The sequence below is a fragment of the Burkholderia sp. BCC1047 genome, from assembly GCF_902833155.1.
GTDB classification, from domain to species: Bacteria; Pseudomonadota; Gammaproteobacteria; order Burkholderiales; family Burkholderiaceae; genus Burkholderia; species Burkholderia sola.
In genome coordinates, this window is the sequence record NZ_CADFEH010000019.1 from 1 (window position 1) to 57,152 (window position 57,152).

The following is a 57,152-nucleotide window of genomic DNA, read 5'->3' on the forward strand; positions in this document are numbered from 1 at the left end:
CGTTTCAGAAACAGCACGACACAGCCAAAAAAGGAGAGAAAGAAGACCCAGATACCCACCGAATAACCCGCAAAGCTGGTCCAAGGGGTGGGTCAGAATTCAATGCAAATCGTGGGTCAGGATTCCATGCAAATCAACAGCGTGTAGAAGCCCAGCGCGCCGATAGCGAGGGCCGCGATCGAGCCAACCGCAATCATGACGTTGCGCGGCACCTTGCCCTTGAACAAGGCTTTCTCTTCCGGGCTGGTCGGATCGGTCTGTTTTGCCATACCGTCCTCAGAACCCGAACAGACCGCGACGGCCGCGAGTGATCGTCACTTCCTCGCCCGGCCGCGTGAGCTTCACCTCGTCGGCCAGTCGCTGGATGACGATGTATGGCCCGCGGCGGATAAAGTTCGGGCTGACGACGTCGCCACCGTCCTTGATGGTCGGCACGGCAAACGGCGTGCGCGGCGGCATCCGGATCCAGATGAACGTGCCATCGTCGAAAACCGTCTCGGGTTTGAGCGAGCTCGTGCCGGACACGGTGTACTCGAAGTTCAGTTTGTCAGGCGACACGCCAATCGGGCCGGAATCGGTCTGGGAGCCGTGGTCAGCGTCCTGGTCGTCTCCAGTCGCGTTGCCGCGTGCGCGCACCTTGGCCATCAGCGAATTCGGGTAGTTGAAACGCACGTTCTGGTAGAACAGGCCACCCAACGGCGACGACACAAGCGTCAGCTCGTACTCACGCTTGTTCGTGCTCAGGTGCAACGTGTTGACGAGGCCGGGCTTGGTCGGCTTCACGTACACGTGATTTGCGCCGTCGGTATCGAGTACCCACTGCACCGAGTCGCCCATTGCGGGCTCGCTGATCAGCGTCTCACCGCGCTCGAGCTCGATCGTCGTGAGCTTCAGCGGCGCGGTCATGACCCGGAAGATCTTGTCGCGGCTGTACGAAAACACGGCCATGCGCGCATCGCCTGGCATCGTGATCGGGTCGGCGCCCGAGTTGTACGGGTTCACCGGACTCATCGCGTCACCGATGATGCTGCCGACGTCGAAGTTCGGGATCGGGGCGATCGGATTCGCGGCGTTCTTCGCGGCGAACGCATTGGCCGACGCTGCGATCAAGGCGAGCGCGCCCCAGCTCAGAAGGGAACGTGTTCGTTTCATGCGCCGGTTTTCTGGAGGGTGAAGAACGGGTAATAGAGGCCGTACGGATTCGTGCCCAGCACGTCCTCCGCGGTCGGGGGGATGATCTGGTAACGCATCGTCAATGCGAACCGGACGTCGGCAGGCTTGTCAGCCGGCGATTGCCGCGTCGAGGTTGTGAATTCAACGACGACCGTCGAGTCCTCGAGCAGGGACACGTTCGTGACTCTCGTCTCCCGCACCAGCTTCGGGTTGGTGGTGATCTGGTCGAACGGCTTGTCCTCGCTGATCCACGCGGCAAATTGGTTCTTCGCGTTGCCTACCATCTTCGCCTTGACCGCGTTGATGTTTTTGGCGAGTCGCGAGGTGCGGATGTCATCGGTGAGGACAGGCTCGATCGTGAACCAATGCTCGACGTCCTGTTTGATCGCCGTGCGCTTGGCCTGGTCGTCCGGGTTATAAGCGGCCAGCTGCTTGACCAACGGATTGCCACCGGCGTCCGACGAGACGCCATACGACCGAACGACGGACGGCGGCGGCTGGCGTGTGTACACGGCACCGCCGGCGATGATCGCGAGGATGAAGCAGAAGGTCTTCCAGTGATTGGCTTCGACGCGCAGACGCGTCCCCTGATCGAAGATGATCTTTTCGGGATCGTCGTTCGAGTAGTGGCCGGGCGCCGGGGAAAGGGCGACCTGCTTCTTGTTACGGGGAAAGAGTCGGGGGAATCGCATCACGGAGTTCCAATTGGGACGGATCAATTGGAACAGCCGAGGCCACAACAGCTCGTGGGAAAAGAGCCGTCATTTCAGGGACCTTTTCGAGGAGAAGAAAAGGGGGCGAGCAAGGTCCTTGCGCGCGCAACTGGTTGTGGGGGATTTGGGAGAAAGGTACCCAAAATACGACAGCTTTCGGGACTTGTGTTTCCGATCGCCACGATAGAATCGCGCGAGCAATCGTTTAACGCGTTGCACACTTTTCGATCTCAAACGGCGCGAGCCAGCGCTCCAGCAATCGAACAAAATCAAGTAGTTGAACTCCATAGCCGCTCGATGTTCATCGGGTAAGTCCCACAACCGGTTGCGTGGCATTTCTCAAAATCAGTAACAATGAACTTCGAATGTCCTCCTAGCACAGCGATTCCTTTCGACTCCAGTAACGATCCGTCCGTTGCGAAAAATGGGGGCTGTCGGTGCCGGCTGACCGCGATCGCTCGACATCAAGATCTTCGTCGCGCCGACCCTCCGCCTATCGTGATGGGGGCGTTTTACCGTGAGCAGCTCGGCCTGAAGCTTTGGCCAAGTCAAGCGAAAATGGCGGTCGATCTCAAGGTATCGAAGGCGATCGTTGCTCGATCGATTCAAGCATCGCTGCTTCCGGCTGAGGTCATCACCGCGTTTGGTGGCCCAAGAGGGATCTCATTTCGAACGGCGGAAACCGTCGCGGCACTGATGCGAGAGCTTGGCCGAGAGGTGGTGGTTCGGAGGGCGTTGACGGTGCCGAGCCAGGCCGGCCCGGCGAGGGTAAAAGCGATCTTGTGTACCGGTGTCGCGGACATCACGGACAGCATTACCTTGCGATTTTCGTTGGGCGGAAGCGGTCGATACATTCGAGTCGACTCGTCGAATATCGAAGAGGTGATCCCGCATCTTTCAGCCTTAGAAGGTCTAGTCAACACTCTCCTTCCATCGTTGCTCAGGCTATCCCCCAAAGCAAAGTGACGGACTCAACGCAATTCGAACCCAGCGTCGACCGGATGCGTCGTCATCCCAGAGGGAATTTCGGTGCTTGCGCCGGGCATAAGCGGCGGATCCCTTCCCTGATCTCCGGACGAAGGTACACCGTGAGCAATGCTCCGACGGTTCGAATCTGATCGGTGAACATCTGTGGTTCAAGCTTGGCTGTTAGGTGAATGTTTATGGTTCGCCATCTCGGCAGCCGGAACGGCGGATCGGGTGGATTGTTGCGACGCGACTAGGTGAACGTCTATGGTTCACACCGTCTTTGCTGCGCCGATGATCTAGCGGTGTCGGCTCCGTGGCTGGAGGGAGCTTTCGTGCTGTTGCTCAAAGCCGACGCTCGTTTACGTGTTTACTTCAACACATTTAACACCTTTAACTACGTTTACGTGCCGGAAAGCCTTGCTGGATAAGGCTCTGCGGGCCGTTAAGTACACGGCTATGGTTCAACTGGTGAACGGCGGTGGTTCTAAGGGTGAAGGGATATGGTTCAGATGGTGCATACCGATGGTTCGGTAGGTACATGGACATGGGGCGAGAGTGAATGTTTGTGGTTCCGGCGTGGGCGATAGAAAGGTGAAGGTCTATGGGTCTCGGTGGAGGTGAACATTTATGGTTCTAAAGGCGACCATGCCTATCGCAGATTTCTCTTGAGATTGATTTCATAACGCTTTGATTTGTAATGACTTACCTGCCAAAGTCCCCTGTCGGATCTCTATCTGTTTGGAGAAGAGGCTTAAAGGTGAACGTTTATGGTTCTCGAGGGCGCGCGACCGCCGGTCCCCAGGGAAAGGTACGGAAAAGTGAAGGTCTATGGTTCCACGCTCCGAGAAAGGCGTATCGAATCCACCCCGCTTTCGGCTTGTGAGGGTGAACGTCTATGGTTCCGAGATCGCTGCTGGTGATTGCTTGGCGCGACTGATAAGTCATTGAAATCTAAGGGAAACCGGTAGAATTGCACCCGAAAGTGGCCGGCCAAGCCATTGGTGAATGTCTATGGTTCTCAAAGAGGTAGACCTCTCGTGGTTCGGGCCCGTCGACGTCACGCCTATCCTTGAAGGTGAACAAAGTACAGTGTATTGTTACCGTTCATCTCCATTCGAGCGTATCCCTTCGTGGCAACGAAAAAAGACACGGGTCGCGAACCCATGCAAATCGCCCTCTTCCAGATGCCGGAGATGCCAGATCCATTTCGGAAGGCGGTGCCAGCGATTCACATAGCGCCGAAGACCGGGCCTATCTCACTCCAGCAGGCGAAGACTTGGAACGCCCTGATCAAGAACGCGATCGAGCAGCGCAAGGAAGGTGAACGTACATGGTTCGAGTACTCGATTGGAGATCTTATCTCTGACGTCGGACTGAACTCAAAAAATCGCGAGTACGTCAAGGCGACGATCAACTCGTTGCTGGGCTTTGTGGTCAACTGGGACCAGTTGGCCACCGCGAAGTCTGAGTGGAACGCGAGCGCGTTGCTTGCCGGCGCGAAGATATCCGGCGGAACTCTTAAGTACCAGTTCTCGCACAACATCAGCGAGCTTCTACTCAGCCCCGAGGTGTATGCGAGTATCGATATGCGGATCGCCAGGACGTTCAAGCGCGGTTACGCGCTGACCCTCTGGGAGAACGTTGTGCGCTACGAGGGTGTGGGGACGACGGGAAAAATGAAGGTCAACACGCTTCGCGATCTTTTGCTAGGCATGGACTGGGCGCAAGGTTCATACGCTGAGTACAAGATTTTCAAGAGCCGGATTTTGGTGCCAGCACTTAGGGAGATCAACGACGTTTCCGATCATGAGATTGCCATGGAGGAGGAGAAAACGGGTCGCGCCGTAACCGAGGTCCGGTTCTTCATTACACCGAAGCGAAAGTCTGAGGCCACGTCCGAAGAAGACCTCGACGTTCTTACCGCGATGACGAAACTCTCGGTTCCCTTGTCTGAGGCGCGGAAGCTGTTAGGCAAACATGGCCCCGATGCGGTACGTCAAGCGCTTGCGTACACCGATGTTCGCGTGAAGAAAAAGAATGCTCAGCCGCTGGACAACGTCGCATCGTATTTTCGGAAAGCGCTAGCAAATGGCTATCAGCTGGAAAACGGCCGGGCCAAACCGGATAGCAGCGTCGTGTCGATCGCCTCTTCGCCAGAGCAAGCGGAGGACAAGCTCCTGTCTACGCTCCTCGCCAAACGCGCCGAGCAAGCTCGTGACTATTTCAACGAGCTCGATTCCGGCGAGCAAGGGGATTGCGTCAATCGCTACAACGAAAGTCAGGTGGCGCCGCAGCTGAAGCTCGTGGCGAACAAGAAGCCGAAGAAGGCAGCCGAGCAAGCGTTCTTTCACTGGCTGGCCGAGAATGTTTGGGGTAAGCCGACAGACCGCGATCTCCTGAATTTCGTCCTCGCTGGAGGCGGTGCAAATTCTCGGTAAGTGCGCGGCCTCACGCGATCACGCTACTGCGCGATCGCGTGAAGTCGTGACTTACGCACTCAAATCATGTTGGCGGGTGCGCAGGTATTTCCGATGCCGCTGAAGCATTCGTGCCTGAGCGGCCGACAACGCGGTAAGTTGCTTACGCCGCCGATTGCGTGGCCGGAGCTGGTAGGTTGACGTCGTCGTCCTGCAGTTCGAGCGCCCAAGATTGTACGACCGCGGTCAACTTGTCGATCAGCCGCTCTTGCGCTTCGCCCTTCACCCCCTTGAGGTTTAACTCGGCCCTGCCGTCCGCGAACGCCTTCAGTTCTCCAAGCTCGAGTCCGTTTGGTGAAGCAAACTTGACTCGCGACTCATAGTGAGTCCTCTTCGCGCCTCGCGCGGCGGTCTTCTCGCTGGTCGCGACTTGTTCGAGCTTTCGCACAGATGCCTGACCGGCGATCACCTGGTCGAGCCAGTGTTCGGCTACCGCTTCGCCGGCTTTGTCGCATATCAGCTTGATGTTGTAGGCATGCGAAAGCTTAACCTTCTCAGCGTTGTCGACCATTCGTTGCAGGAGCGACATCGGCAAGGTGTTGAGAAGAAGAACCTTATTGACCACCCCTTTGTCTTCACCTACGGCCGCCGCCAATTCAAGCTGGTCCCGATAGACATGCTCGTTCAGCAGGCGCTGCCACGACACGGCGTCGTCAAACACGGTCTGATCGTCCCTCTCCTTGTTTGCTCTGTACGCGAGAATGAACAGAGATTTCGGCGAAAGGTTGGCCCGATACATGCCCAGGACCGTGGTGCGCCCCAAACTCTTCAGAGCGCGCTTGCGCCGCTCGCCGTCGACAATAATATTTTTTCCCGGAAATTCCGGTAAGTGCGTAAATATAATTGGTTGGAGTTGTTCCTCGCGCTCTAGCGTCGCCGCTAGAGCGTCAATGCTCTGGGGGCTATAGAAAGCGCGTGGGTTATACGGGTTCGCGATGCAGTCGTCGATTGAAAGGACGTGGATCCGCTGATCGTCGGTTTGGTCTGCCGCGTCGCCAACAACAGGAGCCTTCTCATCAATCACTGCTCGAGAGTCGGGGTCCAGAATGTGCGCTGCATCAGCCTGCGCAGTTTTTACGACGCCGGAATTTTGCAGGCGAGCATCAACGTCCGAGCGCTCGGCATGCATACCAACACGGACTTTGCTTTTTAGGTCGAGCTTCCTACTCATTCTGCGTCATCCTCGGAGTTGTAGAAGGCGATTAGTTCATCAAGTAGCGCAGCCACCTCGTTCCGCGCCGGTTTGACGGCATCGGATCGGAGCCCTTTTACGTCAAAAACAGTTCGGCCCAAAGCGGCGGCCAATTTATAGACCTCGCGATTTTTGATCGTTGTCGATAAGAGATGAACCTTGCTTTCGGAAAGCAGTTCTTTCATCTGCTTATGGAGCTGAGTCTTCGGATTTGCCTTGTTGAGGAGAATCGCGTACTTCCCGTTCGGCTGAAGGGCACGGGTTTGCTCAACTAGGCGCATCATCCCTTCGCTGCTCCAAAGGTCCAGGGGTGACGAATCGGTTGGGATGATAGTCGCGTCGGCGACCATCAGCACCCGCGCGGTAATTGGGGACTCAATGCTGGGCGGGCAATCCACCAGCACAATTTCAGAATCTTCTGCCAATTGTGTAATGACACTTCCAATTTGTTTCCCGTGCCCGGCGACACTCACGATTTTGAACGGAAGTGGGTTTCCATCGTCGGCTACGGCATTCCACCTCAAGCACGAGTTTTGGGCATCGGCGTCGGCGACCAGCGGCTTATAGCCCGCGGCGTGGAATGCTCCGGCCAGGTTGATTGTTGTAGTTGTTTTCCCGGTCCCGCCTTTTTGATTTGCAACAGCGAATACTAGACCCATTTCGCCTCCGGAAAGTCCCCAGACACTGCCCAGGGTCGATCTCCACGTGGAGATTCGAGCGTGAAGTGAAGCCGATCTCCACGTGGAGATCGGGCGCACGCCGGCGTAGTCGGCGTAAAAAGTAACGTACCTGCGAAGTATAGTCGACGATTTAAATTTATCAAGAAATACTTCAATTGACGACGCGCAGAATCTCCACGTGGAGATTGCGGGGCCGCCGAGCGTTTGCGGGGCGGTTTCAGATAGACGATCTCCACGTGGAGATCACGCAGTAGGCGGTGGTCTGCGGCATCTAGCGTTGCGATCCCACACCGGTTAAAGAACCGGAGACTAAGGGTGAGAGGTGAATCTTATATACCGAATTTCTAAAGACTTGATGCGAATCGGATGCGGCTGCGAGCAAAGTCCCAGATTGTCTGGGAGATTCCAGCTTCCAGAAGCGGAAGCTGGAGATTATGTGGGGGTTGGAAGTTCCTCGCCGAACGATGTCGGGGATAGTCTAGGAGATGCCATTGGTTGGCTGGGAAACGCATTGTAGTTGCCCGGGGGTGTTGCGCGTGCTTCGGTAGCCGGGCGCGGATATTCAACCAAGTGGCCCGGGGTGGGGCGGGGCATAGGTTTGGAGTGGTTTCGTGCCCCCAATATCGCTAGGTCGAAGCCCGCCTAAGGAACGTCTCGGCCTCACGGTATTGGCGGCCAAGTTCAGCGGTCGCGTAGACCGATGTGGTGTCGAGCGAATCGTGACCGGCAAAATTCCGCGCACTCTCGAGACTCATCCCGTTTGCCAGCGCATGCGACACGAACGTGTGTCGTAGCCAGTGCGGGCTGGCGGCGCTGAAAGCCCGCGCGTGCGGCGAGTCCTCGCGCAGCGCGGCGGCAGTCGCCATCGCAAAAAACTGCCTAACCGCCTTATAAAGTTGAATCGGATGGATCGGCCCGGTTTGCCGCGCGCGCGCCGCGAGCTCGGGCGCCGGATCGGTCTTGCTTACCTTCGCCGCGCGCCGGATCCGGCCGATCTCGGCATTCGACAGCAGCGCCGGAATCAAAGGGGTGGCGGCAGGGCAGGCGAGGGGATCGCGCGGCAGCCCGCGCGATTCCAGATAGTCGCCCATCAGGTCCAGCACCGCCGGCACCAGCGGCACAAAGCGCTCCTTCGCGCGCTTGCCAACCACGCGCAGCAACCGAATCGTGCCCAGCTCAGGGCCGGCGTAACGCTCCTGCACGTCGTCCGTGAAGGCCCCGCACAACTCGGCACGTCGCAGCCCGGTGCTGTACGCAAAGCTCAGCACAAAGCGCATGCGTGTCGCCGCGGCCGTGTCCGGCATATCGTCGAGCACGCGCATCGCGAAGCGCCACGCGTCGGAGGTCAAGCCGCGCTCGATCTGCAGACGCGATTTCGCGGCCACGCGCCGCTCGTTGCCGGCGGCGTCGTGCGTCGACCCGGTGAACACGCGCACCTTCGCGAACGCATTGTGATCCAGGTATTGCGCGTCGACCAACTCACCGAAAAACTTCTTCAGCGCGGACAGCGCGTCCTGCCGGCTCTTGACCGACAGCGGCCCACGGAACGGCCGCCAACCCAGATCGCCGCGATGCGCGGTGCCGGTCATGACCCATTGGCTGGCCGGCTGCGGATCGATCAGGAAGCCGTTGATGTAGTCGCGCGCGTCATCGGTGTCGAGGCTCGACAGCGCCTTGCGCTTCACGAAGATCGACCAGAGCAGCAGCCGTTCGGCTTCGGTGCGGTAGCGTTGGCGCGTATGCGGGTTCTCGTAGTCGGCGAGCCAGAAATCAATCGCCTCGCGGTCGTTGTTGGCGCGGCTGTTGTTCCTGACGAGATTGCGGTGCGTGCCATGCGAGCCGTCCAGTTCGGGCGGCAGCAAGAAGCGCTCGAGCGGCACGATCGCGGTGACGGGACCGGCTGCGGCGAACCGCGGCGCTGGCAGCGTGGATTCGGACGGGTGGGTTTGCGCGCCGGCGGCCAGCTGCAGGCCGGTGACATCCCCGTAGTGCGCCAGCCACGCGACGATGCGGCGCGCGCCGACTTCGCCCAGGCGCGGCACGCGTCGGTACCAGCGGTAGCCGAGCGCGTTGATCGACTCGACCAGCTTGCCGATCGTGGTGAGGCCGACGTCGGCGAGACGCAGCGCGACGGCGGTATCGAACCAGCCGAGCACGTGGTGCTCGGGGCGTGGATCCTCGACCACCAGACGCGCGAGCGCCTCGAGCGCCGCCATCTGTCGCGCGCGCAGGCGGGCGTTGCGCTGCTGCCGACGTAGGTTCGCGCCGGCGTGGGTGTTCGCGCCGGCGTGCCGGGCGGCGAACAGATCCAGCAGCTCTTTCTCGGTATAGAAGCCATCCGGATCGTGCTCGGCGGCGAAGTCGTCCAGCGACGGCGTGGTTTGCGCCGGCGCGTCGGCCGCTGGCGTCGCGGCGAGGGCGGCCGGACGAATCGCAAGCAGCCGGGCGGTCGCGAAGTCGTGCCGCTTGCGGGCCGCGGCGACGAAGGCGGTGACCAGCCAGGTGCGGGTGGCGTCCGCCTTGCGCGCGTCGCGGCCGAATTCGAGGTACTGGTCGGCCAGCTCGGCGAGGTCCAGTCCTTCCAGATAGCCGCGGAAGAAGGCGAGGTGCTGCAGCCCGATGCGGCGCGCGGCGGCCGCTTCGCGGCGTGCGGCGCGCGAGCGCGACTTGCGGCGCGCAGCCGGCGTGCGCGCGCGGCGCGGCATGGCCGGCAGTTCGCGGAACTCGACATCGAGGACGTCTGGATCGTCGGCGGGTGTCATGGGTGGTTTCGAGGGAGTACGGAAAGCGTGTTGTTTGATACGTGCCCCTGCAGCGCGGCCGCATCAGCTTGGCGTTTTCTTCGACCGGGGCTGCCTGACGGTGAGCCGTGCCGATGGCCGGCCGCCCCGGGCGAGCCTTGCCCCACAAGCGCGTGCGCCAGGTTCGCTCGGAAAAGAGGCGGAATGGCCAATAAAGTGAAGGGTAACATAGTAAGGACTATGTTACCCTTCATTTCGTGACATCGAGCGAACGCCCCAGGCTCGTGGGGCGCACACGACTAAAGTTGAGTCGAGGCCCGGCTGCCGGTGGCGGGCAGAGGGGAGGCAGGAGACGCGGCACGAACCGATGCCGTAGTCCGCGCAGGTCGGCCGGGCAGATTCGGCTGGAGAAACAGTCAGGTTGTGCGACACCGGAAGCCGGACCACGTAGTCAGCGCGAGTGATGACGCCCGCCCCGGCCCGCTCGTTGTGTGAGCGCTGGCCGGGCGGAAAACGTTCGCGATTGCTCTTGGCAAGCGTGGCTGCGACAGGTGTAAGCCGGAGTTCATTGGTGGGCTGCCCGCCGCAGGCAGTGGTGGGGCGGAGGCCAGCGATTTGCGTGTGTGCAGCGGGATGAGGTAGGGTGCAGCTTTGACTTTGTTGTCGAGGCTGTTCATGAACAAGCAGGAACTCATTGACGCGGTCGCAGCGGGCGCGGGCGTCAGCAAAACCGACGCGAGCAAATCCGCCCTCAAACGCAGTCGGGAAGTGGCGCTCGGCTTTTTCGATTCACTCGGCCTTCGCTATGAAATCGACGATTCGGCCCGCAGAGGCCTCAGCTACTATCTGAACGGTCGGGGCTTCGAAATACGCTGTACCGAACTCGGCGCACAACAGCAAGTCGTTGGTGGCGGTGCCTATCAGGAGGGAGCCGGTTTCGGCATCGGCGCTGAACGACTATTGTTAGCGATGACCACCCAGGGACTTGCGTAGTGAAGTCCAATGCCGACGCGGCTTGCGGCCCAGGACAGTTGCAGGCTCCATATCGCTGGCTACACGTAGTAAAGCGATGGCACGAACGTCGGCTTTCCGCAATCGCGACTGTCCGCGGCGGGTCGTGTTACGCCTGTTGCATCGCGCGGCCGCCCAGCGATGTTCGTCGCGCTCATGCGTCGGGCGCGAGGCGGCCACAAACCGACGTTCCGACGTAACAATCGTACGTCCGCTTGTGGACGGTCGTGCCTATTGCATGATGCTCAAGCTTCGATCACTGCGTGAGTCTGGCCGACGCTGCCGTGAGCCAATTATTTTGGCGTCTGATACATTCGGTTTGCATCCATTTCGGGGACACGTCATGAAACTTCGGACCGTGTATTTGAAGGTCAGTAATATGGAGACATCCACTTCTTTCTGGGAGCGACTTCTCGGATATGAGCCGCTTAAGCGGTCCGGCAAGTGGACTGAATTCATGATCGGCACAAACAGATTGGGCCTTTTGTTAAACGATTTTGGAGATGAGATAAAAGGTAGCAGCTCCGTCCCTGTCTTTGAGTTCGAAGAAAATGCGCTTCACGAATTCGTGAAGCGGGCAACAGAAAACGGGGCCACCATCGTGATGGACGGATTGAAGATCGAGTCCATGAAAAGCATTGTATTGAGCAGTCCCGACGGACACGAGTTCGAGCTTTGCATGTGCCGCAACTAACCAACGGCTTTGCAGTTCGTAGCAAGTCCTGCGAACGACTTCTTGGCGGCGAAGAAGGGCCGTTGCAAAAAGCCACGGAGAATGTCGCTTCCGGGTCGCGAAGCGCCTCTCGCACGGCTCCAGAACGGCCGCTCGACGGCGCGCTGGCTTGTTTGCCGACCTAGCCGAACGACCTAGTAACGAGATATTCGTTTACCACTACAGCACGGTCAGACCATCAAACTCGCGATTGGGAGCTGCGCGACCGCGAAGGCCCTCGCCGCGACAGGGCGACGAGTAGGTGACAACGGTCTTCGCAAGGCCCGCCTGGTGACAACTTTAATACGCGGCGCTCAACCTCATGAATTCACAAAGGTTTCACATCTCAGGGGCGGCGACAACCGGCGAAGTGACAACTGTACTTCGCAAACGGTGACGACTAATGACATGGTCCGCCCCGCCTTACCGGATAAGTTAAGCTGGCGGCGCTCACTCGGAACCGGAGATCATCATGGACCAGGTAACGTTGGTTGGAATCGATCTTGGCAAGCATAGCTTTCACCTTCATGGTCAAGACCGGAATGGCAAGGCCCTGTTTCGCAAGAAGCTGGGGCGTAAGCAACTGATCGAATTCTTCGCGACGTGCGAGGTCTGCACCGTGGTCATGGAGGCGTGCGCCGGCGCTCATCACATGGCGCGCAAGCTGGCCACGTTCGGCCATGAGGTAAAGCTGATTTCACCCCAGTTCGTACGCCCATTCGTGAAGTCGAACAAGAACGACTTCGTCGACGCTGAAGCGATCTGTGAAGCTGCATCGCGTCCCGCAATGCGCTTTGTGACACCGAAGACTGAGTCGCAACAGACCCTTTCGGTTCTGCATCGCGTGCGTGAATCGATGGTGCGGGACCGTACGAGAACGATCAACCAGATGCATGGCTTCCTGCTCGAGTTCGGCGTCAGCCTGCCGGTCGGCAAGGCCGCCGTTGCGCGACTGCCCGAGCTTCTCGACGCGAACGCGTTGCCGCCCCGGCTGATAGCGATTCTCGAACGCCTCCATGAACATCTCAAATACCTTGAGAACCAGGTAGGTGAGATTGAGCGCGAGCTGGCGCGCCAACTCGCCGATGACGACGTTGGGCAACGGCTCATGAGCATTCCGGGGATCGGTCCGATCACCGCGAGCGTGCTTGCCGCAGAAATGGGTGATGGCAGGCAGTACGGTTGCAGCCGGGACTTCGCCGCGTCAGTTGGACTTGTTCCGCGCCAATACAGCACAGGAGGAAGGTCCAACCTCCTCGGGATCAGCCGTCGAGGCGACAAGCACGTCAGGTCTCTTCTGGTTCTGTGCGCCCGAGCGTATCTACGCGGGCTCGAGAAGCGAACTGGCCGTCTCGCGGAGTGGGCGCGCGCGATGATGGCGCGACGTCATTCAAATGTTGTGGCATGTGCGCTGGCCAACAAGCTTGCGCGAACCGCGTGGGCCATCGTCGCACGCCACGGTACCTTCGATTCTGAATTCGCTAGGCCGTCGGCCTGAGCGGGCACAAACCAGGTTACCTCCTCTGCTTTTGCGACGACTGAAACGTGATGACGTGAACGGCACACCGGCCTGTGGAACACCCTGGAAAATAAAGAGGCTTACCAAAGCCGCACGACTTTATAGGAGCCACAGGCGCGAACTTCATCGAGGCGCGGGGCGCGATCCCCAAAAACGACGCCGGATAGATTTAGGCAAGCCAACATGACATCAAGGATCAGAGGTTGCAAAACTGGGGCGGACCATAGATTTATTTTGGTCTACGTCAGGCGCAATCGACCGGCTCGTCGCATTGATCGTCTCTTGTTTTCCAATTTGCTCGCTCGTGACTGAATTGCGTCTCTCGTCATGCCAGATCGAGGCGGTCTGATCGCACACTAGGATTCTGTACACCTATCCGTCCGACATGCAGCCATGCCTCGCGAAAATCAACGACGCCCGATCACCCGCTAGGCGGCCGGCTGCCGAGACCGGCCCGGTAAACGGGCCGTGGAATCGAGGCAGGATCAAGGCGTGCGGGCGAATCGGATGGGTCATTGTCGAAGCAAACGACCCGTCGACCGTTCGTATGACTATCGTTGCGCCATCGCGCTCGTCTCCGACCAGCCGCCGCCCACCACCTTGTACAGCGTGATGAGGTTCGACTGCTTGGCGAGCATGTCCGTGATCAGTTGCTGTTGCGCAGCGTAGAGCGTGCGCTGCGCGTCGAGCAGGGTCAGGAAGCTGTCGGTGCCGCTGCGGTAGCGTGCCTGAGCGAGGTCGTAGTACTGCTGCGCGGCGTTCACGTAGTCGCGGTCCGCAGCCACCTGCGTGACGTACGTCGTGCGTCCCGCGAGTGCATTCGACACTTCCTTGAACGCCGTCTGGATGGCCTTTTCATAGTTGGCGATGTCGATGTCCTTCTCGACCTTCGCTACGTCGAGCGTGGCGCGGTTGTAGCCGAAGTCGAAGATGGGCACCGAAATGGACGGTGCAAATGTCCACGCACCCGTGCCCGCTTTGAAGAGGTTCGAGAGGCTGCTGCTCGTGGTGCCCGCGGAAGCTGTCAGCTCGATCTTCGGAAAGAACGCGGCGCGGGCCGCGCCGATGTTGGCGTTGGCGGCCTTCAGCGTGTGCTCGGCTTCGACGATGTCGGGGCGGCGCGTGAGCAGATCCGACGGCACGCCTTCGCCGATGTCCGCGAACATGTTCTCGCTTTCCATCAGCGAACCGCTTTGCGGCAGATCGGTGGGCAGCGGCGCGCCGATTTCGGCCACCAGGTTGTTGCGGTCCTGCGCCACCGCACGCGTGTACGAGGCCAGGCTCGAGCGCGCGCTGGCCAGCGAGCTTTCGGCCTGGCGCACGTCCTGCAGCGACGCGCTGCCGATCTTCATCATGCTCACCGTGAGGTCGTAGGTGTGCTGGTCCGCATCCACGGTGTTCTGCGTGACCTGCAGCGAAGCTTCGTCGGAGAGCAACTGCAGATAGTCGGTGGCGACCGTCGCGATCAGGCTGAGCTGCGTGCTCGTGCGCGCGGCGTCCGTGGCGAGGTACTGCTCCAGCGCCTGGCGCTTGAGGCTGCGCAGGCGGCCGAAGAAGTCGATTTCCCACGATGTGAGGCCCACGCTCGCGCTGCTCGAACTGTATGCGCTCGTGGAGCCTGCCACGTGTTCGCGCGTGACCGAGCCGGATGCGTTGATGGTCGGTCCGACGTTGGCGCGCGCAATGCGGTACTGCGCTTCGTACTGCGCCACGTTGAGCGCGGCCACGCGCATGTCGCGGTTGTTCGCGAGCGCGAGTTCGATCAGCTTTTGCAGGCGCGGATCCTTGAAGAAGTCGCGCCAGCCGAGGTCGGCTCCCGGCGGTGCCGCGGCAGTGCTTTGCAAGGCCTTCGGCTGCGCCAGCGCGGGCACGGTGGACCAGGTGTTGTCGACCGGTGCGGCCGGCCGTTGGTACATCGGGTCCAGCGTGCAGCCTGCCAGCACGCCCGCGCAAAGAAGGGCGATCAGTGTACGTTTCATGCGTTGCCCTCGTTGATGTCGGCGGAGTCCGTGGCGTGACCGTGTTCCTTGAACAGTCTGCGCACCACGACGAAGAAGACCGGTACGAAGAAGATGGCAAGCACCGTGGCCGCGATCATGCCGCCCGTCACACCCGTGCCGATGGCATGGCGTGCGCCGGCGCCGGCACCCGTACTGATGACGAGCGGCAGCACGCCGAACACGAACGCGAGCGAAGTCATGAGAATGGGACGCAGCCGCATGTGGGCGGCTTCGAGTACGGCGTCCACGAGGCTGTGCCCCTGCGCTTGCAGATCCTTCGCGAACTCGACGATCAAAATGGCGTTCTTCGTGGAAAGCCCGATGGTGGCCAGCAGCCCCACCTTGAAGTAGATGTCGTTCGAAAGTCCGCGCCCATGAGCGGCAAGCAACGCGCCCAGCACGCCGAGTGGCACGACGAGCAGCACCGCGAGCGGAATCGACCAGCTTTCGTAGAGTCCCGCGAGGCACAGGAACACGACGACGAGCGAGATCGCATAGAGCGTCGTGGCCTGGGAGCCGGCCTGCTTCTCCTGATAGGACTGTCCGGTCCATTCCAGAGCGAACCCGGGCGGCAGTTTGTGCGCGAGCTGCTCGACCGCGTTCATGGCCTCGCCGGTGCTCACACCGGGCCGCGTGGCAGCCGAAATGCCCGTGGCGAGCTGCCGGTTGTAGCGCTCGATCTGCGGCGGCCCGAACGTCCAGTGACTCTTGGCGAACGACGAGAAGGGAACCATCGTCGAGTCGTAGCCTGTCGTGCTCGTGGCGGTACTCGAAGACGATAAGGATAACGAACCCGACGAACTGCTGCTTGACTTCACATACCAGTCGCCAAGGTCGGCAGGCATCATGCGATACGGCGCGTCCGACTGCACATAGACTTTCTGCACGCGCCCCGTGTCGATGTAGTTGTTCACGTAGGACGAACCGAACGCGGTCTGCAGCGTGTCGTTGACGTCGGAGATGGAAAGCCCCAGCGCGTTGGCTTTTTCGCGGTCGATGTCCACCTGCAACTGCGGCGTATCTTCGAGGCCGGACGGGCGCACCATGGCGAGCGTCGGTTCCTTCGACGCCATGCCGAGAAACTGGTTGCGCACCGCGAGCAGCTTGTCGTGTCCTGCGCCGCCGCGGTCTTCGATCTCGAAGTCGAGGCCGCTTTGCGTACCCAGTTCCTGAATGGCGGGCGGATTCAGCACGAAGATGCGCGCGTCGCGATTGCCGGCGAAATGCTGGTTGGCGCGCGCGATGATGGCCGGCGCGCTGTCGCGCGAACCGCGCAGGCTCCAGTCCTTGAGCGTCACGAATGCGATGGCGTTGTTCTGCCCCTGGCCGTTGAAGCTGAAGCCGTTGATGGCGATGACCTGCTTGACGCCCGGCTCGTCTTTCAGCACGTACTGTTCCACGGCCTCCACCGTCTTCAGCGTGCGCGAAGCCGGCGTACCCGCGGGCGCGCTGATCGACACGATGAAGTAGCCCTGATCTTCGTCAGGCAGGAACGAGGAGGGCAACGTGACGTAGAGCAGCGCCACGACGCCGGCGATCACGCCGTAGAGGAGCATGTAACGCGCGGGCCGCGCGACCACGCGTGCGAGCGAGGAACTGTAGCCCGCATTGCTCTTCGCGAACCACCGGTTGAACCAGCCGAAGAAGCCGCGCTTTTCGTGGTGCTCCACGTCGGCGCGCTTGAGCAGCGTGGCGCACAGCGCCGGCGTGAGCGTGAGCGCGAGCATGACCGACAGCAGCATCGCCGAGACGATGGTGATGGAGAACTGCCGGTAGATCGCGCCCGTGGAGCCCGCGAAGAACGCCATTGGAATGAAGACGGCGGTGAGCACGGTGGTCACGCCGACCAGCGCGCCGGTAATCTGCCCCATCGCCTTGTGCGTGGCTTCCTTCGGGCCGAGCTTCTCCTCGCTCATGATGCGCTCGACGTTTTCCACCACCACGATGGCGTCGTCCACGAGCAGGCCGATGGCGAGCACCATCGCGAACATCGAGAGCACATTGATCGAAAAACCGATCATCGACATCACACCGAACGTGCCGAGCAGCGCAACGGGCACCACGATGGTCGGAATCAGCGTGGCGCGCACGTTCTGCAGGAACAGGTACATCACGAGGAAGACCAGTACGACCGCTTCGAACAGCGTCTTCACGACCTCTTCGATCGAGATGCGCACGAACGGCGTGGTGTCGTACGGATAACTGATCGCGACGTCCTTCGGCAATTGCAGCTGGATTTCGGCGAGCTTCGCGCGCACCGCGTTGGCGGCGTCCAGCGCGTTGGCGCCGGTGGCGAGCTTGATGGCGAGCGCGGAGGCCGGCTTGCCGTTCAGACGCGACGAGGTGTCGTAGCTGTCGCCGCCCACCTCCACGCGCGCCACGTCCTTCAGCAGCACGCGCGAGCCGTCGCTGTTCACGCGCAGCAGGATGTTGGCGAACTGGTCGGCGGTCGTCAGCAGACTCGACGAGCGGATGGTTGCGTTGATGGCCTGCGAGTCCGTTGCCGGCGAGCCGCCTACCTGTCCCGTGGAAAGCTCGACGTTCTGGTTCGTGATAGCCGTGGTCACGTCGGAGGGCGTGAGTCCGAAGCTGTGCAGCTTCACCGGGTTGAGCCAGATGCGCATGGCGTGCTGCGCGCCGAACAGCGTCACGTCGCCCACGCCGTTCAACTGCGCGAGCGGATCTTCGATCCGGGTCGCGATGATGTTGCCGAGATCCACCGAATTCCAGGTGCCGCCCGGCGACGAGAGCGCGACGATCATGAGGAAGTTCGTCGACGCCTTCGCGACCTGCACACCTTGCTCCTGCACCGTTTGGGGCAGTGTAGGCGTGGCCTGCGTCACCTTGTTCTGCACCTGCACCTGCGCGATGTCGGGATTCGTTCCGGGATTGAACGTCAGCGTGATGGTGGCCTGCCCGGCGGAACTGCTCGTGGACGACATGTACAGCACGTTGTCGATGCCGCTCAGCTTCTGCTCGATCACCTGGGTCACGGTTGCAGCGACGGTGTCGGCGGAGGCGCCGGGGTAAGTGGCCGTCACCTGCACCGACGGCGGCGCGATGGTGGGGTACTGCGCGACGGGGAGACTCGTGACCGCCGCCGCGCCCACCAGCATGATGACGATGGCCATGACCCACGCGAGAATGGGACGCTTGATGAAGAACTCTGCCATGCCGTTCTCCGCCTAGCGTTGTGCCGACACGGTCGAGGCCGTGTCTGTCGCGGGTGCCGCGGACACCGCGTTCGCCTGCGTCTGCGGCGTATCGGCCGCCACCTTGACCGGCGCACCCGCATGCACGCCCTGCAGGCCGCTCACGATCACACGGTCGCCGGTGTGCAGGCCTGAGGTCACGATCCATTGGTCGCGGAATGCGTTGTCGGCGGTGACTTGCACCTGCCGCGCGTTGCCGGCCGCATCCACGACGTAGACGCTCGCCTTGCCGTCCGACGCGCGCGTCACGGCCATTTGCGGCACGAGTATCGCGTTGTCGTTCTCGCCTTCTTCCAGGCGGGCGCGCACGAACATGCCGGGCAGCAATTCGCGCTCGGGGTTCGGGAACGTGCTGCGCAGCGTGACCGAACCCGTGGTGGCGTCCACCGTGACGCCGGAGAACTGCAGCGCGCCGGGGTGGGTGTATTCGGTGCCGTCTTCCATCACGAGCGTGACGGCGGCGCTGTCGCTGCCCGTCTTCTTCAGGCGCCCGGAGGCGAAGGCCTTGCGAAGCCTCAGCCATTCCGTGCTGGGGCGCGTGACGTCGAGGTACATCTGGTCGAACGCCTGGATGGTGGCGAGCGCGGTGGTCTGGTTCGAGGTGACGAGCGCACCCTCGGTCACGCTCGATGCACCGATGCGCCCGGAAATTGGGGCGCGCACACGCGTGTATTCGAGGTTGACGCGCGCAGATTCGAGCGACGCCTCGTCGGCCGTGACGTCGGCTGCGTCTTCGCGAATGGCGGCGACGGCATCGTCGTAATCCTGCTTGCTCACGGCGTTGATCTTCACGAGTTCCGTGTAGCGATCCGCTTTCATTTTCGCCAAGGCCAGCGTGGCGCGCGCTTTTTCGAGCGTGCCGCGGGCCTGGTCGTAGGTCGCCTGGTAGGTGGCCGGGTCGATCTGGTAGAGCACCTGGCCCGCCTTCACATCGCTGCCTTCCACGAACAGGCGTTTCAAGACGATACCGCCCACCTGCGGGCGGACGTCGGAAACCTTCAGCGAGGAAAGGCGGCCGGAGAGTTCGGTGGTTTCGACGATGCGCTGCGGCGCGAGCGTGAGTACGCCGACCGCGGTGGTTTGTGCGGCAAAGCCGGAGGGCGCGCCTGTCGGCTTGTTGCAGCCCGCGGTGCCGAGTATGGCGAATATCGAGAGCGCGGAAAATAAGCGCCGCGGCCTGCACATCGTGCGGTGGTGCGCGTGGTTAGAGAGGATTGACGTCTTCATCTTTGACCTGTTTGGACATCGCGATGCGGGAACGGGATGGCACCGAGCGCTTCAATGGCAGCTCAGCGGAACCGGTGCTGGGCAAGGCGTAACGCTACCGACGTCGCCTATTTCCGTGCTTACGGAAACTTACTGTCCGGTGGCGCGCCCGGACAGGGAAATGAGAATCGGGCTTTCGGTGTACGTAATACCTGCGCGGCCGGGCCCTTGTGCCGGTTCCGTTAGGGATCGCAAATCACAGTAATATTTCGAAAGCCAGTCGAGCCTTCTCCGGGCTACCATCAATCCGTTCTCATACCACCCGAATACCCGAAGTGCACGCACCCCCCTTTCCCGATTCCACGCTGCAGGTCCTGCTCGTTGATGACGACGCCGAGCTGCGCGACCTGCTGCGCAAGTTCTTCCAGCAACGCGGCAGCGCGTTCTCCGTCTTGCACGACGCCACCAATCTGGCGCGGCGGCTCGAACGCGAGCGGCCGTCCATCATCGTGATGGACCTCATGATGCCGGGCGTGGATGGCCTCACCGCGCTCAAGCAATTGCGCGCGCGCGGCGACACGATTCCCGTCATCATGCTGACCGCGCGCGCCGAAGGCGTGGAGCGCGTGCTGGGGCTCGAACTGGGTGCGGACGACTATCTGGGCAAGCCGTTCATGCCGCAGGAACTGCTCGCGCGCATCCACGCGGTGCTGCGCCGCCAAGGCCAGCCGCAAACCACGGTAGTGCAGGAGAAGCGCGCCCCGTGCCGGTTCGGCCGTTTCGAACTGGATTTCTCGACGCGCACGCTGCTGAGGGAAGGCACACCCGTGAAGCTCACGGGCGGCGAGTACGCGCTGCTCGAGGTGCTGGCCTCGCACCCCATGGAGACGCTTTCGCGTACGCGGCTCATCGAGCTGCTCCACGGTCCGGATGCCGAGGTGACGGAGCGCGGCATCGACGTGCCGGTATGGCGCCTGCGCCGCCTGATCGAGGACGATCCGTCCAATCCCCGACGGTTGCAAACCATGCGCGGCGTCGGCTACATGTTCATACCCGACAGCCCGGCCGATGAAGAATCCGTTTGATTCGATGTTCGGCCGGCTCGTCATCACGACGGTGGGCCTGCTCGTGCTGGTTCACCTCACGTCGTTGCTGCTGATCGACCGAACCCGCATGAGCCTTGCCGCCTTCCATATTTCGCGCGTCGTGGAGGCTGCCGCCAGCATGGGTGAGCAGGATGGCGGCGGCGAACGGTCCGTGGCAAATATCCTCGGTATTGAGTTCGTGGACCTGAAGCAACTGCCGGCCGCCGACGCGCAGCGCTTTCGCGGCGACACGCACGGGCCCATCGAACGGCAACTGCGGCACGTGCTGCCGCCGGGCACCCACGTGGCGATGGATAGCGACGGCACGCTGCGCGTGCTCCCCGCAGGCAGCACGCGTGGCATCGTGCTGCCGCGGGCCGAGGTGCCGCTGAGTCGTTTCACCGGGGTGCTGGCGTTGACGCTGGTGTTCGCTATCGTGGTTGCCGTCGTGCTTGCGTGGCACCTGAACCGCCCCATCCGCGATCTTGCCGCAGCCGCGCGTGAGCATCGCACTGGCCATCATCTAAACCGCGTGCGCACACGCGGGCCGCGCGAACTGCGCGAGCTGATTGGCGACTTCAACGACATGACGCGCGAGCTGGCCGAGGCAGAGCGCGAGCGCGCCGTGATGCTCGCGAGTATCGCGCACGACCTGCGGACACCGATCACACGCATGCAGGTGCGGGCAGACCTGCTGACCGACCGTAGCGATCGCGAGGGGTTTCTGCGCGATACCGAATCCATGTCGCGTGTCATCACACAGTTTCTCGACTTTGCGCACGAGAGCCCCGAAGGGTCGCCGCAAATCAGCGTGGACACGCATTGCCGTCTCGATTACACCGACGCGCCGAGTCCGGGCGGCGAAGCGCATACCGATGCGCTTGTCACGCTCGATCTTCGCGCGGGGCCCGACTTCATGCTGCCCACGGTCGATATCGACCGTATTCTTTCGAACCTCATCGAAAATGCGCTGACCTACGGCGAGCCGCCCGTGGAGATCGCCACGCGAGCGTATGACGAGCACTACGAACTCGTGGTGCGGGACCACGGGCCCGGCGTATCCGAGCCCGATCTCGACCGCGTGCTGCGTCCGTTCGTCCGGCTCGATCCCGCTCGCGGCGGCACCTCGCACAGCGGCTTGGGCCTGGCCATCGTTCACCGCCTCGTTCGCCATCACGGCGGCACGCTGCAGATTTCCAACGCGGCCGACGGCGGGCTCGTCATAGCGATGAGGTTTCCGAAGCACAGCGCCGCGCGATGAAGCGCCGCATGCGCTGTCGCCGCTCGTCTGAGTGCCAGCGGTGGTCTAGTCGAGCTTCCATGCGCCCACCGCTTCGGCAAGCGTGAGGGCGCCTTCGTTGAGGTCCTCGGTGGTGTGTTCACCGGGGGCAGATCACCGGAGCAACGGCTGTCGGAACTGGGACAGTAGCAACAAATACCTCAACCACACTTTCGAGTAGCCCGGTAGCGTGAATATGCGAAGCTTCGCATATTCACGAATCCCGGCCGACCCTCAGAAGGGGCCTGCGGCCCCCATTGACGTGATGTGACGGTGGCGCCGTTGAACGGTAGGTCGAGCTTTCGCATTCGGATAGCGCTCGTCATGAACACGGATGCTTCAGCCCTTGTCGGGCTCGACGACGACCGGGTCGGTGGCCGCGAAACTGAAGATGCCCATGCGTTCCATGCGCGCAAACTCGGCCTCCACCAGTTCGTAGACAAGCGAAAGCGAGGGATTCGGACTCGGATCAACACGCGTAGCCAGCACGAGTACCCGGTTGAGCTGCACGCCGGATATCTCTGACCTCACCACAAAGGGGAGCTGCGAGCTGTCCCGGAACACCGAGATCGGCATGATAGTCGCCCAGCGGCCGCCCTGTACCAACTCGCGGATCGAGTCTACCGAATCGATTTCGGCGCGTACTCGCAGCGACTTGCCCAGGCCGGCGAGTTGACGCTCTACCAATTCCCTGTGCAGGCTGGTCATGAGCAGCGGGATGCACGCGAGCTGGTTCACCGAAACCACTGGACCAATGCGCATCTGCGCATGCGAGACCAGCGCGAAGGGCTCGCCCAACAGAGGATGGAACGACAGCGTGCGGCGCGGTTCGGGGTTGGTCAGCACAGCCATGTCAATCATGCCGCGCTCCAGCCAGTCCAGCAATGTTGGGGTGAAAGCCTCGCGGGCACGCAACTCCAATCCCTCCATGGCGTCGATGCAGTTCTCGAACAGACGAGGCAGCAGCAGCCGCGCGAGTGTGGGCGAAGCCCCCAGCACCACGGGCGGGCAATCCTTCTGGGGCCGATGCGCCAGGCGCCGCCCTAAGCGAGAGGCCTCGGCCAGGATGCGCTGCGCAGATTCGTAGAGTGTCACGCCCGCCGGCGTCAGACGCACGCCGCGCGGTAGCCGCTGCAGCAGCTGCGCGCCCATTTCGCTCTCCAGGTCTCGCATCTGACGAGTGAGCGCGGGTTGCGCAATCGGTATCGCAGCGGCGGCGGCGGTCAGGCTACCGCTGTCAGCGACAGCAATGAAATAACGAAGCGTCCGGAGGTTCATGGCGGCCCCGGCGGAAATGGCCCGCCGTCCTTATCCATATCACAATGATATGGGAGAGCCCAAATATAGCATTAGACGCGGCTTCGGACGCCGCCTAACCTTGAAGCTCATCCATGGCTGGGCCGCCCGGCAGAAGGACGACCCGACGGAGGCACGATATGACGTTACTGAACCGCGTGGCGTGGGCCGGCCGCAAACCGATGTGATACCGCCCGACATCACGGCGCCAGGCTCTGCACCGTGGGACGGCGCAGCGCTTTACCACAAGTTCATGCAAGAGAGGGGCATCCAGGTCAACCGGGTGCCAAACGCGACATTCCGGACTCCGCGGTCCGGGGCCACGACCATCGCATTCCTATTTGTCTCATGACTTCAACTATCATTTCCCCGGAAGCGTTGCGGCGCTTCATCCAGACCGCTTTCGTCAGCCAAGGCTTGCCTGAGGCCGACGCCACTCAAGTCGCCCGGTTGATGACCGAAGCCGACCTGCAAGGCTCTGATGGCCACGGCGTCATCCGATTGCCGCAGTACATCAAGCGCATCCAGGCCGGCGGCATCAACAAGCACCCGAACATCCACGTTGTGCGCGAGCGCGATGCGATGGCGGTAGTCGACGGCGATAACGGCATGGGGCACCTGGTGGTCTCGCGCGCCGTGGACATCGCCATCGAGAAGGCCCGCAAGGCCGGCGTAGCTTGGGTCGGCACACGCTACAGCAACCATGCGGGCCCCGCCTCGCTTTACGCGCGTCGTCCGCTCGAGCACAACATGCTCGGCCTGTACTTCGCGGTCGGAAACGCCAATCACCTGCCGCCTTGGGGCGGCATGGACATGTTGCTATCGACCAACCCGATCGCCGCCAGCGTACCCGCCGCCGACGAACCGCCGGTGGTTCTGGATATGGCCACTACGGTAGCGGCCTACGGCAAAGTCAAGGCCAAGGCCAAGCGTGGCCAACCTTTGCCCGAGGGCTGGATGATCGACCGCGAAGGAAAGCCGCTTCTCGATCCAAATCGAGCAGGCGAGGGCTTTTTGCTGCCCATCGGCGGTCACAAAGGCTACGGCCTGGCACTCGTCATCGGGCTCCTGGCGGGCACCTTGAGCGGGGCAGCCATGGGGCGTGACGTGATCGACTTCAACGCTGATCACACGAGCGTAACCAACACCGGCCAGGCCATCCTGGTTATCGACCTCGCGGCCTTCGGCGATCCTGGAGACTTCAAGCGCTCGGTCGACCGCATTGTTCGCGACATACGGGGCAGCCAGCGCCTGCCCGGCGTAGAGCGCATCTGGCTGCCCGGCGAGCAAAGCCATGAAAGGCGTGCCCGCTACAGCGAAAGCGGCGTCCCGGTTTCTGCCGGGCTGATTGCCGAATTGAACACCCTGGCGACCGACCTCGGCATCGCCCCTCTGTCCGATATGGCACTTGCATGATCACTTCCTTCAACCCAACCACCGACGTCATTCTGGCGCAATACGAGGCGCACTCTGCGGAGCAGATTGAGCGTAAGCTCGGGCAGGCCGCGCGCGCGCAGCGCCAGTGGGCCGTCACGCCTATCGCTGATCGAATGGCACTGCTGCGCCGCGTGGCTCAGACTCTGCGCACCGACAGAGCCGCGCTGGCTCCGCTGGCCACGCTCGAGATGGGCAAGCCACTGGCCGAAGCTGAGGGAGAAATCGACAAATGCGCATGGAACTTCGACGTCTACGCCAACGCCGCGCCCCGTTTCCTGCTCGACGCGATGATCGCCAGCAGCGCTAGCGACAGTCGCATCGTGTACGACCCGATCGGTGTGGTGCTGGCCGTGATGCCCTGGAATTACCCGTTCTGGCAGGTGATGCGCGCGGCCGCGCCAGTGCTGGCCGGCGGTAACGCGTTGGTGCTCAAGCACGCGAGCAACGTGCCGCAATGCGCACTCGCCCTGGAAGCCGTGTTCCTGCGTGCCGGCGCGCCCGAGGGATTATTTTCCACACTGCTGGTAGGCTCCGGCGAGGTCGCCCGGTTGATCGCCGACCGCCGCATCTCGGCCGTGACCTTCACCGGCTCCACGCCGGCCGGCCGTAGCATCGCATCCCAATCCGGCCAGGCGCTCAAGAAGCAAGTGCTGGAACTAGGAGGTTCCGACCCGTTCATCGTACTCGCGGATGCCGACGTCGAGAGAGCCGCCACGGTGGCAGTCAAGGCACGCTTCCAGAACACGGGGCAAAGCTGCATCTCGGCCAAGCGGTTCATTGTTGAGCACGCAGTCGCCGACCAGTTCGTGGAGGCGTTCTGCGAGTGCACCCGGCAATTGGTGGTCGGTGATCCGATGAATACGGCCAGCACGCAGGGCACGATGGCCCGACGCAATCTCCGCGACGAACTGGATGCACAGGTACAGGCTACGGTGAGGCAAGGTGCACGGCGGCTGCTTGGCGGTGCGCCGGTGGCGGGCCACGGCGCGTTCTATCAGCCGACCGTGCTCGACAATTGCACGCCGGAGATGACCGCCGCGCGCGAGGAAACCTTCGGTCCGGTCGCAGCCATTCTGCGCGTGGCCAACGCCGAGGAAGCCGTGCGTGTGGCCAATGGCACACCGTTCGGGCTGGGCGCAGCGGTATGGACTGCCGACCTTGACCGCGCGCGGCAGCTCTCGCGCCAGATCGAGGCTGGTGCCGTCTTCATCAACGGCATGGTCGCCTCCGACCCGCGCCTGCCCTTCGGCGGCATCAAAGAATCGGGCTATGGGCGCGAGTTGGGCATGCTCGGCCTGCACGAATTCACCAACATCAAGTCCGTATGGACCGGCCCGGCCCGCACCTGACATCCATCAACTGCATTTCCGGACCAAGCGAGGACCATCCATGACCGCCATCAAGTATGCCGTGCTGTGTCCCGATCAGATTCAGAGCCATGACCGTGGGGGTGGTGCGCGTACCACGCCGATGGTGGTGCCTTCCGTGGGCGCTACCACCTTCATCAACGGCATCACCGAGTTCGATCCCGGCACCGCGATTCCCTTCCACAGTCACAACTGCGAGGAGAGCGTTATTCTGCTCAGTGGCCACGCCTATCTCGATATAGACGGCGACGTGCATGAGCTCAAGCCCCTCGATACCACCTTTATCCCGCCCAATGTGCCGCACCGCTTCCGCAACAAGTCCAACGTCGAGCCGATGAAGATCCTCTGGATCTACGCATCGATCAACGCTACGCGCACCCTGATGGAGAGCGGAGAGACTCGCGCGGTGGCCGGCGAGCATGCGAAGTAAGCGGCGCGCACATTCACGTCACGACCACGCACAAGGAGATAGATCATGGGACTGCGTTTTCTCGAGCACCTGCTGATCCTCACCCACGACCCCGAGGCCACGCGAGACTGGTTCGTCAAGAACCTGGGTTTCCGCAACGGCAATCACCCGGAATTCGGCTTCCCGGTGTACTGGCTCTACATTGGCGACCAGGACGTCATCCACGTCGGGAAGGCACGCCACTCCGAGCATCAGGATACCTACCTGAAGACGCCGACCGATGGTGACCAAGACTTCGCAGCGGCAGGTGCAATGGGCTCGGGACGCATCGACCACATGTGTCTGAACTGCGAGGGCATCGAGGAATTCATCGAGCGCCTCACGAAAAATGGTGTCGCGTTCAGCGAACGTAAGGCGCACAACTCCAACCTCTATCAGCTCTTCATGCGCGAGCCCATCAACGGCATCAAAGTCGAGCTCAACTTCGCCTGGCATGAGGCGGCGCGGATCGGCCGAGTTCCCGCCTGGACTGATGCCGGCTCGAATGACAAAGGTGCCGCCGAGGTGATGACCAGGGAGCCTGTCGTCAACCCGTCAAGTTTCTGACGCGTGCACCGAACTCCGGCTTCCGAGTGGAATCGTCCGGACCGCCGGAGGAACAAGACGAGACACAGACGACATGACGCCTGCTTCTGTGGTGAAGCCGAGCGTGCGACCTCGACATGAATTGCCTCTTCTTCACCATCACAACCAACTTCAATAGCACCATGAAAGCCAAAGTCGTTCGCTTCCACACCCCAGGCGAGCCCAACGTCCTGCGGTTCGACGAGGTCGACCTCGCCGAACCCGATGCTGGCGAGGTCCGCATCCGTCACACCGCCATCGGTCTGAATTTCCAAGACATCTATGCCCGTTCGGGTCTGTATCCGGTGCCCGTACCTAGCGGCCTGGGCACGGAGGCCGCCGGTGTCGTCGAGGCGGTAGGCGCAGGCGTGACGGACTTCCATCCCGGTGATCGCGTCTGCTACATCAGCGGACCCGTGATGGGCGCGTATGCCACCCATCGCAACTACCCCGCCGAGCGTTTGCTGCACGCACCTGATCACATCAGCGACGAACAGCTCGCCGCGATGATGCTCAAGTCCGTGACTGTCGAATACCTGATGCGCCGTTGCTACCCGGTACAGAAGGGGCAGCACGTGCTGATGCACGCCGCCGCCGGCGGCATAGGCTTGCTCGCCGGCCAGTGGGGTCGGCACCTGGGCGCGCGTATGATCGGCGTGGTGGCCGGCCCCGAAAAGGTGGCCCTGGCTCGTGCCAATGGTTACGAGCACGTGATCGATCGCCTGACCGAGGACGTTGTCCAGCGCGTCAGGGCACTCACCCGCGACGCTGGCGTACCGGTGGTCTATGACTCGGTCGGCAAGAACAGCTTTGAGCAGTCGATCAACTGCCTTTCACCGCGTGGCTACTTCGTGTCCTTCGGCACCACCACGGGTGCCCCGCCGCCGGTGGAGGCCGCAACGCTTCAGAAGAAAGGCTCGCTGTACTTCACTCGGCCGACGTTGGTGACCTACACGGCATCTACCGCAGATCTGCGCGCCTCGGCGGCCGTGGTCTTCAACCTGTGTGCGCGGGGCGTACTCAAAGTATCGATTAACCAGCGCTACGCCCTCGCTGACGCTGCTCAGGCACACGCCGACTTGGCGGCCGGTCGCACTTCGGGCTCCAGTGTGCTTGTGCCATGAACGAACCAGGTCGAGAGAAGATCGATTCGGCGCCAGCAGCGTCGTGCCCCTCGACAGCCGCAAGTAGCCGATGACAAAATTCTAATCGGAGAGAGACGTGGAAAAAACTGAACGAGCAATCACACACCGGGCAGCTTCATCCCGGAACAGTGTCGTTCACGCACCGATTTTCGTCTTCCTGATACTGCTGCTTTCCTATCTCATCAACACGATGGATCGAAATCTATTTTCGATTCTCGCTGTTGAAATACGCACGCACCTCAATCTTTCGCTCGAAGAGATCGGGTTTGCCGCTACCGTTTTCACACTTGGCATGGGACTCGCCGGACTGCCGACCGCCTGGCTCTTCAACAAGATGCCAAGAAAATACGTGGCGATAGTCGGCCTGATAATTTTCTCGGCTGCAACTGTGCTTACCGCGCGGTCATATGGCTATGCCGATCTGCTCTTTTACAGATTCATTTCCGGCATGGGCGAGTCGATCCAGTTGATCGCCGTGCTCTCGATGGCAACGAGCTATTTTCATCGTCACACGGCGATCGCTACTGGCGCGATCAACTCCATGTTCGGGCTCGGCGCGATTATCGGCCCGAATCTCAGCGTAGTGTTGTTGAAGGGGTATGACTGGCAAGCGCCATTCGCCGTATTCGGCGCTGCAGGGTTCGTGATGGTGATCGTCTGCCTGCGTTTCGTGACACGTGAATTCAGCGAATTCAAACCAGCCTCCGTCAGGCCAGTCCCACGCCATCACAAGAAAGAAAGTCGACTAGCGTCAACCACTTCGACGACTTGGTTGCTTGCCGCTGCAACCGCTCTGGGCGGGCTCGTCATTTATGCGTATCTCGGTCTTTACCCGACGTTCCTCCGCTCGCACCTGGGTTTCAGCCCCAGGGAAGCCGCCTTTGCGGCCAGCTGCTACGGTGCGGGTGGATTCCTATCGTTGCTGTGTGGATGGCTTGGGCATCGATTCGGAAACCGCCGGATTCTGCAAATCGCATTATGCGTGATGTCGATCAGTGGCGGCCTGCTCTTTACGCCGCTCGGGCATTCCATCTATCTGCACGGATTGCTGTCATTCATATTTGGGTGCATGGCGAGCGGGGTGCTGTTCGCGAACTTCAGCTCCGCCATCATTCACTCCATCCATCCCAGAATCTCGACGTCGTTCGGTGCGTCGCTGTTCGTGTCGTCGTTTTATATTCCTGCCGCCTTCGCGGGTTACATCCTGGCCGTACTCACGCGCCATTTGGGCTGGGTAACGGGTAGTAGTGTCATGCTCATGGGCGGTTCGATCGCCGCACTCGTTTTGGTGACACTGGCGAGAAATCAGCAGTTTGGCACTGCGGAAACGACGCGACATCCGAACGCAGGCGGCGAATCGACGGCCGAGACAACTTACCTCCACTAGAGGCGTGTTTTTGCGAGCCAGCGCAGTCCCCTTTTGGGGTAGGGCAGCTTGGTGAGTGAACCGCACCGGGAATCGTGGAGGCTGGTTGGTTTAAGTTAATGCGGACACGTCAGCGGCATTTCTGAGTTGCCCGTAGTAGTTTGCCTCAGCTTCAGCAGGCGGGATATAGCCGAGCGGTTCCATCAGCCGATGATGGTTGTACCAGGCGCCCCATTCCAGCGTTGCCAGTTCGACGGATTCCCTTGTTTTCCAAGGGGCGCGCCGATGAATCAGTTCCGTCTTGTACAGGCCGTTGATCGTTTCGGCCAGCGCATTGTCGTAGCTGTCGCCCCGGCTGCCGACCGACGGCTCGATGCCGGCCTCAGCCAGCCGTTCGCTGTAGCGAATGCTGACGTATTGGGCCCCTCTATCGGAGTGGTGTATCAAAGTCCCGTCCTCGCCCGGTTGGCGGGCGTACAGTGCTTGTTCAAGTGCATCCAGAACAAAGTCCGTGGTCATCGACGAGCTGACGCGCCAGCCAACAATACGGCGGGCGAACACGTCGATCACGAATGCTACGTACAGCCAGCCTTGCCATGTCGAGACATACGTAAAATCCGACACCCAGAGCTGATTCGGTCGGTCAGCCTTGAACTGCCGGTTGACTCGGTCCAGCGGGCGCGGCGCGCTCACATCGGCAATCGTCGTGCGAACACGCTTACCGCGAACTGCGCCACGCAAGCCCTGCAGCTTCATCAACCGTCCGACCGTGCAGCGTGCAACCGCAATGCCTTCCCGGTTCATCTGCTTCCAGACCTTCGGCACGCCGTAGACCTGCATGTTGGCCTGCCAGACACGCTTGATCTCCGGTTGCAAAAGCTCATCGCGTTTCGCGCGGGCGCAACATTTCGACGGATCGCGAAGTTGTGCTGCATGGCGTCGGTAGCCCGACGGGGCAATCCGCAAGACCTTGCAGATCGGCTCGACCCCGAAGGTGTCGCGATGCTGATCAATGAAGGCCTTCAGGACTTGAAACGGCGGTCGAGCTCCGCCTGGGCGAAAAATGCGCTCGCCAGTTTGAGAATCTCGTTGGTCCGGCGCAGTTCCTTGACCTCGCGCTCCAAGGCTTTGATGCGTTCACGCTCGGCCGTACTCACGCCATCGCGCTCTCCACGGTCGACCTCGTCGCGCTTAACCCAATCCAACAGCGTCTGCGGCGTGCAGCCGATCATCGGCGCAATCGATTCGACGGCCGCCCACATCGACGGGTGCTCGCTACGCTGCTCGCGTACCAGGCGCACTGCGCGCTCTCGGACTTCCGGGGAAAACTTGCTTGGCTTCTTGTTCATGGCTCCATTCTCTCAAGAGTTGGAGCCTCCACAAAACTCGGGGCGGTTCAGCGTCAGGATTTGATGGAATCACCCCGGGGGCGCACTGTCCCATCTCTAAAAATTATGATTTCGGATCAGCAAAACCACTTTTGCAAATATACAGCACCTGCCTAGACTGAATTGATTTCAGTCGACGCTTTGAATGCGCCTGCCCTTGCAGAATCTCCGCTGGGGTAAGGAGGGTAGGCGACATTTGCTGGCTTTGACTGCGTATCGCTCGGGAGGAGAGTCGAGCGAAAGCCAAACATAGATGGAGGAGGCCGCAATGGCTACAAAGGAAACTTGGCGTGCGCGTTTGGCGCTGCTTATCGCACATGTCGCAGGAATGATCGATCTGGTGGCGTTGCCGGTGTGGATCAGCACCTTGATCACGGGATATCATTTTGATCCGCAACAGGCTGGATCTTTGGTTACTCTTTTCTTGGCAGGAACTGTCACTGCAAGTCTACTCCTTGCTCCGCGGTTTAATAAATTCAATGGCAGGATCATCACAACATTCTCACTCGCCTTGGCGGCTATAGCCTGGGCCGTGGCAACGCAACAAACCCGATTCATCCCAATGGCGCTTTGCCACGCAATAGCTGGGTTCACCGCTGGAACGGCACTGTCTTTTACACATGGCACGATCGGGCGGAGCGTGAACCCACACCGGCTATTCGCGATGGCGGGCGGGGCAATCGGCGTATTCGGCACGATATTCCTTGGGACGGTCCCGAAGCTCGTTGCTACGCAGGGCCGAGAAGTCGTGTTTTTCGCTTTCTGCGGTCTCATGATCTTGGCGAGCGCGACATCGTCCCTTGCATTTCCACGACCAACCGTCGATCGTGACTGCGTTGCGACTGTCGGAGTAAAAAAGCTCAGCCGCGCGGTTTGGGCCGGCATTTTCGGCGTCAGCCTGATGGCTGTCACCCAGTCTATGGTATTCGGATTCTTTCAAGAAATAGGTATTGGACATGGATTCTCCATAGACGCGATTGCCAGTGTGTTGATCGCTCTCGGAATCGTTAACCTGTTTCCGGGTCCTATCGCCGCCCTTCTTGAAAAGATACTGAACTCGGAGCAGGTTGTTCTTGCCGGACCGGTTGTACAGGCTATTCTCGCGCTCGTTATAACCTTGAGCTCTGCTTTCCCTCTCTATGCGATGGCAGGTCCTGTATTTGTGGCAACTATGGTTTTCACTCACACATTCGCATTCGGTCTATTGTCTCGGCTGGACCCTAGCGGGCGGGCCGTTGCCGCGACGCCGGCGATGCTCATGACAGGCGCGGCCATCGGGCCAATCCTTGGGGGAACTCTGATCCAGATATCCGGCTATACCTCGATCGGCTTGGCAGCCTGCGTCTGCGCAACACTTGCGGTTATATCTTTCTCCAAGGCACGGTTCATCCTCAATCCTGTTGTGGCCGCAGGCGAGTAATATCAGTCGTCATTGCACGTGCTGGTTAAAGCGGCCTCGCGGTCTTCCCGACGGCGGGGCCGGCTTTATTCGATGGAGATATAGCAGGCCTCCCAGTTCGCGATCAGGCAGACACTTCGTTCATCACTCGCGCGTGGGCCTCAATCCGTTCAACAAGCCACAGAATTGCAGGATCTCCTCGGCTCGAAGCGCGCCATTGGACGCATTCTTCGAAGGCCGGAAGGGCCGTGGGGATTTCGAATATTCTAAGCGGGTAACGGCTCGCATACGCATGGGCAAGCCGACGATGAAAGATCGCAACCCTTTGCGTCCCCATCAAATAATGTGGCACAAGACTCCATGCTGGAACGGTAACGTCTATCCTTCGGGGCGCAAAAGACCTTTCGAGAAATGTCGCGTCAATCGTCGGCAGGCCGGAATCACCCAGTCGTACAAGGACATGCCGCATAGCTAGAAAAGAATCAATGTCGGCAGCGTTATCTACAGCGTTGTTGTTGGCGCAGGCGATCCCGACGAAATCGTCTGAGAAGAGCGGCCTGAAAGGGTGGTTTTGGGAGAGCGCCTGCTGGGGGCCAAGCAGCAAGTCAATGCGCCCCGTCTCCAACGCGTCACCCGGGAGATCGGCATAGTGATGTAGGTCGAAAGTCATCCCCGGCGCCTCGACTGCGAGCTCACGTAAAACATTCACCAGAAAGATTGTAGCCGCATAGTCCGACACCATTACGGTGAAACTCCGCCGCGCATCCTCCGGCAAAAACCGCGCCTGTACTGCTATACGTGAATGGACGGCCGCAAGTATTTCCTTCGCCGGAACGGAAAGTGTCGCGCCTAGAGGCGTGAGCATCATCTGCTTGCCGTTTTGCGTTAGAAGATCGTCGTTAAAGTATTGCCGCAACCTGTTCAGCGCACCACTCATGCCGGGCTGACTGATATTCAACTTCTCTGCCGCCCTGGTAACGTTGCGTTCACTGAGTATTGCGTCGAGCGCGACGATCAGATTGAGATCCAAGCCATTGAAATGCATGTCATCCCCCAAAAAGCGTTGACCTTTTACGCAGTCGACCACGCCACGCCTCAAGCGCTCGCTCTATCAACTATTCGTGCTGGCTATGAAGATACATAAAAGAAATCACTTTTGCAAATGATTTGCACGCCGATACAATATCTTCAAGCGAAATTTTTGAAGTGTATCGGCTGAAATGCTTCCCGCCGGACACACGCGTTCTGGGAGGAAATATTGAGTATATCTACGACATACGACGTCGTCGCGATCGGTTCGGGACATAATGGACTCGTCGCCGCCGGCTATCTTGCCAAAGCCGGCAAGAGCGTTCTCGTCATTGAGAAGCAACCCTGGCTCGGAGGCGGTGTTGTCACGCGCGAACTGACCGCGCCAGGTTTCTGGCACGATCAGCACAGCACAGCTCACATATTTATCCAGGCCAATCCGGTCCTTGCGAAGGACGAACTTGGTTTGAAATCGCGCTACGGTCTCGAATACATTTATCCCGATCCACCGCATATTTCAGTCTTCGAGGACGGTGAGACGCTGGCGCTTTATACCGATCGGTCAAAGAACTATAAAGCGATCGAACGCTTCTCCAAAGCGGATGCAGAGTCGTTTCTGAAGCTTGCTGAATTGGGCGACCGCATCCTGCCCATGCTTCTGGCTGGACTCTACTCGCCCCCGATACCCAACGGCGCTATGAGTGCAATGCTCGACCAGAGCCGGGAGGGGCGTGAAATTCTGATGATCATGCAGAAAAGCGCCCTCGATATTATAAGAGAGTATTTCGAGAACGACTATATCCGGGTGCATTTTCTAAAGCTGGTCACAGAAAACCTGCAACTCCCTGACGAAATGGGAACTGGAATTGGTCTGTTCATGTTCATTGCCTTTCTTGAACGCTACGGAATTGGCGTAGCCAGAGGCGGCAGCGGTGCGCTGGCAGACGCGCTCGTTGCCCAAATCCGCGATCATGGCGGTACTATTCTCACGGAAACCAAGGTCGAAAAAGTCCTGGTCAAGGGGGGGCGCGCGGTTGGCGTACGGACCGTGATCGGCGAATTTTTCGCAAGAGACTGCGTGATCGGTGCACTGCACCCCCATCGTCTGCATTCGTATATCGACAATCTCGACCCGTACGTCGATAGGGCCGCGCGCAAAACCCGGCCGGCGGCATTCAGCGCATTTGTCGTTCATGGTGCGCTCAAGGAGCCCGCGAGATTCGCGGCTGGCGACCATGTGAACGGCACGATTATCACGGAGCTGCTGCCGACTAGGCTCGACCATTTGCGACGGTCCTTTGACGAGTTACGCTACGGCGTACTGCCTGAAAGGCCGCTTTTTGGGGGAAATTGCCCGTCCAATGTCGATCCGTCGAGAGCGCCTACGGGAAACGCGACGTTTTTGATGTTCTCCTATGCGCCCTATGACCTTAAGGACGGCGGCTCCGCGCGGTGGGACAGCTATAAGGAAGAATATGCCGATTGGCTTTGCGAGAAAGCTGGAGCATACATCACCAATCTCGGCAAGGATAATTTTATTGCCCGTGCGGTTTACAGTCCCCTCGATTTGGAACGCGATTCGGAAAGTTTTCAAAAGGGCGATATTCACGGTATCGCGCCTTATTCCTACCAATTCGGATCGCACCGGCCGACCCCCGACCTTGGCGGTCTAACGGTTCCCGGCATCGAACGCCTATTCCTCGTCGGTCCCTTCATGCATCCGGGGGGCGGCGTATTCGGCGCAGGCAGAGCCGCCGCGATGAGGGCTTTTGAGGCGATCGGGCTCGACTTCGACAAGGTAAGCGCGGCATGAAAATCTTCACCACAGACAAGACCGAACTCATGACGATCAGCTCGATTGAGTCAAAGGATGCCGACTTACTGATCAAAGGCAAGATATTTGGCGCGATGCCCATGTCTGCCGTCATTACGCCAGAACAGGCGAGATTAGCTTTGCGGCTCCTAACGCCGCGGTTGATCTGGTTTTTGTTGTCGCTGCCGTTCAAGCGTACCCAGGGAGAGAAGAAATGAGCCTGTCTAGAACGATGCTGTCGGTCCGCTTTCACCAGACGGGAGGGCCCGAGGTTCTGCGCGTGGAAACTCTGGCCCGTCCCGAACCACAAAAGGGCGAGGTGATTGTCCGGGTACTCGCTGCAGGTGTCAACTATGCCGATCTGGTCAGGCGGCGCGGCGACCATTATCCGGTCCCTACCCCGCTGCCCTTCAATCCAGGCTGTGAATTTGCCGGAATCATCGAAGATTGCGGCGAAGGCGTAGATAGGTCACGGATCGGGGAGTCGGTCATCGGTGCCAATATCCAAGGCGGCGCTTATGCTGATTACATCGCCGTCGAGGCCAAGACTCTCATGCCGTGGTTCGAGGGTCTTTCACTCGAACAGGCGGCAATGCTTCCCATCCAAGGCCTGACGGCATATCTGGCTCTGACAGATGCCGGCATGTTGACGAAAAACGACACAGTGTTTGTGCAGGGCGCAACGGGCGGCGTCGGCTCTTTGATCGTACGGATTGCTAAGGCACTAGGTGCCAAACGCGTCATCGCCGGCGTCGGCCATGAAAGCAAGATCCGTCTGGCTTTAGCCGCCGGCGCAGAAGCGGTGGTCGATTATTCCAAATCGGACTGGGTCGACGCCTTGCGGGCAGCCAGTGGTGGCCTTGGCGTCGATCTCGTCATGGATGCCACCTCGGGAGGCATTCTAGAAAGGGGAATCGATTGCCTTGTACCGAACGGTCGTGCCGTGGTCTACGGCCATGCCGCACCGACAGACAACCCCGTAAACGTCACCAGATTGCTGGAGGGCAATCTCCGTGTCACGGGCTTCTTTCTAGGCTACTACCATGTGAACAGACCAGACATCGTAGTTGCAGCTTTAAAAAGCTTAGAAGATCTTATCAAACGCGGCGAACTCGATCTTGTGCCGGCAAAAGTGCTGCCCTTCGCCAAAGCCGAAGAGGCCCATCGCTTGATGGAGCAACGAAACAGCGAAGGCAAGATCATTCTGGTGCCGTCGAATCGGATGGAGGACCAAAATGGCTGACGATCTCGACGGCAAGGTGGTTATAGTCACCGGCGCAACATCAGGAATCGGTTTCGCCACCGCTCTTGCGTTCGCTGAAAAGGGGGCGCGGCTTATCCTGAGCGGACGCGCGTCGGTGGACCCCATTGTCACACAATGCCGCATGCAGGGGGCGGAGGCTTTCGGTTTGTCCGGCGATCTTGCAAACGAGGAATTGAGCCGCAACCTCGTAGAGGAGGCCATGAGCCGATTTGGAACGGTGAATATTCTGATTAACAACGCTGGTTTCGGGACTTCCGGCGGCGTCGAGACTGTGGAGGAAAGTCAGTTGCGCGCGGTCTGGGACGTTAACTTCCTCGCTGCCTTTCGCATGTCGCGCCTTGTCATTCCCCTCATACGTCAGCACGGCGGCGGCGCAATTTTGTTTACAACTGCGCTTGCCGGCATGTACGGCATGGCCAACGCACTTGCCTATTCGACCAGCAAGGCTGCCGTCATCAATCTTTGCAAGGCCATGGCGATGGAGGTCAGCCGCGACGGCATCACCTGCAATTGCGTGAGCCCCGGCCCCGTCGATACGCCAATGCTGCAGGAAGCAATCGATGCCTATGGGATTTCGCGCGAAGAGTTCCGGGCGTCTTCCCCAACCGGCCGTATTGCCACGGCGCAAGATGTCGCCAATGCGTTGTTATTTCTGTCATCTGGCGCAGCCCGCTCGATCAACGGTCATGTCTTGGTTGTCGATAACGGCATGTATGCGGGCATGTTTACTCCAAGGCCTATCTGAGGCGATACGTTTAAACGCACCAAACGATAAAATTGTCAAATGGGAGTATTCAATTGAGTGAGAAAATACAGTTTAACAAAGAAATAGCCCTGGATTTTCACCGCCGCGCCTTTGTTGAAAAAGATCCGGCTTCGGCTATCAGCACACATGTCAGTTCTGTCTATACACAACACAATCCACAGGTGGCTGACGGTCCAGAAGGATTTGTCAGCTTTGTCGAGGGTTTTCATCAACACTTTCCGGATTTCAAAATCGAGATCAAACGCACAATCGCCGAAGGTGATCTCGTAGCGATACATTTTTGTGCCTATTTGGACAACGAGGACCGTGGGACTGCCGGAGTCGATATATTTCGAATTGAAAGGGGTAAGGTGGTTGAACATTGGGACATTCTTCAGCCCATTCCTGAGCAGGCCGCCAATTCAAACGGCATGTTCTAAGCGAGCTTGTCGCAGACCATTTCGTGCGTCGAAGCCCCTCAGCCATCGTCAGCCTGTCTAGACTTTGTTAACCTCTTGAAGTCCGAAGAGGTAGGCAGGATCGACAGACGACCCAGGTCCAGGCGGGTGGCAATATCCTTGTGATCGCTTGACGATGCAATCTGCAGCACCCTGCAACTCGGCGCGACCTCGAACACGCCGCGATGTCGAAGAATTGGATCATCATTTGAAGGGGTGGTCGAGTCAAGGGTCACAGTTCTACGACGTGGTCCTCCTAAATCAGCGGTGGACCGTCGAAATAGTCGCGCAGCCGACCCAACGCCTAGCTCATTGCCGATAGGCGATGAGCTAGGCGTTGGCTGAAACGGTTAACAGGGATGGGCGTGTCGAGCGCGATCATGGGTTGAAATAAAGCCTTTCCAGCGACATTGAAACTTCTTAGATATTTGGCTTGTAAGTATAAGGATTTAAAATAAGCAATTTTTGAACGCCGCGATTTCCTCTGGCTCTTTCATCAAAAGACGTTCAGCAAGCTTGCGAAGGCATTGAGCTCGTCGACACGGGAGAGAGCATGATATTCGAGTATTTTATGGCCAACTATTTCTGGTACTCCTCCGTCGACCTGTTGATCCCTTGCGATCAGACTGGCAGCGACATCCGGCCCCATTGGCCCTTCTGCCTGCATCGATTGCAGCTGTGGCTGCCATATTTTGATTCCGATTTCTTCTGGCATTTCAACAGTCCGTTCCGCTGTTACTTCGGAATTGGGGACAATATAGACAAACAGGGCAACAGATGGGAGGCGCGCGAGGCGCCCATTGGGCCGGGAAGCTTTGCAGATCGTGCCGGTCGAAATCCGGTCGAATTGGGCAGCCGGCGGACCACGGGGACGTCAAGGGCCGAAGCAGCTTCAGTCCAAGTGATAATGGCATCCGCATAATTTTGGGGGGAGCAAGAATGAATGGCTACGTAGGGAAGAGGGTTGCGATCGTTGGTGCCGGACCTGGAGGGGTTTCGGCCGCGATCGCATTTAGAAAAGCCAACTACGAGGTCCGGCTTTATGAGCAGAATCCGGAGCCCAAACCGCTAGGCGGTGCTGTGCTGCTTTCAGTGCCCGTTCTTGCGGTGCTGCGTTACTACGGCATTGACGTGGTCAATAATTTTGGCCTTAAGACGCGCGTCCAGTTCCGCAATCCCAAGGGAGAGGTCCGCGTGGACCTGCCGTTCAACAAGTCCGTCGAGAAGGCAATGGGCATCGAGGGCTGGCACTACGGCATCCTTCGGTCGTCCGCCTACGCAAAGATGGTCGATGCTCTCAACGTTCTTGATCCTGATGTCATCACGCCAGACCACAGGTTCGTCGCCTATGAGGAGCGTGGCAACGAGATCGTTGTCAAGTTCGACAACGGCAATGAGATTGCGGTCGATTTGCTGGTCGGTGCCGATGGCATCCGTTCACGGGTATCTCAGCAGGCTCTGGGCAGTCTCGACCTGTTTCATGTTGGTTTGCGAGTTTGGCTCGCTTGGTGTGAGGACATTGCCGAACTGCCTAAGGACATCGGCGCTCTGCATCACGGCCGTAACGTGCAGGCGAGCTACTTTCCCATGAAGCATGAAGGCAAGCCGGGCTTCGAATGGTGGATCGTCGAGAGGTCCTCGGAAGTTGCGGCGGCGCCGGCCGATTCGGAACGTCACATCCGTGCCCTGCTGGCACCCTTTGCCTATCCCATGAACCTCTTTGCCGACCGGACGGATTTTTCGAAGCAGATCTTCCGATGGGAGGTCTACAATCGTCCTTCGCTGATGAAATGGTCGAAAGGACGTGTCGTCTGTCTCGGTGACGCTGTACATCCCGTTTCACCCTATGCAGCCTATGGCATGGGTATGGCCATCGAAGACGGCTACTTTCTAGCCCGCGCCATTGGCACGAGCGATCTGTCGGACGGGCTCACCGTGCAGCGTTCGATCGCGACATTCGAGGCGGAGCGCGTTGCCTATTGCAACCATCAGGTTGAGTTTGCCCGCAAGCTCGGCAACATTTTCCATAAGGCACCGGCGCCACTTGCCTGGCTGCGAGACCAGGTATTCGACCGCACGGGCCTACTCCAATCCATGGTGGAGAGAGATTATCTTGCGGATGCGGAGCGGATGTCGATGTCCTTGAAGGAGTTCCATGTTTGAACAGGCCTAGTTGCTCGAAGAAGGCAGTCACCAAATCTCCCTCTGCCATGCCTACGATGTCGCGGAATGGAAGGCGTGCGGCCTTGCCATGTCACCCGCCGCGCGACGCAAGATGATCCTGACGCTGCACGAGGGCCGGCTTTTCGGCTTGCTCGATGTCTGGCAGGCGGCACGTCGATGGCCTGGAGATCGGATGCCGATCTCAATTGCGCAGGCACGCATCTCGCGTGCCGTTCGCATGGCGCGCTGTTCGATCTTGAACTCATCAGATACGGTTTGCCGCTCATCCTGACCTCCTCGGTTGCCGTAAATTATGGCTCGAAGATGTCTACGAAAGGCTGGTCGGTCCAAAGGTTGCGATCTACAACGTTTTGGTCGAGGAGGTGCTGGAGGCCTCAGGCAAAGTGGTGGACGCCGCGACGCGGCACCTCACCGACCTAGCCGAGCGATTGAGTGCCGGCCTGCAGTACACGTTGCTTCAGGCCCACGCCGATCCTCTTTGGGGCAAGTTCCTGTCCAGCTCGTTGATGCGTCCGGCCTCCGCGGCCAATGGCTTGGGTCGATTCTTTTTGCGGGATGTTTTAGACGGGCTCGCGCAACAGCGCTTCAAGGCGGAGGACCTACCCATGAGCGTCGTGGCCATTGTCGGCACGCTCAATGCCATGCTGAGGGGCGAACGAGAGGAGATGCAGATGGCGCTTGGTCACCTCGGGCAAGGCCAGATCGATGGCTCCGCTGCAGCCGAAGAAGACATGAACCTGATTCGGCGCACAACTGCGTTGATGCTGCGGATACTGGGGATCCCGGCAGAAGCGTCCGTGGCGCTGATTCATAAGCCATTGCCGCGAATCAGCGGCTTCGCACGTTTTTTGAACGAGACTCAGTAGCGGATGAAGACGCACCCACGAAAGCTGCGAGCTACTCTTGGGCGGGTGAGTGAGTTTGGCACCGATACCGAGGAGTCCCAGCATCTGCGTTAGACGCGCCCACGCGAAGGGAGAACGACGACATTTCCGCAGGCTGCCGCCTGTAGCATTGCAGCCTCCGTAAGCGCGAAATTCTCAGCACCTAGCAGGCTGTTGAAATTCGGAACGGTGTAAACGGGTGTTGCGAGCGGCGCGTTAGAGATATCGTGTTCATGGCCTTGGACAGATAAGAGCGATGCGCGGAATGGACGAGATGCAGCAACCGCTGTTCACTACGGTGAAGCTGGAAGAGTTCGTGCCGGCCGACTACCCGTTGCGGCCGCTCCGGCTGCTGGTCAATCAGGCGCTGAAGCGGCTCAACGGGCTGTTCGGCACGATCTACGCGGACAGCGGGCGCGCCTCGATTGTGGCCGAGAAGCTGTTGCGCGCGTTGCTGCTGCGGGTGCTGTACTCGGTGCGCAGCGAGCGCATGCTGATGGAGCAAATGCGCTACAACCTGCTGCTCCGCTGGTTCGTCAGCCTCGCCATCGAAGAGCCAGGCATCCGCAGGCGTCGATCGCCAAGTACGGCGAGCCGCGCCTGACACCCGTGTCCCTGCGATGATCGCGCAGGCGGCCGGCGCGTGGGCGACCGCAACGCCGGCGCCGGATCACCCGGTCGGCCGTTGGTTCCGGCCACTGGTGGCGGAGCGGCTGGCCGGCGAGGGCGTCGTAACGCTCGGTGAGCTCGTCGCGTTCTGCAATCGGACGCGGCGGCGGCTGGTTGCGGTCGGTGCCGCACATCGGTGCCGGCCAGGCGCGCGTGCTGGTCGCGCGGCGTCGCGGCCTCGCGAGATGCATCGACATCTTGCGCATGGTATCGAATGCGCTACAATTTGGTATCAATTGATACTTTTGCGGGGAGTTGCTATGTCACTCGTTACCCCTGAAGCCGTGGCTGCGGTCATGGAACTGCGGCCTGTCCCGCACACGCTCGCGGAGCTCGAGGCGCTCGTGCGTGACGGCCTGCCAAAGTCAGCGCTGCGCGCCGGCGTTGAACATGCGACGCAAGGTGCAGACGCCCGGCGCGCGCTGCTCGCCCGCATCATCCCCGAGGCAACCTACAAGCGTCGCCGCGATCGGCTGACGCAAGACGAATCGGAAAAAACCGAGCGCTTGGCCCGGATCGTGGCGACGACCACCTACGTCTGGAACGATGAAGAGGATGCACGCGAATTCCTGGCGACGCCCCACCCCGAACTGGAGGGGCGGGCCCCGCTCGATGTCGCGCTGACCGAACTCGGTGCGCGCCGGGTCGAAGAGCTGCTCTGGAAGTTGTTCTATGGGCTGCCGGCATGAAGTTGTTTCGCATCGCTGACACACGACACACGATCTGGAGCGGCACCGGTGCGATGCTGGTTGGTGGCCGCTTCAACAGTCCTGGCCGGCCCGTCATCTATGCGGCGTCGACTTTCGCAGGTGCGATGCTCGAGGTGCTCGTGCACGCGCGCATCGGCAAGGTTCCGAAGACGCACGGCTGGGTTGAGGCAACCGTTCCCGACGACGTCCTCGTCGAACGCCATTCAGCAGAGACGTTGCCGCTTGGATGGGATGCGGCCGCATTGCAGGCGGCACGGCAGTTCGGCGACGCTTGGCTGACCGAATCGCGTACAGCGCTCCTGATCGTCTCTTCCGTCGTTGTCCGCGCCGAGTTCAACGTGCTGGTGAATCCCGCGCATCCCGACGCGACGCGAATCGTCGTGACCGATCCGCAACCTGTAGTGTGGGACGAACGCCTCTTTTTGATGCCACCGGCCGGGCGATCATAGATTCACGATGGTGGTCTGCTAACCTTACCTCGACACCATTTTCCTGGAGACAGGAATGACTACGGCGTTGCTTTTGGTTTCATTCGCACGCCCACCCAGTTTCCCGCCAGAGTGGGTTCCCAAGCCGCTCGCGCTGTTCGTGGCGAACTGTGTGCCGGGATTGAATAAGCGTCAGTTGCTCGCTCGCACCGCGCGGCTCGGTTGGAAGCCGATGTGGGAGCCCGTTCCGAAGCTGAAGCGAGACGACATCGAGGCGTATGGCCTCGGGCTCACAATCGACGGGGTGGGGGTACCGCTTATTGCACGCATGCGCAGAGCTGCAAAGGACGTGTTATCGGTCAAGGTGCCAGAGCGGTAGCGTCATGGCGCCCTTCGTCCATCTTTGCGACGGCCTTTTTCAGCAGCCCGCGCAACCAAGTGAGCCCGGGGTCCGAGGTCCGATGCTTGTGCCATTGCATCGCCTGCTCCACCGTCGGGACCGGCACCGGCACCTCACGCAGCACGATCGGCAGGCTGCGCGCGGCCTCTTCGGCGAGCCGCCGGTGCATGGTGGCGATCCGGTTCGTGCCGGCCAGCAGGTGAGCCGGCGACACGAAGCTGTACGTATTCGCCTCGACGCGCCTCACGACGCCGAGCCGCTGCATGAACCAGTCTTCGAGTGTCGTCTGTGCGTCGCCGACCTGCACGACGATGTGCCCGGCCGCCATGTAGCGCTCGTTCGTCATCTCGCCCTTCGAGAGGGGGCTGTGGTTCCACACCACACAGCAGTAGGTTTCCTCGAGCAGCACCTCGGCCGGATGCTCGGTCGAGCAATACTCTTTGGGGATGATCAGTAGATCCGCTTCACCGCGCTCCAGCACGCGGTGGGGATAGGCAACCTGCGGGCGCAGCTCGAATCGGATGCCGGGTGCTTCCTTGTAAGCGAGCGTGAATAGGTGCGGCATTAGCGTCGTCATCGTGTAGTCCGAGACGAACAGGCGGAACAGGCGATTCGCTTGTGCCGGTACGAATTCGGGCTGGGCCGCTACCGTCGCGTCGACGCGCACGAGGATGTCGCGCACAGCGTCCTTGAGCGCGTCGGCGCGCGGCGTCGGCTCCATTTTGCGGCCGACCTGCACGAGCAGTTCGTCTTTGAAGTATTCGCGCAACCGTGAAAGCGCGTTACTCGTCGCCGACTGGCTCAGGTGGATCTTTTCGGCCGCACGGCTGATGTTCTGTTCGCTCAAGAGCGCGTCGAGCGCCACGAGCAAGTTGAGGTCGAGCTTGTTGAACCGCATGCGTGCTGTCTCCATTCTCCTAATCGTTGCCGCGTTACCTCGCGCGCATACGGTATCAGGGTTTAACCTGAGAGTATTGACGCCGTCGATATCGGCAATGGATCGAATCCATTTTTAGGATACGTCAGCCTATCTTAACCTAGCCACATCTCGAAGCGACGGCAGCCGACGCATCGCATTGGGAGGCCAGCGTCAGGGCATTTTCGGATCGAACGTATCGCTGTACGTCGGCCGTCTGCACCGCGCTTCCACTATTAGAAGAGATGCCAGGCGGCGCAAACGCGCCCCTAGGAGGAGACAGCATGTCCACGAAACTGATCGCAGCCGTCGTCGGTTGCGCCGTGTTGGCCACGGGTTCGATGAAAGAAGCACAGGCATTCGAAGGTGGTGTTTCACCGTATGCGGCCGGCGCGGTGGGTACGAATATCGCCAACCTGCCGCCGATCCCAGGCCTGTTTGCGCTGGAACAGTTCAACTACAGCTTTGCGAACGGCCTCTATGGCAACGACGGCAAGAAACTGCCGATTCCGTTCCATACGTCGGCGTTTTTGGAAGTCACTCGTCTGCTGGCGGCGTATCCGTTCCACCTCCTTGGCGCAAACGTCTATACGCAGCTGATCATTCCCGTTGTGTCATTGCATAGCACCGTCTTCGGGCAGTCGAGTACGCAGAACGGCCTCGCCAACATCACGCTGACGCCTGTGTTGCTGCAATGGAATCTCTTGCCGAACCTGACGATTGCGTCGGGCATCGATGTTGCATTCGAGACCGGTTCCTATAGCCCGGTCAAGTCGAGCGTCGCGCTGGGTTACACCTCGGTGCAGCCGTTGATCGCGATTCGCTATAACGTTCCCAACGGAATCGACGTCGCGCTCGCGAACCGCTTGCTGTTCAATCAGAAGAATGGCACGACGGACTACAGATCGGGCGACGGTTACGTCGCCGAGTTCAACGCCGGCTGGAACTTCGGCCCCTGGAAGCCCGGCGTGGTCGGCGCGTACCTGAACCAGTTCAGCGACGACAAGGTGGGCGGCGTGAGAGTGGGCAATTGCATGCGGACCTTAGGCATCGGGCCGTCGATCGTGTACGACGCCAGAAGCTGGAGCGTCAACCTCAATTATCAGCAAGGCATCTATGCCGCAAACACGGCCAAGAGCAGCAGTGTCTGGCTGAACATCGGCATCCCGTTGTGGGCCGGCTTCGGGCACAAGGGCTAAGCATCGTCTCGCGGGCCGGACTGTGCACGAGAAGCCGGTCATGAGCGCCGTCATCGACCAATACGCAATTTCAACCAAGGCAATCAGCATGTTCCGATACTTTCCTACCAACTACGTCTGGAATCTGTCCGTCAATCTCGCCATCGAAATGGGCGCGCGCATTGGTGAAATCGAGGACATGTGCGGGCAGCTCCAGGAAGCAGCCAGGCAGCCGGACGCTGATGGCACGCGTGCGTTTCGCGAAGCGTGGGTCGAGAAGGCTGATAGTCTTTGCGATCTCGCGCGGGAAGACGAGGCCCAGGGGCGGCTGCTGTCGGCGGGCGAGAAACTCAAGCGTGCCGCGATCTATCTGATCACGGCCGAGCGCATGCTCGCGCACGATGCCCCGGGGCGCATCGAGCTTTATCGACGCTCGCTCGATACGTTCGACAAGGGCGTCGCGCTTTCCGGCGATAACTGCGAGCGCGTCGCCATTCCGTATGGCGACAAGCATCTGTCCGGGCTCCTTGTAAAGGCGAAGAACGCCGACGCGCGCAGTCCACTGCTCGTACAGGTGAACGGGCTCGATTCGACCAAGGAAATGAAGTACTTGGTGGGCTTGCCGGCATGGCTGGCGGCGCGCGGCGTATCGTCGTTGATCGTCGACCAGCCCGGTACCGGCGAGGCGTTGCGACTGCACGGTCTGCATGCGGTATACAACGCGGAGATCTGGGCAAGCAAGATCGTCGGCTGGCTCGAAGGCCGAGACGATGTCGACCCGAAGCGGATCGGCATGGAGGGCGTGTCGCTCGGTGGCTACTACTGTCCGCGCGCGGTTGCCTTCGAGCCGCGCTTCGCCTGCGGTGTGGTGTGGGGAGCCAACCACGACTGGCGCGACGTCCAGAAAAAACGCCTGCAGCGCGAAGGCAACTTCCCGGTGCCGCACTACTGGAAGCACGTCTGCTGGGTCTGGGGCGCGAAGGATATCGACGACTTCATGCGTATCGCCGAAAACGTGCATCTCGACGGTGTGCTCGACCGCATCAAGGTGCCGTTTCTCGTCACGCATGGATCGAAGGATTCGCAGATCCCGGTCGCCTGGGCTCATCGCACTTACGAGCAACTCGTGAACAGCCCGAAGCGCGAGCTCAAGATCTTCACGGAGCGCGAAGGCGGCGTCCAGCATTCGAGCTTCGACAACTCGATCAACGCGGGGCACTTCATCGCCGACTGGATCGCCGAAGCACTGGGCGCATACCCTGCCGCGCGCTAACGCCGCACACTCTACCAAGGAAGGATCGCATGAAGTTCTCGCTCGACCGACGCCAGTTGCTGGCGTCCATGGCGCTCGATGCCACTAGCGGCACGCCCGCTCAGCCAGCCACGTCACTGGGCGCCGCGCCGCCGCACGCCGATCTGGCGCTGAAGCTGATGATCGTCGGGCGTCGCAGGTCTGGCACCACGCTGGCCGAGCACCGGCACTACATCCGCCGGGTGCACGGCGAACTGGTGATGCAGAACATTGCCGCCGATCCCGTCAATGCACCGCGGCGCTATGTTCAGAACCCGGTATTCGACGGCACGTTCCGCACCGCCGACGCGGGCGCGGCTGACCCGTTCGCGCTGAACCGCGACTTCGTCACCCAGATCTGGTTTCCGGACCCGCTGTCGATGGAGCGCGCACGTCAGTCCGCCTTCTATCTTGAGAAGGTCAAGCACGACGAGGACAACTTCGTCGATCAAGCCAGTGTCATCTTCATGCCGGTGCGCGAACGCGTGATCGGCGGGGCCGCTGCGCCAGCGAACCAGCGCGTCAAGCTGTTTGGCTTCCTGCAGCGTTCGTCCGGTGCAGCGCCCGACGACTTCCGCCGCGCCTGGGGCGCGGCGCCCTGGGCTGCGGGCGACAGCGCCGGTGTGCTGCGGTATGCGCAGAACGACACGCTGCCGACCCCGATGGGCTCGCCGTTGGTCGACGGGATCGACGAGTTCTGGTTCGACGACGAAGCCGACGCGCGCATCTTCCACTTGCGCTGGGAGGCCTGGGTGTCCGAGGAGCTCGTGCGCCCCGGGCTCGTACCCGAAGCCCGCCACTTCGTGCTGCTCGCGCACGAGGACGTGATCCACGCCGGCCCGCGCTGACTTCTTCCTTTCCTGCTGGACAGACACTCATCATGAACATCATCGGACCCGATACGCTGGTCTTCGGCGTGGACGACGTCGCCGCCTGCAGCCAATATCTGCTCGACTACGGCCTGTTGCCGGTGCGCAGCGACGACACCGGCGGTCGTTTCGAGGCGCTCGACGGAACGGGCATTGAAATCGCACGCCGCGATGATCCGGCGTTGCCGCCCGCGCTCGGCACGGCAAGCATGCTGCGCAAGACGATTTACGGCGTCGCCGATGCCGCGACGGTTGATGCCATCGCGCAGGCACTGCACCGCGACCGCGAAGTGAGCACACTCGCTGACGGATCGATCGAATCGCTCGACGACATGGGCTTCGCGATCGGCTTCCAGGTCACCACGCGCCGGTCGCTTTCCCTGTCTGCCGAGCCCGTGAATGCGCCGGGCGCACCTGCGCAGCGCGCGCCGAACGTCGTAGCTGTGAGGGACGATGCCGTGCTTACCCCACGCACGCTTTCGCACGTTGTCTACTTCGTGCCGGATATCGACAAGGCCGAAGCGTTCTATGTAGAGCGTCTCGGCTTTCGCTGTACTGATCGATTCACCGGTGTCGGGCCATTCCTGCAACCGGCCGGCACGCTCGACCATCACACGCTGTTCATGATTCAGACGCCACCGTTCATGAAGGGCTGCGAGCATTTTACGTTCCATATGGGCGGACCGACCGAGGTTCTGCAGGCGGGCACGCGTTTCGTCGCGAAGGGTTACCAGTCGTTCTGGGGTCCGGGGCGTCATCGCTTCGGCTCGAACTGGTTCTGGTATTTCAACAGCCCGCTTGGCTGTCACGTCGAGTACGACGCCGACATGGATCTGCACGACGAGGAATGGAACGCGCGCGAGGCACCGATGGGCGCCGATGCATCCCAACTGTTCCTGTTCCAGCATCGCGAGAAGTGGGTGCCGGGCGGTCCGCCCGCGGGGGCAGCCGCGGCGAAGCTGGATTGACGGAAAGGATCGTTACGCCATGCCGGGGACATATTCCGATCGCATTCGTCTCGCAAGCGTCGACGATCTGCCCGATCCCGGGGCACGTGGCTTCGATCCCGACGGGCTGGGGCACGATACGCTTTTCGTCGTGCGGTACGGCGCGCAGGTTCGTGCGTATCGCGACGCATGCCCGCACTTTTTCGGCGAAACGCAGATGGCCTGGCGCAAGAACGCCTACCTGAACGGTGACGGCACCCGCATCGTCTGCCACGCGCACGGTGCGCAGTTCGACATCGCGAGTGGCGAGTGCGTACTCGGCCCGTGCCTCGGTCAGCGCTTGACGCCCGTCGAGATCGAAGTGACGGACGACGGCGCCATTGTGCTGATCGCAACATGACACACCAACACCAACCGCAGACATAGCAAGGAGACACCCGGATGGCAGCCCCTCTTCAACACGTCCTCGTCATCGGCGGAGGTTTTTCCGGTATGGCGACGGCGATCCAGTGTGCGAAGCTTGGCCTCACGGTCGACCTCGTCGAGATCGATCATGGCTGGCGCTCGTACGGCGCCGGCATCAGCATCGGAGGGCCTACGTTGCGCGCGCTGCGCACGATCGGCGTGCTCGATGTCTTCTTCGAACGCGGCCACGGCGGCGACGGCGTGAATCTGTTTACAGCCGGTGGCCAGCCAATCGGCACGCTGCCGACTCCGCGAGTGGCCGGCGAGGACGTTCCTGGCGGCGGCGCGATCATGCGCCCTGTGCTGGCCGAAATTCTCGCCAAGGCTACACGTGCCGCAGGCGTGCGCGTGAAGCTCGGCTGTACCTTCTCGCGGATCGAGCCGCGCGGCGAACAAGTGGACGTGGCGTTCACGGACGGCACAATCGGTACCTACGACCTCGTGGTTGGAGCGGACGGCCTCTACTCGAAAGTGCGCGCCGCTGCGTTTCCCGATGCGCCGAAGCCGCGCTATACGGGCCAGGGCGTGTGGCGCGCCGTGATGCCGCGACCAGTGGAGATCGCATGCGCGACGATGTGGCTGGGGCAGAAGATCAAGGCGGGTGTCAATCCGGTCTCCCGGGACGAAATGTACGTCTTCGTCACCGAGGATAGGCCGACCAACGACCACATCGATCCCGCCGAATGGCCGCACATGCTGTCCGAGTTGCTGGCATCGTTTGACGTGCCGCTGATCAAGGCCATCCGTGCGCAGATCGGCGCCGATTCGCGCGTCAACTACCGTCCGCTGGAAAGTCTGCTGCTGCCGACGCCCTGGTTTAGCGGACGTGTGGTGCTCGTCGGTGATGCGGTGCACGCCACCACGCCGCATATGGCGGCGGGCGCGGGTATCGGCATCGAGGATGCGATCGTGCTGGCCGAAGAGCTGGGGCGCGGCACGACGGTGGAAGCCGCCTTGCAGGCATTTCAGGCACGCCGCTGGGAGCGCTGCCGCATGGTGGTGGAAAACTCGGGGCGTCTTGGCGAGATCGAGATCGTCGGCGGCGACAAAGAGGAACACCGGCGCATCATGCACGAGACGCACATGAGTCTCGCGCGGCCGATCTGACACAAGTGGAGACATGATGGAGACGAACCTTTCCCCCACGATGCCGGCATGTGCCGACCTTTCGATATCGACCGGCCCGGCGCGGCTTGGCGCGTTAGGCACGGTCGCATTGATGCTCGCGCATTGCGCCGGCATGGTCGATCTGGTGGCCTTGCCGGTCTGGGTCGGCACGTTGATCGGTGCGTATCGGCTCGATCCACAGAAAGCGGGCCTGCTCGCTACGCTGTTCCTGACTGGTGCCGTTCTGAGCAGCGTCTTTTTCTCGCCACGCTTGAATCACCTGCCGGCGCGCGCGATGTCGACTGTCGGCTTCGGCATCGCAGCGTGCGCGTTTCTCGGCATCGCGTCCGTGCAGGTCGATCGCTATCTGGCGATGGCGGTCCTGCATGCCGTCGCGGGCGTCGCCGTCGGATGCGGCCTGAGCTTCACGCACGGCGCCGTCGGGCGCAGCAGCAATCCACATCGCCTGTTCGCGATCGTGGGCTTCGCGCTCGGCGTCTTCGCGATCGCGTTTCTCGGCATCGTGCCGGGACTGATCGCAACGCATGGCGGCCCGATGCTGTTTCGCGTATTCGCGGGCGTGATGGGCGTCGCCACGATCGCGTGCGCGCTCGCGTTCCCGTCGATTCGAGCGCGCCGCAGCGCGGCAACCGACGGCGAGCCTCGCTTCGAGCGGAGCGCCTGGTTCGGCATGGCGGGCGTCGGCTGCATGGCGCTGACGCAGTCGATGCTGTTCAGCTTTGTCCAGCGTATCGGCCTCGATCGCGGCTTCGGTTTCAGTGCCGTGACCACGACGCTGATCGCGCTCGGCTTCGTCAACCTGTTTCCCGCTCCCGTCGCGGGTCTGCTCGAAACGCGCGTGCCGGGCCGCAAGGTCGTGCAGGCCGGCCCCGTCGTGCAGGCCGCGCTCGCGCTGGTCATCACGCAAAGCGCCGCGTTTGTGCCGTACGCAGCGGCCACCTCGGTCTTTGCTGCAGTGATGATGTTTACCCACACCTTCGCGTTCGGCATGCTGGCGCGCATCGACCGCACCGGCCGCGTCGTTGCAGCGACGCCGGCCATGCTGATGACGGGCGCCGCCGTCGGTCCCTTGCTTGGCGGCACGCTCGTCAAGCAGTCCGGCTACGGCAGCCTCGGGATCACTGCAGTGCTGATCGCAGTCGCTGCAGCGATCTGCTTCTCACGGTTCGACCGTGGTCCGCAATCACAAGGAGTCCGAACATGAAGCCCGTTCGACGGTTTGTCGATCTCTCAATCTATCTCGAGAACGACGTTCTCTCTGATCCGCCGCCGCTCGCGCCAAGGATCAGCTATCAGAAGCACGAAGACACGCTGGCCGAATTCATGGCGATGCTGCCGGGTACGAAACCCGAGGACTATCCCGATGGTGAAGCCGCCGCCGCGGAGTGGGTCACGCTGACGACCCACAGCGGCACGCATCTCGACGCGCCCTGGCATTTCCACTCGACGATGGATGCGAGCCTGGGCGAAGCCCGGCCGTCTATCACGATCGACCAGGTGCCGCTGGAATGGTGCTTCCAGCCGGGCGTGAAGCTCGACTTCCGGCACTTTCCGGACGGCTACGTTGCGACGGCGGCCGACGTCGAGGCCGAACTCGCGCGCATCGGCTATGAACTGCAGCCGCTCGATATCGTCGTCGTGAACACGCGGGCGGGGGCGTGCTACGGGCACGACGACTATGTCAATGCGGGCTGCGGGATGGGCTACGAAGCGACCATGTACCTGTTGGAGCGTGGCGTGCGCTTGACCGGCACCGATGCGTGGAGTTGGGATGCCCCTTTCTCCTATACCGCGAAGAAGATCGCGGAAACGGGCGATACGTCGCTGATTTGGGAAGGGCACAAGGCGGGGCGCGATATCGGCTATTGTCATCTGGAGAAGCTGCACAACCTCACGGCCTTGCCGCCGACCGGCTTCACGATCAGTTGCTTCCCGCACAAGATTCGCAGCGCGTCGGCAGGGTGGACGCGCGCCGTCGCGATTTTCGACGACACCGACGTGGAGGCAGCAGCATGAGCTTTCCAGCGATTCGTCGCGTGGTGACGGGACACGATACCGACGGCCGGGCAGTCGTCGCATCCGACGGTCCTCTGCCAACCGTGGTGGAAATCGCTGCGATTCCCGGCACCGTATTCCACGAAGTCTGGAGCACGTCGTCGAGCCCCGCCATGGTCGGCAATGGCGCCGATCCCACGGTCGGCGCGCTCATGCTGCCGCCGCCAAAGCAGGGCACCCGCATGCGCTTCGTCGACATTCCACCCGATACGCCGGAATTTCTCGCACACGGCGCGATGAAAATGCACGACGCGTTCAGCCAGATCGGCGACGCCGCGGCGTCGACGGTGAAGGCCGGCTCGCCGCATCCGCTGATGCATCGCACCGAGTCGATCGACTACGGCGTGGTGATCGAAGGCGAGATGACCCTGATCCTCGACGATGCCGAAGTCGCACTGGCGCCGGGCAGCGTGGTGATTCAGCGGGGGACCAACCATGCTTGGGCGAATCGCTCGGGCCGGCCATGCCGGATGCTGTTCGTCCTGATCGACGGTGCCTACGATCCGGTGATTGCCGCCGTGCTCGACACACCCGCACACGGAGCTGCATGATGAAATTCGCGACCTTGCCCGACGGTGGCGCCGATGGGCGCTTGCTGCTCGTGTCGTGCGACCTGCGCCATGCCGTCGACGCTGCGCCGATCGCAACGACGCTGGCCGACGTGCTCGATCGCTGGGACGCGCTCGCGCCCCGCTTGCAGGCGCGTTACGATGCGTTGAACGCCGGCAGCGTGCCCGACGCGCGTCCGTTCCATCCGGCCGCATGCGCTGCGCCCTTGCCGCGCAGTCCGCAGTGGTGCGATGGCTCGGCGTTTCTGAATCACGGCCGCCTGATGGAGCAGGCGTTCAATACGCCGCCGATTCCGATGTTCGATACAGTGCCGGTCATGTACCAGGGCGCGAGCGACGACTTCCTCGGCCCGGCCAGCGACGTGCCCTTGCCCGACGAGGCCGACTGCATCGACTTCGAAGGTGAATTCGGTGTGGTAGTGGGGCATGTGCCGATGGGCGTATCGGCCGCCGGTGCGCTGCGCTGCATCCGCCTGATCGTGCAGCTCAACGACTGGAGCCTGCGGGCGTTCGGCCCGCGCGAAATGAAGACGGGCTTTGGCTTCCTGCAGGCCAAGCCCTCCACGAGCTTTGCGCCGGTTGCCGTCACCCCCGACGAACTCGGCGAGCACTGGCGCGACGGCCGCGTGCACCTGAGCCTGCACGTCGAATGGAACGACCGCTGGTTCGGTCATCCGCACGGCCGCGAGATGAACTTCGGCTTCGGCGAACTGATCGCGCATGCGGCTCGCACGCGCCGCTTGTCGGCGGGAACGATCGTCGGGTCCGGCACGGTGTCGAATGCCGACCGCAACGCGGGCTCGGCGTGCGTCGCCGAGCGACGCGTGATCGAAATGATCGACGAGGGCGCCGCGTGCACGAGGTTTATGCGTTTTGGCGACCGGGTCAGGATGACGGCGCGCGACAACGCCGGCAACGCACCGTTCGGCACGATCGATCAGCGGGTGGTGCGCGCGCCGCGCGCCGACGATGAGGAGGCTCGGCCATGAGAGTGCTGGTGACCGGGGCGGGCGGATTTGTCGGAACGGCGTTGGTCGAACGTCTGCTGCGCGACGGTATCGCGGAGCCGGGCGATGTGTCGGAACTGTTGTGGGTCGACCGGCAAGCGGAATGGCCGTACGACGATGCTCGAATCACGGCGCTGGTCGGCGATTTCAGCCGCTCGGAGATTCTCGAGGCGCAGCTGTCGGCACCTGTCGACGTCGTGTTTCATCTGGCGAGCATACCCGGTTCGCAGGCGGAAACCGAACCGGCCGAGGGCGACCGGGTGAATCTGTCGGGGACGCTGGCGCTGTTCGAACGCCTGGCCACGCAAGCGACAGAGCACGGGCGCGCGCCGCGCGTCGTCTATGCCAGCAGCGTTGCGGCGTTGGGCGAGTCGTTACTCGCATCCGTGGACGAGCACACCGTGCCGCGACCGACGATCAGCTACGGCGTACACAAGCTGGTTGGCGAACTGATCCTTGCCAACTGGACGCGACGCGGCAAGCTGGATGGCCGTGCAATACGTCTGCCGGGCATCGTGGCTCGTCCGGCGCTTTCTGCGGGACATGGATCCGCGTTCATGAGCCAGATCTTCCGCATGGCGCAGAGAGGCCAGTCCTATACGTGTCCCGTTTCGCCTTCGGCTACCGCGTGGTGGATGTCTCGCAAATGCTGTGTCGACAACCTGCTGCACGCCGCACGCATGTCCGCGGAGGGTTTGCACGCGGGCCGAGTCTGGACGCCCCCGGTGCTGCATCTGTCGGTTCAAGAGATCGTCGACGCGTTGGTCCGGCGCTTCGGCGCGTTCGACATCGATTACGCTCCGGTGGAACGGATCGAGCGGCTTTTCGGACGACAACCGCCGCTGACGGATCTCGGTGCCATCGAGGTGGGATTTCGGCATGACGGTACGATCGACGCCCTTGTAACGCATGCGCTTGAGTTAGAGGTCAGTCCAAAAAAACCGTGACGGACTGTTTACCTCTTCGGCGAGCTATTGAGCTTGGGCACCAGAACAACGGAAGTCCAAGGATGGAAGCGCCTATCGCTGGACTTTGTCGCGGCTAGACCGACCTACACCGGTAAATTGCAGGGAAATCAAGGGGACTCCATCCACGGTATCGGCACGCTCGCCGACCTGACCGTGCGCATTCCAAGGCGGCGGCGCTGGTGGACCGGCGTTCCCGGGCTGGGTGCCCGCAACGCCCGCAAGATCGAGGCCTTCTTTGCCGCGCACCCGACACTGACCGAGCGGGCCCGCGCCTTGGTCGTGACGACGCGGCCCGATCCGATCGTGCCTTGGGACCAGATCCCAACACTGGGCGCGGCGATTGATCGAGACGGACCACTGGGTCAAGCTGATGCCAGCGAAATTCGTCAAGGCATTCAACATCCGCAACAAAACGATGCTGCCGATGCTCGAGCAATCTGGATGGCTACGCAGATGGACAGCAAGAAAGTTGCCGTGAAGACCGAGGCTCAGCAGGCAGTGCTTGCGCTGCATCGCATGCGGCAGCAATTGGTGAAGTTCCGCACGATGCAGATCAACAGCCTGCGCGGGTTGCTGACCGAGTATGGCGAGGTGATGGGTGTCGGTCGAGCTGCGTTGGACAAATCCGTCGTTGGGGTTTTGGAAAGATTGTCGGGACGCCTGCCAGCGATACTGATCGATACGTTACGCGAGCAATGGAGAGGTCTGGATGACCTCGATCGGCAGATCGGCTAGATCGAGCGCCGTTTGCACGAGTGGATGAAAGACGACCCGTTTGCCAAAGAAATTTCGATGATCCCAGGCGTAGGCCTGCTTACCGCAACGGCGGCAGTGGCAACGATGGGACAGGCGAAAGCCTTTAAATCCGGCCGCGAGTTTGCTGCGTGGCTCGGTCTCGTCCGCAGACAGACGGGTTCCGGTGGCAAGATAGAGCCACAGGGAATCAGTAAACGAGGTGATACCTATCTCAGGACTTTGCTCGTTCAGGGCGCGCGAAGCATCATCTAACATGTGAGAGAGTCAGGTCTATGGGTGACGCAGATAAAACACGGCGTCCGTTGAACGTCGTCATCGTCGCGATGGCCAACAAGCTTGCCCGGATAATCTGGGCAATGCTGGCGCATCAACGACCGTGCCGGAGGACTACGAAAGCGCTAAACCGGCCTGATTTCTCTGGCCTTCCCGAAAGTTATGCTGAAGGGATGGAACGTCAAAAGTTGCGGTGGCATTCGAGTGCGATGACAAAACGGGTAGGACCTGGGACTCACTAAGCCTGAAAGTTATCTGAGCCTGACAAGCTCGTGCAGTGAATGAGGCGTGAGTCTGCGGATTTCATAGGGGCCCGCAGCGAATCAGGCTGCAACAAGGCCGAATGTAGAGTTGCAGCCCATCCTGTTTATCGAAGACTCGAAAGTCCGGCGCAAACGGGGCGTTCATGTAGACAACTTTACTTCGCAAACGGTGACGGTTTTATTTGGTCTACGACTGTGGCGGTTACTTCACCGCGACTTCCGTATGCACGATCTGCGGCGGGCTCTTGAAGAAAGGGCCGGCCAGCTGACGCCACGCCTGGAAGTCGTCCGACTGCCGGAAATGCACCATGTGATCTTCGACGGTGTGCCATTTGACGACGAGCAGGTAGCCGCCACTGCGCTCGATCACGCGGTGCAGCTCGGCGCCGCCGCAGCCGCGCGCACGGGCGAACAGCGGAAGGGCTCGACGAACTGCGGCTTCGAACGGCACGGCCTGCGCCGGATCGATTTCGAGCGATGCCATTTCCAGAATCATGAATGCTCCAATACGGGTTGAATGATGCGAACGGATCGTGACGCGACGCGCGCCGCAGGCCACGCATCCATCAACGATACCGGAAGTCAACGTCGGGGTGGCCGCATGCCATTCCGGCGACGCCGGTGAACGCGCCACGAGTTCCTCATCAGCAGCTTCAGCGATACGGACAGTGCCGCCGACACTGCGAGAATCGCCGCCGTCGCCCAGATCCGGGCCGCGAACGTGCCGGTCGACTGCTTAAGGAAGCCGACGAGGTAAGAGCCGGCGAAGCCGCCGACTGTCCCGATCGAGTTGATGAACGCGAGCCCGCCTGTCGCCGCGACGCCGGTCAGGAAGCGCATCGGAATCGTCCAAAACATCTCGCGTGCCGAGCTGACCGAGATTGCCGCGACACTGAGTCCGATCATCTCCGTCTGGCTGCCAACTCAGCGACAACTGGCACATCCTGCGACCGATCTGGTCCTGGAGGTCCGACACAGATGTGAACTCGCCGGGCTACAGCCGCCAAGCCGTACTACAATTGGCGGGCGCTGGTCGCGGCATCCGCGTGTTGACTGAACGCCTATCGCAGGAGAGCTTGGACGCAGCCCGACTTCGCTTAATCATAGCTCAGGTCTTCGCGCTTAGTACGTGACGTCGAAGCCCCGCGGTGCGATGCGGCGGGATCGGCCTTGGCAATGACGACGCGCGAACAGCCGCGACAAAGATCGCAGTCTGTATGAAGCGGTCACCACGCCTGAGGGAGGAACCTTGAAAGGCCGTAGACAGTCTGACTCAAGAACTACAATCGCAAGGATTTCGACGATCTCACACATCTCTTGCGCACGCGTGTTGTGAATTCGAAAGCTCTATCTTCTCTGACCCCTCAGGTGTATGCCCAAGACGATGATCGGTAATATATGCCTTCGGGGTTGTGCCGCAGATCAGAAATGCGGAGATGGCGGCGAGCGCAGCGATACGTGCCGCTGAGCCGTCGTGGCACAC

General features: G+C 61.0%; 51 protein-coding genes, 5 pseudogenes and 1 other annotated feature (1 of these 57 running past the window's edge). Of the genes and pseudogenes, 39 read left to right on the forward strand and 17 right to left on the reverse strand.

What is annotated here, in order from left to right; genetic code table 11:
• Nucleotides 1-140: 140 nt before the first annotated feature.
• The 3 genes and pseudogenes from HWX55_RS19725 to HWX55_RS19735 all read right to left on the reverse strand — a co-directional run.
• Nucleotides 141-269 (reverse strand): annotated as a pseudogene (locus tag HWX55_RS19725) (conjugal transfer protein TraI); the annotation flags it as partial.
• A gap of 7 nt (nt 270-276) precedes the next feature.
• Nucleotides 277-1,152 (reverse strand): TrbG/VirB9 family P-type conjugative transfer protein, encoded by an 876-nt coding sequence (locus HWX55_RS19730; protein WP_175657460.1) that lies wholly within the window; start codon nt 1,150-1,152, stop codon nt 277-279.
• Nucleotides 1,149-1,865, reverse strand: a complete 717-nt coding sequence (locus tag HWX55_RS19735; protein WP_175657459.1) for a type IV secretion system protein — start codon at nt 1,863-1,865, stop codon at nt 1,149-1,151. The genes HWX55_RS19730 and HWX55_RS19735 overlap by 4 nt, the downstream gene beginning before the upstream one ends.
• A 375-nt stretch (nt 1,866-2,240) precedes the next feature.
• On the opposite strand from HWX55_RS19735, the gene HWX55_RS19740 reads away from it, so the two are divergent.
• Nucleotides 2,241-2,852, forward strand: a complete 612-nt coding sequence (locus tag HWX55_RS19740) for a hypothetical protein (protein WP_175976969.1) — start codon at nt 2,241-2,243, stop codon at nt 2,850-2,852.
• A 1,166-nt stretch (nt 2,853-4,018) separates the two neighbouring features.
• Nucleotides 4,019-5,293 carry a replication initiation protein gene (locus HWX55_RS19745; protein WP_175657457.1) on the forward strand — a complete coding sequence of 425 codons (1,275 nt, stop codon included), beginning with the start codon at nt 4,019-4,021 and terminating at the stop codon, nt 5,291-5,293.
• A gap of 142 nt (nt 5,294-5,435) precedes the next feature.
• On the opposite strand, the gene HWX55_RS19750 is transcribed toward HWX55_RS19745, so the two are convergent.
• From HWX55_RS19750 to HWX55_RS19760, 3 genes are all read right to left on the reverse strand, one after another.
• Nucleotides 5,436-6,503 (reverse strand): ParB/RepB/Spo0J family partition protein, encoded by a 1,068-nt coding sequence (locus HWX55_RS19750; protein WP_175657456.1) that lies wholly within the window; start codon nt 6,501-6,503, stop codon nt 5,436-5,438.
• The gene (gene parA, locus HWX55_RS19755) at nt 6,500-7,183 is read right to left on the reverse strand and encodes a ParA family partition ATPase (protein ID WP_175657455.1); all 684 of its coding nucleotides are present in this window, start codon (nt 7,181-7,183) and stop codon (nt 6,500-6,502) included. Before parA ends, HWX55_RS19750 begins: the two co-directional genes overlap by 4 nt.
• A 647-nt stretch (nt 7,184-7,830) precedes the next feature.
• Nucleotides 7,831-9,966, reverse strand: coding sequence for a phage integrase family protein (locus tag HWX55_RS19760; protein WP_175976970.1), 2,136 nt, complete (start codon nt 9,964-9,966; stop codon nt 7,831-7,833).
• A gap of 654 nt (nt 9,967-10,620) precedes the next feature.
• Between HWX55_RS19760 and HWX55_RS19765 the strand changes: the two genes are divergently transcribed.
• From HWX55_RS19765 to HWX55_RS19775, 3 genes are all read left to right on the forward strand, one after another.
• Entirely contained in the window at nt 10,621-10,938 is a 318-nt protein-coding gene (locus tag HWX55_RS19765; RefSeq protein ID WP_244140608.1) for a hypothetical protein, read from the forward strand.
• Between the two features lie 361 nt (nt 10,939-11,299).
• A complete protein-coding gene (locus HWX55_RS19770; RefSeq protein WP_175976971.1) occupies nt 11,300-11,650 on the forward strand; it encodes a VOC family protein in 351 nt (116 codons plus the stop codon).
• Between the two features lie 490 nt (nt 11,651-12,140).
• The gene (locus HWX55_RS19775) at nt 12,141-13,166 is read left to right on the forward strand and encodes an IS110 family transposase (RefSeq protein WP_175976972.1); all 1,026 of its coding nucleotides are present in this window, start codon (nt 12,141-12,143) and stop codon (nt 13,164-13,166) included.
• Between the two features lie 572 nt (nt 13,167-13,738).
• On the opposite strand, the gene HWX55_RS19780 is transcribed toward HWX55_RS19775, so the two are convergent.
• Genes HWX55_RS19780 through HWX55_RS19790 form a run of 3 tightly spaced genes read right to left on the reverse strand, consistent with a single transcriptional unit; the run spans nt 13,739 to nt 19,626 of the window.
• Nucleotides 13,739-15,166, reverse strand: a complete 1,428-nt coding sequence (locus HWX55_RS19780; protein WP_175976973.1) for an efflux transporter outer membrane subunit — start codon at nt 15,164-15,166, stop codon at nt 13,739-13,741.
• Nucleotides 15,163-18,360 (reverse strand): efflux RND transporter permease subunit, encoded by a 3,198-nt coding sequence (locus HWX55_RS19785; protein ID WP_175976974.1) that lies wholly within the window; start codon nt 18,358-18,360, stop codon nt 15,163-15,165. The genes HWX55_RS19780 and HWX55_RS19785 overlap by 4 nt, the downstream gene beginning before the upstream one ends.
• Nucleotides 18,361-18,372: 12 nt before the next feature.
• Nucleotides 18,373-19,626 carry an efflux RND transporter periplasmic adaptor subunit gene (locus HWX55_RS19790; protein WP_175976975.1) on the reverse strand — a complete coding sequence of 418 codons (1,254 nt, stop codon included), beginning with the start codon at nt 19,624-19,626 and terminating at the stop codon, nt 18,373-18,375.
• Nucleotides 19,627-19,940: 314 nt separating this feature from the next.
• On the opposite strand from HWX55_RS19790, the gene HWX55_RS19795 reads away from it, so the two are divergent.
• Both HWX55_RS19795 and HWX55_RS19800 read left to right on the forward strand, forming a co-directional pair.
• Nucleotides 19,941-20,690 carry a response regulator gene (locus tag HWX55_RS19795; RefSeq protein WP_175976976.1) on the forward strand — a complete coding sequence of 250 codons (750 nt, stop codon included), beginning with the start codon at nt 19,941-19,943 and terminating at the stop codon, nt 20,688-20,690.
• Complete coding sequence (locus HWX55_RS19800; protein WP_175976977.1) at nt 20,674-21,951, forward strand: ATP-binding protein; 1,278 nt, start codon at nt 20,674-20,676, stop codon at nt 21,949-21,951. Before HWX55_RS19795 ends, HWX55_RS19800 begins: the two co-directional genes overlap by 17 nt.
• Nucleotides 21,952-22,308: 357 nt before the next feature.
• On the opposite strand, the gene HWX55_RS19805 is transcribed toward HWX55_RS19800, so the two are convergent.
• Complete coding sequence (locus tag HWX55_RS19805; protein ID WP_175976978.1) at nt 22,309-23,247, reverse strand: LysR family transcriptional regulator; 939 nt, start codon at nt 23,245-23,247, stop codon at nt 22,309-22,311.
• Nucleotides 23,248-23,613: 366 nt separating this feature from the next.
• Between HWX55_RS19805 and HWX55_RS19810 the strand changes: the two genes are divergently transcribed.
• The 6 genes from HWX55_RS19810 (at nt 23,614) to HWX55_RS19835 (ending at nt 29,634) form a co-directional block, all read left to right on the forward strand.
• Nucleotides 23,614-24,681 carry an Ldh family oxidoreductase gene (locus HWX55_RS19810; RefSeq protein WP_175976979.1) on the forward strand — a complete coding sequence of 356 codons (1,068 nt, stop codon included), beginning with the start codon at nt 23,614-23,616 and terminating at the stop codon, nt 24,679-24,681.
• Nucleotides 24,678-26,051 (forward strand): NAD-dependent succinate-semialdehyde dehydrogenase, encoded by a 1,374-nt coding sequence (locus HWX55_RS19815; protein ID WP_175976980.1) that lies wholly within the window; start codon nt 24,678-24,680, stop codon nt 26,049-26,051. Before HWX55_RS19810 ends, HWX55_RS19815 begins: the two co-directional genes overlap by 4 nt.
• Before the next feature lie 40 nt (nt 26,052-26,091).
• Complete coding sequence (locus HWX55_RS19820; RefSeq protein WP_175976981.1) at nt 26,092-26,499, forward strand: cupin domain-containing protein; 408 nt, start codon at nt 26,092-26,094, stop codon at nt 26,497-26,499.
• Between the two features lie 45 nt (nt 26,500-26,544).
• Complete coding sequence (locus HWX55_RS19825; RefSeq protein ID WP_175976982.1) at nt 26,545-27,084, forward strand: VOC family protein; 540 nt, start codon at nt 26,545-26,547, stop codon at nt 27,082-27,084.
• 161 nt (nt 27,085-27,245) lie between these two features.
• Nucleotides 27,246-28,226 (forward strand): quinone oxidoreductase, encoded by a 981-nt coding sequence (locus HWX55_RS19830; protein ID WP_175976983.1) that lies wholly within the window; start codon nt 27,246-27,248, stop codon nt 28,224-28,226.
• A gap of 97 nt (nt 28,227-28,323) precedes the next feature.
• The gene (locus tag HWX55_RS19835; RefSeq protein WP_244140609.1) at nt 28,324-29,634 is read left to right on the forward strand and encodes an MFS transporter; all 1,311 of its coding nucleotides are present in this window, start codon (nt 28,324-28,326) and stop codon (nt 29,632-29,634) included.
• Between the two features lie 90 nt (nt 29,635-29,724).
• On the opposite strand, the gene HWX55_RS19840 is transcribed toward HWX55_RS19835, so the two are convergent.
• Nucleotides 29,725-30,962, reverse strand: a protein-coding gene (locus HWX55_RS19840; protein WP_175976984.1) for an IS3 family transposase whose coding sequence is annotated in 2 segments (ribosomal slippage) — nt 29,725-30,671 and nt 30,671-30,962 — 1,239 coding nt in all. Because the reading frame shifts where the segments join, the coding sequence is not laid out codon by codon here.
• Nucleotides 30,565-30,681: a sequence feature (AL1L pseudoknot), on the reverse strand. Its footprint overlaps the gene before it by 117 nt.
• Before the next feature lie 307 nt (nt 30,963-31,269).
• On the opposite strand from HWX55_RS19840, the gene HWX55_RS19845 reads away from it, so the two are divergent.
• On the forward strand, nt 31,270-32,421 hold the full coding sequence (locus HWX55_RS19845) for an MFS transporter (RefSeq protein WP_109343225.1): 1,152 nt from the start codon (nt 31,270-31,272) through the stop codon (nt 32,419-32,421).
• Between the two features lie 103 nt (nt 32,422-32,524).
• Here HWX55_RS19845 and HWX55_RS19850 read toward each other — a convergent pair whose 3' ends face one another.
• Nucleotides 32,525-33,487, reverse strand: coding sequence for a LysR family transcriptional regulator (locus HWX55_RS19850; protein ID WP_124550189.1), 963 nt, complete (start codon nt 33,485-33,487; stop codon nt 32,525-32,527).
• 171 nt (nt 33,488-33,658) lie between these two features.
• Between HWX55_RS19850 and HWX55_RS19855 the strand changes: the two genes are divergently transcribed.
• The 5 genes from HWX55_RS19855 to HWX55_RS19875 are packed head-to-tail and all read left to right on the forward strand — an operon-like array spanning nt 33,659 to nt 37,691.
• Entirely contained in the window at nt 33,659-35,242 is a 1,584-nt protein-coding gene (locus HWX55_RS19855; protein WP_204496268.1) for an NAD(P)/FAD-dependent oxidoreductase, read from the forward strand.
• The gene (locus tag HWX55_RS19860) at nt 35,239-35,460 is read left to right on the forward strand and encodes a hypothetical protein (RefSeq protein ID WP_175976985.1); all 222 of its coding nucleotides are present in this window, start codon (nt 35,239-35,241) and stop codon (nt 35,458-35,460) included. Before HWX55_RS19855 ends, HWX55_RS19860 begins: the two co-directional genes overlap by 4 nt.
• Nucleotides 35,457-36,485, forward strand: coding sequence for an NADPH:quinone oxidoreductase family protein (locus HWX55_RS19865; protein WP_175976986.1), 1,029 nt, complete (start codon nt 35,457-35,459; stop codon nt 36,483-36,485). The genes HWX55_RS19860 and HWX55_RS19865 overlap by 4 nt, the downstream gene beginning before the upstream one ends.
• The gene (locus tag HWX55_RS19870; RefSeq protein WP_175976987.1) at nt 36,478-37,251 is read left to right on the forward strand and encodes an SDR family oxidoreductase; all 774 of its coding nucleotides are present in this window, start codon (nt 36,478-36,480) and stop codon (nt 37,249-37,251) included. Before HWX55_RS19865 ends, HWX55_RS19870 begins: the two co-directional genes overlap by 8 nt.
• Nucleotides 37,252-37,304: 53 nt before the next feature.
• Complete coding sequence (locus HWX55_RS19875; RefSeq protein WP_109343211.1) at nt 37,305-37,691, forward strand: ester cyclase; 387 nt, start codon at nt 37,305-37,307, stop codon at nt 37,689-37,691.
• Between the two features lie 514 nt (nt 37,692-38,205).
• Here the strand turns inward: HWX55_RS19875 and HWX55_RS19880 are convergent.
• Entirely contained in the window at nt 38,206-38,424 is a 219-nt protein-coding gene (locus tag HWX55_RS19880) for a hypothetical protein (protein ID WP_175976988.1), read from the reverse strand.
• A gap of 224 nt (nt 38,425-38,648) precedes the next feature.
• On the opposite strand from HWX55_RS19880, the gene HWX55_RS19885 reads away from it, so the two are divergent.
• From HWX55_RS19885 to HWX55_RS19920, 7 genes and pseudogenes are all read left to right on the forward strand, one after another.
• Entirely contained in the window at nt 38,649-39,872 is a 1,224-nt protein-coding gene (locus tag HWX55_RS19885; RefSeq protein ID WP_175976989.1) for an NAD(P)/FAD-dependent oxidoreductase, read from the forward strand.
• A gap of 371 nt (nt 39,873-40,243) precedes the next feature.
• On the forward strand, nt 40,244-40,759 hold the full coding sequence (locus HWX55_RS19895; protein WP_175976991.1) for a hypothetical protein: 516 nt from the start codon (nt 40,244-40,246) through the stop codon (nt 40,757-40,759).
• 283 nt (nt 40,760-41,042) lie between these two features.
• A pseudogene (locus tag HWX55_RS19900) lies at nt 41,043-41,333 on the forward strand (transposase); the annotation flags it as partial.
• Nucleotides 41,334-41,338: 5 nt separating this feature from the next.
• Nucleotides 41,339-41,611: pseudogene (locus HWX55_RS19905) on the forward strand (phage integrase family protein); the annotation flags it as partial.
• 95 nt (nt 41,612-41,706) lie between these two features.
• Nucleotides 41,707-42,135 carry an antitoxin Xre/MbcA/ParS toxin-binding domain-containing protein gene (locus tag HWX55_RS19910; RefSeq protein WP_109343208.1) on the forward strand — a complete coding sequence of 143 codons (429 nt, stop codon included), beginning with the start codon at nt 41,707-41,709 and terminating at the stop codon, nt 42,133-42,135.
• Complete coding sequence (locus HWX55_RS19915) at nt 42,132-42,605, forward strand: RES domain-containing protein (protein WP_109343207.1); 474 nt, start codon at nt 42,132-42,134, stop codon at nt 42,603-42,605. The genes HWX55_RS19910 and HWX55_RS19915 overlap by 4 nt, the downstream gene beginning before the upstream one ends.
• A 55-nt stretch (nt 42,606-42,660) precedes the next feature.
• Nucleotides 42,661-42,963, forward strand: a complete 303-nt coding sequence (locus HWX55_RS19920; RefSeq protein WP_175976992.1) for a hypothetical protein — start codon at nt 42,661-42,663, stop codon at nt 42,961-42,963.
• Here HWX55_RS19920 and HWX55_RS19925 read toward each other — a convergent pair.
• Nucleotides 42,944-43,882: a LysR family transcriptional regulator gene (locus tag HWX55_RS19925; protein ID WP_109343205.1), complete on the reverse strand. Its 939-nt coding sequence runs from the start codon at nt 43,880-43,882 to the stop codon at nt 42,944-42,946. The two genes, HWX55_RS19920 and HWX55_RS19925, sit on opposite strands and share 20 nt — an antisense overlap.
• 302 nt (nt 43,883-44,184) lie before the next feature.
• Here HWX55_RS19925 and HWX55_RS19930 point away from each other — a divergent pair, with 302 nt between their 5' ends.
• From HWX55_RS19930 to HWX55_RS19990, 13 genes and pseudogenes are all read left to right on the forward strand, one after another.
• Nucleotides 44,185-45,099, forward strand: a complete 915-nt coding sequence (locus tag HWX55_RS19930; RefSeq protein ID WP_175976993.1) for a transporter — start codon at nt 44,185-44,187, stop codon at nt 45,097-45,099.
• Nucleotides 45,100-45,187: 88 nt separating this feature from the next.
• Nucleotides 45,188-46,351, forward strand: a complete 1,164-nt coding sequence (locus HWX55_RS19935) for a prolyl oligopeptidase family serine peptidase (RefSeq protein WP_175977068.1) — start codon at nt 45,188-45,190, stop codon at nt 46,349-46,351.
• 29 nt (nt 46,352-46,380) lie between these two features.
• The gene (locus HWX55_RS19940; protein ID WP_109343203.1) at nt 46,381-47,217 is read left to right on the forward strand and encodes an EthD domain-containing protein; all 837 of its coding nucleotides are present in this window, start codon (nt 46,381-46,383) and stop codon (nt 47,215-47,217) included.
• 32 nt (nt 47,218-47,249) lie between these two features.
• On the forward strand, nt 47,250-48,206 hold the full coding sequence (locus HWX55_RS19945; protein WP_109343202.1) for a VOC family protein: 957 nt from the start codon (nt 47,250-47,252) through the stop codon (nt 48,204-48,206).
• A gap of 19 nt (nt 48,207-48,225) precedes the next feature.
• A complete protein-coding gene (locus HWX55_RS19950) occupies nt 48,226-48,585 on the forward strand; it encodes a Rieske 2Fe-2S domain-containing protein (protein ID WP_109343201.1) in 360 nt (119 codons plus the stop codon).
• Nucleotides 48,586-48,626: 41 nt separating this feature from the next.
• Nucleotides 48,627-49,757: an FAD-dependent oxidoreductase gene (locus tag HWX55_RS19955; protein WP_175976994.1), complete on the forward strand. Its 1,131-nt coding sequence runs from the start codon at nt 48,627-48,629 to the stop codon at nt 49,755-49,757.
• Nucleotides 49,758-49,773: 16 nt separating this feature from the next.
• On the forward strand, nt 49,774-50,982 hold the full coding sequence (locus tag HWX55_RS19960) for an MFS transporter (RefSeq protein ID WP_175976995.1): 1,209 nt from the start codon (nt 49,774-49,776) through the stop codon (nt 50,980-50,982).
• Nucleotides 50,979-51,794 (forward strand): cyclase family protein, encoded by an 816-nt coding sequence (locus HWX55_RS19965; RefSeq protein ID WP_109343198.1) that lies wholly within the window; start codon nt 50,979-50,981, stop codon nt 51,792-51,794. The genes HWX55_RS19960 and HWX55_RS19965 overlap by 4 nt, the downstream gene beginning before the upstream one ends.
• The gene (locus HWX55_RS19970) at nt 51,791-52,384 is read left to right on the forward strand and encodes a cupin domain-containing protein (RefSeq protein ID WP_175976996.1); all 594 of its coding nucleotides are present in this window, start codon (nt 51,791-51,793) and stop codon (nt 52,382-52,384) included. The genes HWX55_RS19965 and HWX55_RS19970 overlap by 4 nt, the downstream gene beginning before the upstream one ends.
• Nucleotides 52,384-53,391, forward strand: coding sequence for a fumarylacetoacetate hydrolase family protein (locus tag HWX55_RS19975; protein ID WP_175977069.1), 1,008 nt, complete (start codon nt 52,384-52,386; stop codon nt 53,389-53,391). Before HWX55_RS19970 ends, HWX55_RS19975 begins: the two co-directional genes overlap by 1 nt.
• Nucleotides 53,388-54,356, forward strand: a complete 969-nt coding sequence (locus HWX55_RS19980; RefSeq protein WP_175976997.1) for an NAD-dependent epimerase/dehydratase family protein — start codon at nt 53,388-53,390, stop codon at nt 54,354-54,356. The genes HWX55_RS19975 and HWX55_RS19980 overlap by 4 nt, the downstream gene beginning before the upstream one ends.
• Before the next feature lie 147 nt (nt 54,357-54,503).
• Nucleotides 54,504-54,695 (forward strand): annotated as a pseudogene (locus tag HWX55_RS19985) (phage integrase family protein); the annotation flags it as partial.
• Nucleotides 54,673-55,545, forward strand: a pseudogene (locus HWX55_RS19990) (IS110 family transposase); the annotation flags it as partial. The pseudogenes HWX55_RS19985 and HWX55_RS19990, both read left to right, overlap by 23 nt.
• Nucleotides 55,546-55,871: 326 nt before the next feature.
• Here the strand turns inward: HWX55_RS19990 and HWX55_RS19995 are convergent.
• The 3 genes from HWX55_RS19995 to HWX55_RS20005 form a co-directional block, all read right to left on the reverse strand.
• Nucleotides 55,872-56,165, reverse strand: coding sequence for an antibiotic biosynthesis monooxygenase family protein (locus tag HWX55_RS19995; protein WP_124550178.1), 294 nt, complete (start codon nt 56,163-56,165; stop codon nt 55,872-55,874).
• Between the two features lie 86 nt (nt 56,166-56,251).
• A complete protein-coding gene (locus HWX55_RS20000) occupies nt 56,252-56,509 on the reverse strand; it encodes a hypothetical protein (RefSeq protein ID WP_175976998.1) in 258 nt (85 codons plus the stop codon).
• 466 nt (nt 56,510-56,975) lie between these two features.
• Nucleotides 56,976-57,152: the 3' portion of a hypothetical protein gene (locus HWX55_RS20005; RefSeq protein ID WP_175976999.1), read on the reverse strand. Its footprint extends 54 nt past the window's final position; the window shows 177 of its 231 coding nt (coding positions 55-231); its start codon lies beyond the right edge, outside the window; the stop codon is at nt 56,976-56,978.

Coding starts and splice junctions, on each gene's coding strand:
- HWX55_RS19730 (WP_175657460.1), bottom strand. CDS start 1,152: ATGAAACGAACACGTTCCCTTCTGAGCTGGGGCGCGCTCGCCTTGATC.
- HWX55_RS19735 (WP_175657459.1), bottom strand. CDS start 1,865: ATGCGATTCCCCCGACTCTTTCCCCGTAACAAGAAGCAGGTCGCCCTT.
- HWX55_RS19740 (WP_175976969.1), top strand. CDS start 2,241: ATGAACTTCGAATGTCCTCCTAGCACAGCGATTCCTTTCGACTCCAGT.
- HWX55_RS19745 (WP_175657457.1), top strand. CDS start 4,019: ATGCAAATCGCCCTCTTCCAGATGCCGGAGATGCCAGATCCATTTCGG.
- HWX55_RS19750 (WP_175657456.1), bottom strand. CDS start 6,503: ATGAGTAGGAAGCTCGACCTAAAAAGCAAAGTCCGTGTTGGTATGCAT.
- parA (WP_175657455.1), bottom strand. CDS start 7,183: ATGGGTCTAGTATTCGCTGTTGCAAATCAAAAAGGCGGGACCGGGAAA.
- HWX55_RS19760 (WP_175976970.1), bottom strand. CDS start 9,966: ATGACACCCGCCGACGATCCAGACGTCCTCGATGTCGAGTTCCGCGAA.
- HWX55_RS19765 (WP_244140608.1), top strand. CDS start 10,621: ATGAACAAGCAGGAACTCATTGACGCGGTCGCAGCGGGCGCGGGCGTC.
- HWX55_RS19770 (WP_175976971.1), top strand. CDS start 11,300: ATGAAACTTCGGACCGTGTATTTGAAGGTCAGTAATATGGAGACATCC.
- HWX55_RS19775 (WP_175976972.1), top strand. CDS start 12,141: ATGGACCAGGTAACGTTGGTTGGAATCGATCTTGGCAAGCATAGCTTT.
- HWX55_RS19780 (WP_175976973.1), bottom strand. CDS start 15,166: ATGAAACGTACACTGATCGCCCTTCTTTGCGCGGGCGTGCTGGCAGGC.
- HWX55_RS19785 (WP_175976974.1), bottom strand. CDS start 18,360: ATGGCAGAGTTCTTCATCAAGCGTCCCATTCTCGCGTGGGTCATGGCC.
- HWX55_RS19790 (WP_175976975.1), bottom strand. CDS start 19,626: ATGAAGACGTCAATCCTCTCTAACCACGCGCACCACCGCACGATGTGC.
- HWX55_RS19800 (WP_175976977.1), top strand. CDS start 20,674: ATGAAGAATCCGTTTGATTCGATGTTCGGCCGGCTCGTCATCACGACG.
- HWX55_RS19805 (WP_175976978.1), bottom strand. CDS start 23,247: ATGAACCTCCGGACGCTTCGTTATTTCATTGCTGTCGCTGACAGCGGT.
- HWX55_RS19810 (WP_175976979.1), top strand. CDS start 23,614: ATGACTTCAACTATCATTTCCCCGGAAGCGTTGCGGCGCTTCATCCAG.
- HWX55_RS19815 (WP_175976980.1), top strand. CDS start 24,678: ATGATCACTTCCTTCAACCCAACCACCGACGTCATTCTGGCGCAATAC.
- HWX55_RS19820 (WP_175976981.1), top strand. CDS start 26,092: ATGACCGCCATCAAGTATGCCGTGCTGTGTCCCGATCAGATTCAGAGC.
- HWX55_RS19825 (WP_175976982.1), top strand. CDS start 26,545: ATGGGACTGCGTTTTCTCGAGCACCTGCTGATCCTCACCCACGACCCC.
- HWX55_RS19830 (WP_175976983.1), top strand. CDS start 27,246: ATGAAAGCCAAAGTCGTTCGCTTCCACACCCCAGGCGAGCCCAACGTC.
- HWX55_RS19845 (WP_109343225.1), top strand. CDS start 31,270: ATGGCTACAAAGGAAACTTGGCGTGCGCGTTTGGCGCTGCTTATCGCA.
- HWX55_RS19860 (WP_175976985.1), top strand. CDS start 35,239: ATGAAAATCTTCACCACAGACAAGACCGAACTCATGACGATCAGCTCG.
- HWX55_RS19865 (WP_175976986.1), top strand. CDS start 35,457: ATGAGCCTGTCTAGAACGATGCTGTCGGTCCGCTTTCACCAGACGGGA.
- HWX55_RS19870 (WP_175976987.1), top strand. CDS start 36,478: ATGGCTGACGATCTCGACGGCAAGGTGGTTATAGTCACCGGCGCAACA.
- HWX55_RS19880 (WP_175976988.1), bottom strand. CDS start 38,424: ATGCCAGAAGAAATCGGAATCAAAATATGGCAGCCACAGCTGCAATCG.
- HWX55_RS19885 (WP_175976989.1), top strand. CDS start 38,649: ATGAATGGCTACGTAGGGAAGAGGGTTGCGATCGTTGGTGCCGGACCT.
- HWX55_RS19910 (WP_109343208.1), top strand. CDS start 41,707: ATGTCACTCGTTACCCCTGAAGCCGTGGCTGCGGTCATGGAACTGCGG.
- HWX55_RS19915 (WP_109343207.1), top strand. CDS start 42,132: ATGAAGTTGTTTCGCATCGCTGACACACGACACACGATCTGGAGCGGC.
- HWX55_RS19920 (WP_175976992.1), top strand. CDS start 42,661: ATGACTACGGCGTTGCTTTTGGTTTCATTCGCACGCCCACCCAGTTTC.
- HWX55_RS19925 (WP_109343205.1), bottom strand. CDS start 43,882: ATGCGGTTCAACAAGCTCGACCTCAACTTGCTCGTGGCGCTCGACGCG.
- HWX55_RS19930 (WP_175976993.1), top strand. CDS start 44,185: ATGTCCACGAAACTGATCGCAGCCGTCGTCGGTTGCGCCGTGTTGGCC.
- HWX55_RS19935 (WP_175977068.1), top strand. CDS start 45,188: ATGTTCCGATACTTTCCTACCAACTACGTCTGGAATCTGTCCGTCAAT.
- HWX55_RS19940 (WP_109343203.1), top strand. CDS start 46,381: ATGAAGTTCTCGCTCGACCGACGCCAGTTGCTGGCGTCCATGGCGCTC.
- HWX55_RS19945 (WP_109343202.1), top strand. CDS start 47,250: ATGAACATCATCGGACCCGATACGCTGGTCTTCGGCGTGGACGACGTC.
- HWX55_RS19950 (WP_109343201.1), top strand. CDS start 48,226: ATGCCGGGGACATATTCCGATCGCATTCGTCTCGCAAGCGTCGACGAT.
- HWX55_RS19955 (WP_175976994.1), top strand. CDS start 48,627: ATGGCAGCCCCTCTTCAACACGTCCTCGTCATCGGCGGAGGTTTTTCC.
- HWX55_RS19960 (WP_175976995.1), top strand. CDS start 49,774: ATGGAGACGAACCTTTCCCCCACGATGCCGGCATGTGCCGACCTTTCG.
- HWX55_RS19965 (WP_109343198.1), top strand. CDS start 50,979: ATGAAGCCCGTTCGACGGTTTGTCGATCTCTCAATCTATCTCGAGAAC.
- HWX55_RS19970 (WP_175976996.1), top strand. CDS start 51,791: ATGAGCTTTCCAGCGATTCGTCGCGTGGTGACGGGACACGATACCGAC.
- HWX55_RS19975 (WP_175977069.1), top strand. CDS start 52,384: ATGAAATTCGCGACCTTGCCCGACGGTGGCGCCGATGGGCGCTTGCTG.
- HWX55_RS19980 (WP_175976997.1), top strand. CDS start 53,388: ATGAGAGTGCTGGTGACCGGGGCGGGCGGATTTGTCGGAACGGCGTTG.
- HWX55_RS19995 (WP_124550178.1), bottom strand. CDS start 56,165: ATGATTCTGGAAATGGCATCGCTCGAAATCGATCCGGCGCAGGCCGTG.
- HWX55_RS20000 (WP_175976998.1), bottom strand. CDS start 56,509: ATGCGCTTCCTGACCGGCGTCGCGGCGACAGGCGGGCTCGCGTTCATC.